This is a genomic window from Sorangium sp. So ce367 (genome assembly GCF_051520455.1).
GTDB classification, from domain to species: domain Bacteria; phylum Myxococcota_A; class Polyangia; order Polyangiales; family Polyangiaceae; genus Sorangium; species Sorangium cellulosum_B.
On the sequence record NZ_CP150334.1, the window covers coordinates 3,444,613 to 3,502,283 of the forward strand.

At 72.6% G+C, this 57,671-nt stretch carries 43 protein-coding genes (2 of these 43 only partly in view); 24 read left to right on the plus strand and 19 right to left on the minus strand.

Translation table 11 applies throughout. From position 1 onward, the window contains the following. Positions 1 to 2,062, minus strand: partial view of a PHP domain-containing protein gene (locus WME97_RS13340; protein WP_437552276.1) — the 5' portion only. 1,574 nt of this gene lie to the left of the window's left edge; the window shows 2,062 of its 3,636 coding nt (coding positions 1–2,062); it begins with the start codon at positions 2,060 to 2,062; its stop codon lies off the left edge, out of view. A gap of 11 nt (positions 2,063 to 2,073) precedes the next feature. Beyond that, positions 2,074 to 3,420, minus strand: coding sequence for a porin (locus WME97_RS13345; protein ID WP_437552278.1), 1,347 nt, complete (start codon positions 3,418 to 3,420; stop codon positions 2,074 to 2,076). Positions 3,421 to 3,630: 210 nt separating this feature from the next. On the opposite strand from WME97_RS13345, the gene WME97_RS13350 reads away from it, so the two are divergent. The 4 genes from WME97_RS13350 to WME97_RS13365 all read left to right on the plus strand — a co-directional run bounded on the left by WME97_RS13350 (position 3,631) and on the right by WME97_RS13365 (position 9,925). Further along, entirely contained in the window at positions 3,631 to 5,307 is a 1,677-nt protein-coding gene (locus WME97_RS13350; RefSeq protein ID WP_437552279.1) for a hypothetical protein, read from the plus strand. An 85-nt stretch (positions 5,308 to 5,392) separates the two neighbouring features. After that, on the plus strand, positions 5,393 to 7,453 hold the full coding sequence (locus WME97_RS13355; RefSeq protein WP_437552280.1) for a MopE-related protein: 2,061 nt from the start codon (positions 5,393 to 5,395) through the stop codon (positions 7,451 to 7,453). Positions 7,454 to 7,596: 143 nt separating this feature from the next. Continuing rightward, positions 7,597 to 8,232 (plus strand): hypothetical protein, encoded by a 636-nt coding sequence (locus WME97_RS13360; RefSeq protein WP_437552281.1) that lies wholly within the window; start codon positions 7,597 to 7,599, stop codon positions 8,230 to 8,232. Between the two features lie 244 nt (positions 8,233 to 8,476). Beyond that, on the plus strand, positions 8,477 to 9,925 hold the full coding sequence (locus tag WME97_RS13365; protein ID WP_437552282.1) for a WYL domain-containing protein: 1,449 nt from the start codon (positions 8,477 to 8,479) through the stop codon (positions 9,923 to 9,925). A 54-nt stretch (positions 9,926 to 9,979) separates the two neighbouring features. Here WME97_RS13365 and WME97_RS13370 read toward each other — a convergent pair whose 3' ends face one another. After that, positions 9,980 to 11,365 carry a KamA family radical SAM protein gene (locus WME97_RS13370; protein WP_437552283.1) on the minus strand — a complete coding sequence of 462 codons (1,386 nt, stop codon included), beginning with the start codon at positions 11,363 to 11,365 and terminating at the stop codon, positions 9,980 to 9,982. Between the two features lie 251 nt (positions 11,366 to 11,616). Then, positions 11,617 to 12,321, minus strand: a complete 705-nt coding sequence (locus WME97_RS13375) for a transglycosylase SLT domain-containing protein (RefSeq protein ID WP_437552284.1) — start codon at positions 12,319 to 12,321, stop codon at positions 11,617 to 11,619. Positions 12,322 to 12,534: 213 nt separating this feature from the next. Here WME97_RS13375 and WME97_RS13380 point away from each other — a divergent pair, with 213 nt between their 5' ends. Further along, on the plus strand, positions 12,535 to 13,020 hold the full coding sequence (locus WME97_RS13380) for a hypothetical protein (RefSeq protein WP_437552285.1): 486 nt from the start codon (positions 12,535 to 12,537) through the stop codon (positions 13,018 to 13,020). An 82-nt stretch (positions 13,021 to 13,102) separates the two neighbouring features. Here the strand turns inward: WME97_RS13380 and WME97_RS13385 are convergent, their stop codons facing one another. Next, a complete protein-coding gene (locus WME97_RS13385; RefSeq protein ID WP_437552286.1) occupies positions 13,103 to 14,116 on the minus strand; it encodes a CPBP family glutamic-type intramembrane protease in 1,014 nt (337 codons plus the stop codon). 207 nt (positions 14,117 to 14,323) lie between these two features. Here WME97_RS13385 and WME97_RS13390 point away from each other — a divergent pair, with 207 nt between their 5' ends. The 3 genes from WME97_RS13390 (at position 14,324) to WME97_RS13400 (ending at position 17,593) form a co-directional block, all read left to right on the plus strand. Continuing rightward, positions 14,324 to 14,692 carry a hypothetical protein gene (locus tag WME97_RS13390; protein ID WP_437552287.1) on the plus strand — a complete coding sequence of 123 codons (369 nt, stop codon included), beginning with the start codon at positions 14,324 to 14,326 and terminating at the stop codon, positions 14,690 to 14,692. A gap of 229 nt (positions 14,693 to 14,921) precedes the next feature. After that, positions 14,922 to 16,865, plus strand: a complete 1,944-nt coding sequence (gene speA, locus WME97_RS13395; RefSeq protein ID WP_437552288.1) for a biosynthetic arginine decarboxylase — start codon at positions 14,922 to 14,924, stop codon at positions 16,863 to 16,865. Continuing rightward, entirely contained in the window at positions 16,862 to 17,593 is a 732-nt protein-coding gene (locus tag WME97_RS13400; protein ID WP_437552289.1) for a heme exporter protein CcmB, read from the plus strand. The genes speA and WME97_RS13400 overlap by 4 nt, the downstream gene beginning before the upstream one ends. Before the next feature lie 40 nt (positions 17,594 to 17,633). Here WME97_RS13400 and WME97_RS13405 read toward each other — a convergent pair whose 3' ends face one another. Next, a complete protein-coding gene (locus tag WME97_RS13405; protein WP_437552290.1) occupies positions 17,634 to 18,908 on the minus strand; it encodes a (2Fe-2S)-binding protein in 1,275 nt (424 codons plus the stop codon). 278 nt (positions 18,909 to 19,186) lie between these two features. Here WME97_RS13405 and WME97_RS13410 point away from each other — a divergent pair, with 278 nt between their 5' ends. The 6 genes from WME97_RS13410 (at position 19,187) to WME97_RS13435 (ending at position 27,803) form a co-directional block, all read left to right on the plus strand. Continuing rightward, entirely contained in the window at positions 19,187 to 19,804 is a 618-nt protein-coding gene (locus tag WME97_RS13410) for a hypothetical protein (RefSeq protein ID WP_437552291.1), read from the plus strand. Continuing rightward, positions 19,788 to 20,450, plus strand: coding sequence for a nicotinate (nicotinamide) nucleotide adenylyltransferase (nadD, locus tag WME97_RS13415; RefSeq protein ID WP_437552292.1), 663 nt, complete (start codon positions 19,788 to 19,790; stop codon positions 20,448 to 20,450). Before WME97_RS13410 ends, nadD begins: the two co-directional genes overlap by 17 nt. Beyond that, the gene (locus WME97_RS13420; RefSeq protein ID WP_437552293.1) at positions 20,447 to 21,325 is read left to right on the plus strand and encodes a DUF2520 domain-containing protein; all 879 of its coding nucleotides are present in this window, start codon (positions 20,447 to 20,449) and stop codon (positions 21,323 to 21,325) included. The genes nadD and WME97_RS13420 overlap by 4 nt, the downstream gene beginning before the upstream one ends. A 96-nt stretch (positions 21,326 to 21,421) precedes the next feature. Then, positions 21,422 to 25,111, plus strand: coding sequence for a sigma 54-interacting transcriptional regulator (locus WME97_RS13425; protein WP_437552294.1), 3,690 nt, complete (start codon positions 21,422 to 21,424; stop codon positions 25,109 to 25,111). Positions 25,112 to 25,115: 4 nt separating this feature from the next. Next, on the plus strand, positions 25,116 to 25,490 hold the full coding sequence (locus WME97_RS13430; RefSeq protein WP_437552295.1) for a hypothetical protein: 375 nt from the start codon (positions 25,116 to 25,118) through the stop codon (positions 25,488 to 25,490). 96 nt (positions 25,491 to 25,586) lie between these two features. Then, complete coding sequence (locus WME97_RS13435) at positions 25,587 to 27,803, plus strand: ATP-binding protein (protein WP_437552296.1); 2,217 nt, start codon at positions 25,587 to 25,589, stop codon at positions 27,801 to 27,803. Positions 27,804 to 27,874: 71 nt separating this feature from the next. Here WME97_RS13435 and WME97_RS13440 read toward each other — a convergent pair whose 3' ends face one another. Then, positions 27,875 to 28,957 (minus strand): L-erythro-3,5-diaminohexanoate dehydrogenase, encoded by a 1,083-nt coding sequence (locus WME97_RS13440; protein WP_437552297.1) that lies wholly within the window; start codon positions 28,955 to 28,957, stop codon positions 27,875 to 27,877. 362 nt (positions 28,958 to 29,319) lie between these two features. On the opposite strand from WME97_RS13440, the gene WME97_RS13445 reads away from it, so the two are divergent. Continuing rightward, positions 29,320 to 30,249: a DUF4388 domain-containing protein gene (locus WME97_RS13445; RefSeq protein WP_272103306.1), complete on the plus strand. Its 930-nt coding sequence runs from the start codon at positions 29,320 to 29,322 to the stop codon at positions 30,247 to 30,249. Positions 30,250 to 30,403: 154 nt separating this feature from the next. Here the strand turns inward: WME97_RS13445 and hisD are convergent, their stop codons facing one another. Beyond that, positions 30,404 to 31,786 (minus strand): histidinol dehydrogenase, encoded by a 1,383-nt coding sequence (gene hisD, locus WME97_RS13450; RefSeq protein ID WP_437552298.1) that lies wholly within the window; start codon positions 31,784 to 31,786, stop codon positions 30,404 to 30,406. Between the two features lie 182 nt (positions 31,787 to 31,968). On the opposite strand from hisD, the gene WME97_RS13455 reads away from it, so the two are divergent. Continuing rightward, positions 31,969 to 32,961 (plus strand): hypothetical protein, encoded by a 993-nt coding sequence (locus tag WME97_RS13455; protein WP_437552299.1) that lies wholly within the window; start codon positions 31,969 to 31,971, stop codon positions 32,959 to 32,961. Positions 32,962 to 33,101: 140 nt separating this feature from the next. On the opposite strand, the gene WME97_RS13460 is transcribed toward WME97_RS13455, so the two are convergent. Together WME97_RS13460 and WME97_RS13465 are read right to left on the minus strand one after the other, a co-directional pair. Next, a complete protein-coding gene (locus WME97_RS13460; protein WP_437552300.1) occupies positions 33,102 to 35,039 on the minus strand; it encodes a protein kinase domain-containing protein in 1,938 nt (645 codons plus the stop codon). Between the two features lie 57 nt (positions 35,040 to 35,096). Beyond that, positions 35,097 to 35,681: an SMI1/KNR4 family protein gene (locus tag WME97_RS13465; RefSeq protein WP_437552301.1), complete on the minus strand. Its 585-nt coding sequence runs from the start codon at positions 35,679 to 35,681 to the stop codon at positions 35,097 to 35,099. Positions 35,682 to 35,828: 147 nt separating this feature from the next. Here WME97_RS13465 and WME97_RS13470 point away from each other — a divergent pair, with 147 nt between their 5' ends. Further along, positions 35,829 to 36,644 (plus strand): uracil phosphoribosyltransferase, encoded by an 816-nt coding sequence (locus WME97_RS13470; protein ID WP_437552302.1) that lies wholly within the window; start codon positions 35,829 to 35,831, stop codon positions 36,642 to 36,644. Between the two features lie 72 nt (positions 36,645 to 36,716). Here WME97_RS13470 and WME97_RS13475 read toward each other — a convergent pair whose 3' ends face one another. Together WME97_RS13475 and WME97_RS13480 are read right to left on the minus strand one after the other, a co-directional pair. Continuing rightward, a complete protein-coding gene (locus WME97_RS13475; protein WP_437299506.1) occupies positions 36,717 to 37,796 on the minus strand; it encodes a hypothetical protein in 1,080 nt (359 codons plus the stop codon). Positions 37,797 to 37,806: 10 nt separating this feature from the next. After that, entirely contained in the window at positions 37,807 to 40,644 is a 2,838-nt protein-coding gene (locus WME97_RS13480) for a protein kinase domain-containing protein (RefSeq protein ID WP_437552303.1), read from the minus strand. A gap of 141 nt (positions 40,645 to 40,785) precedes the next feature. On the opposite strand from WME97_RS13480, the gene WME97_RS13485 reads away from it, so the two are divergent. Further along, positions 40,786 to 42,357: a hypothetical protein gene (locus WME97_RS13485; protein WP_437552304.1), complete on the plus strand. Its 1,572-nt coding sequence runs from the start codon at positions 40,786 to 40,788 to the stop codon at positions 42,355 to 42,357. Between the two features lie 91 nt (positions 42,358 to 42,448). Here WME97_RS13485 and WME97_RS13490 read toward each other — a convergent pair whose 3' ends face one another. The 4 genes from WME97_RS13490 to WME97_RS13505 form a co-directional block, all read right to left on the minus strand. Continuing rightward, on the minus strand, positions 42,449 to 43,636 hold the full coding sequence (locus tag WME97_RS13490; protein ID WP_437552305.1) for a CaiB/BaiF CoA transferase family protein: 1,188 nt from the start codon (positions 43,634 to 43,636) through the stop codon (positions 42,449 to 42,451). Positions 43,637 to 43,831: 195 nt separating this feature from the next. Then, the gene (locus tag WME97_RS13495) at positions 43,832 to 44,176 is read right to left on the minus strand and encodes an SCP2 sterol-binding domain-containing protein (protein ID WP_012235105.1); all 345 of its coding nucleotides are present in this window, start codon (positions 44,174 to 44,176) and stop codon (positions 43,832 to 43,834) included. A gap of 199 nt (positions 44,177 to 44,375) precedes the next feature. Next, on the minus strand, positions 44,376 to 45,533 hold the full coding sequence (locus tag WME97_RS13500) for an IMP dehydrogenase (RefSeq protein ID WP_437552306.1): 1,158 nt from the start codon (positions 45,531 to 45,533) through the stop codon (positions 44,376 to 44,378). 193 nt (positions 45,534 to 45,726) lie between these two features. Continuing rightward, positions 45,727 to 45,993 carry a biotin carboxylase N-terminal domain-containing protein gene (locus tag WME97_RS13505; protein WP_437555382.1) on the minus strand — a complete coding sequence of 89 codons (267 nt, stop codon included), beginning with the start codon at positions 45,991 to 45,993 and terminating at the stop codon, positions 45,727 to 45,729. 217 nt (positions 45,994 to 46,210) lie between these two features. Here WME97_RS13505 and xseA point away from each other — a divergent pair, with 217 nt between their 5' ends. From xseA to WME97_RS13520, 3 genes are read left to right on the plus strand one after another with little or no spacing between them, the layout of a single operon-like run. Beyond that, positions 46,211 to 47,935 carry an exodeoxyribonuclease VII large subunit gene (gene xseA, locus WME97_RS13510; protein WP_437552307.1) on the plus strand — a complete coding sequence of 575 codons (1,725 nt, stop codon included), beginning with the start codon at positions 46,211 to 46,213 and terminating at the stop codon, positions 47,933 to 47,935. Next, the gene (locus tag WME97_RS13515) at positions 47,922 to 48,908 is read left to right on the plus strand and encodes a shikimate dehydrogenase family protein (protein WP_437552308.1); all 987 of its coding nucleotides are present in this window, start codon (positions 47,922 to 47,924) and stop codon (positions 48,906 to 48,908) included. Before xseA ends, WME97_RS13515 begins: the two co-directional genes overlap by 14 nt. Beyond that, entirely contained in the window at positions 48,905 to 51,094 is a 2,190-nt protein-coding gene (locus WME97_RS13520; protein WP_437552309.1) for an amylo-alpha-1,6-glucosidase, read from the plus strand. The genes WME97_RS13515 and WME97_RS13520 overlap by 4 nt, the downstream gene beginning before the upstream one ends. A 34-nt stretch (positions 51,095 to 51,128) precedes the next feature. Here WME97_RS13520 and WME97_RS13525 read toward each other — a convergent pair whose 3' ends face one another. Together WME97_RS13525 and WME97_RS13530 are read right to left on the minus strand one after the other, a co-directional pair. Beyond that, positions 51,129 to 52,052, minus strand: a complete 924-nt coding sequence (locus tag WME97_RS13525) for a DUF4123 domain-containing protein (RefSeq protein WP_437552310.1) — start codon at positions 52,050 to 52,052, stop codon at positions 51,129 to 51,131. A 242-nt stretch (positions 52,053 to 52,294) separates the two neighbouring features. After that, the gene (locus tag WME97_RS13530; RefSeq protein WP_437552311.1) at positions 52,295 to 53,893 is read right to left on the minus strand and encodes a lipopolysaccharide biosynthesis protein; all 1,599 of its coding nucleotides are present in this window, start codon (positions 53,891 to 53,893) and stop codon (positions 52,295 to 52,297) included. 57 nt (positions 53,894 to 53,950) lie between these two features. Here WME97_RS13530 and WME97_RS13535 point away from each other — a divergent pair, with 57 nt between their 5' ends. Further along, positions 53,951 to 54,697: a class I SAM-dependent methyltransferase gene (locus WME97_RS13535; RefSeq protein ID WP_437552312.1), complete on the plus strand. Its 747-nt coding sequence runs from the start codon at positions 53,951 to 53,953 to the stop codon at positions 54,695 to 54,697. A gap of 165 nt (positions 54,698 to 54,862) precedes the next feature. Beyond that, positions 54,863 to 56,107: a glycosyltransferase family 4 protein gene (locus WME97_RS13540; protein ID WP_437552313.1), complete on the plus strand. Its 1,245-nt coding sequence runs from the start codon at positions 54,863 to 54,865 to the stop codon at positions 56,105 to 56,107. A 19-nt stretch (positions 56,108 to 56,126) separates the two neighbouring features. On the opposite strand, the gene WME97_RS13545 is transcribed toward WME97_RS13540, so the two are convergent. Further along, complete coding sequence (locus WME97_RS13545) at positions 56,127 to 57,287, minus strand: glycosyltransferase family 4 protein (RefSeq protein WP_437552314.1); 1,161 nt, start codon at positions 57,285 to 57,287, stop codon at positions 56,127 to 56,129. 366 nt (positions 57,288 to 57,653) lie between these two features. On the opposite strand from WME97_RS13545, the gene WME97_RS13550 reads away from it, so the two are divergent. Further along, positions 57,654 to 57,671, plus strand: partial view of a cation-translocating P-type ATPase gene (locus tag WME97_RS13550; RefSeq protein WP_437552315.1) — the 5' end (the start) only. The gene runs 2,820 nt beyond the window's last position; 18 of the gene's 2,838 nt are visible here — the first part of the coding sequence; its start codon is at positions 57,654 to 57,656; its stop codon lies beyond the right edge, outside the window.

Here is a 57,671-nt window from a genome sequence, read left to right on the forward strand (position 1 = left end):
TCGCCGTGGCGAGGTGAGGCGCGAGCCCGAGCGCGCGCGCTGTCGGCTGGTAGTCCGTCTCGACGTCGTGGTCGGTCGACACCGCGAGCTCCACGCCCTCCGCCGCCACCGCGGCCACCCGCCGCGGCAGCGCCATGCCGCTGTCGAAGCTCGGCTCGGAGTGGAGGTGCATGTCGGCCGACATCCACCCGCTCGTGTCGACCTCGCGCACGAGCGTGGCGTCGAGCTGCAACGTGCGGCCCGGCGCGAGCGTGACGTCGCGCTCGACGTAGATGCCGTACTCGATGCCGCGCGACACGGTGATCTGGTATCGCCCCGGCTCGATCTCGACCTCTCCCTCGCCGGTGGCCGTGATCTCGACGGCGCGGTTGCCGTTCCCGAGCCGGCCGTCGCCGAGGTAGACCCTGCGCCGGCCGTCGCCCGGGAGCCTCCGCCCCGCCTCGTCGAGCGAGGCGAAGGCGAGCTTGGCCGGCACCCGCTGGCCCGCCTCGTCCGCGACCCGGTAACGCACCCTCGCCGGCGCGGGGAGGCGCGGCGACACCACGGCCTCCTGTCCGGCACGCAGGCTCACCCGGAGGGGCGCCGACGTCGCCGTCCCCGCCGCGTTCCTCGCCACGAGCAGGTAGCTGCCGGGCGGCAACGCGCCGCGGAAATCGCCGTCTTCGGACGGGTCGAGGCCGAGATCCGCGTCGATCTCGTCGACGAGGCCCACGTCGCCGCGCGCCTCCCGGTTGGCCGCCACGAGCTCGTCCAGCGAGGCGAAGGGCCGCGCGGGATCGGGATCGGCGAAGACGAACACCCGGGCGTTCGGCGCGGCCTCGAGGGTGTCCTCCCACAGCACGTGGCCGCTGACCGCGCCGGTCGCGGTCCCGCGGAGCCGGTGCATCACGCCCGTCACGCTCGAGACGTCGCCGTCGCCCACGGCCAGGTAGCGCTCGTAGCTGAACGCGCGGTGAGCGTCGCACGCCGCGTCGTCCTCCTCGCTGAACAGGCACGATCGGCTGGCGGACACGAACGCCGTCGCCGCGCTGGCGAAGAGGGGCACGTTGACCACCGATGGCGCCGTGCCCTCCGCTGCCTTCGTGAAGTAGCCGTAGCTGACGTCGCCGCCCGCCGCGGCCACGAAATCGAAGGTGAGCGGCGCCTGGAAGGAGTTCCGCCCCGCGTTCCACGCGTCCTGGACCGCCGTGTCCTCGTCGAAGCCCGCGCCGGGCGCGAAGACGTCGTTCTGGTTGCCGAAGAACACGAAGTCTCCGGCGACGATGCCGGCGCGGCGCGACGACGCCTCCTGCGCGGCCTCCGGCGGATCGCCGAGGACGCCGCCGAACACCGAGACCGGGGCCGTGGCGTTGTCCAGCGGCAGGACGTCGCTGCAGGCGCAGGTCAGGCAGCCGCCCGGGTCCTGCTGATACCCGTTCGGGCACGGCTCGCAGCTCCTCTGGGGCTCGCAGCCGGGCGGCGGCCTGTCGTCGAGCAGGAGGACCGTGCGCACCGTCACGAACCGATCGCCCGGGTGAAGGAGGTAGTCTGTCCGGAAGCGGATCCTGGAGCGGACGTCGGGGAAGAAGAGGCCGAGCAGATCCTCCTGCGCCCGGAGCAGGCCTATCGCCTCGAACAGGAACTCGCCGTCTCCCTCGACGCGGATCCCGGCCTCCGCGCCGTCGGAGCCGTCCGCGAGCACGGAGACGTCGGTCGCCGTCGGGTCGGGCACGATGAGGTTGGCGAGCGAGAACATCTCCGCGAACCGGTCCCGCCCCTGTCCGCCCTCCTCGCCGATCCGGCCGCGCCGCCGGTCGACGTCGACGATGGCCCCGCCGAAGATCCCCGGCCCGGGCGAGTCCCGCCCGCCCAGGATCGCCACGCGGATCTGGTCGTTCTCGAGGAGGAAGTCGCCGATGTCCGCCATCGCCACAGGGCCGCCGACGAGCTCGGCGCGCTGCTCTATCCGCTTGGCGCGGAGCAGCCGATCGCCCCCGCAGCTCGGCAGCGCGGGGGCGGCGAGCGCGGCGGCGGCGAGCGGGACGAGCGCTACCCGGGTGAGCCAGCGGTGGGTTCGCCGCACAGAGATCTCTCCTACAGCGAGAGCTGGAGTTGCAGGAGGAGCACGTCGTTCGAGAGCGACAGCCCGCCGAGCTCCTCCCGGTGCGTGACCTCGATCTGCGCCTTCACCAGATCGTCGTATGCGTGGTAGCTCGCGCCGCCGGTGAGCACGAGGTTGTCCCCTTCATCGTCGATATCCAGGTTGGGGTCGATCCACTCCATGCGACCCGAGACACCGAGCTTCCGGCCGATGAGCATGTAGCCTGCCTCGAACACGAGCGCGAGCGACGAGACCGAGGTGATCTGCGCGATCGGCTGGGTGGGCACCGCCTTGGGGCTCGCCCCGGTCCAGAGCACCTCGCCGAGCGCGTGAAGCCCCGCGGCGTGCACCAGGACATCGGCGCTCGCGCCATAGAGCGTGCGCGCGCCGCCGTCGCTGAAGAAGCCGTCGGCGCCGACCCCGAGGCGGAAGGGCGAGCGGGCGACGTCCTGGAGCGTACGGCCGAGCGGGCCCCGCGGCTCGGTGGCGACCCGGCCGGCGACGGCGATCCCCTCGAAGCGGTTGCCGAGGGGAGCGAGGCTCTCGGAGTGACCTGCGTAGAACTGATCCGAGCGCTGGAAGGCGTTGTAGACGCCCGCGTGACAGCTGAAGGCGCGGTCCTGGAAATGCCCTTCGGCCTGGATCCCGACCTGCGTGAACGGGGCGATCGCGCGGACGGCGAGCGGCCGCTCGGCGAGGGCGCCATCGCCGGCGCCGGTCATCGCCGAGCGAGAGAAGGGCACCGTGCGCGCGCCCGCGATCACCTCGAGCGCGCGCGCCGCCGTGACGCCGGCCCACGCCTCGTGGATGCGCGCCGTCCCCGCGTCGTCCCCGGCGAGCTCTGTCGAGATGGCGAACCGCACGAGCCCGGCGACGTCGCCGCGCAGCCCGGCGCGGACCCGGCGCAGGCGGAAGCCGGGCTGCTCGGCGCTGTCGCCGGCCTGGCCCAGCGCGTCGTCGCCCACGTAGGGCGCGGCTTGCAGCGCGAGCAGCGCGATCGGCGCGATCTCCAGCGGCCCGAGCGCGACCCGCACCTGCTCCCGGAAGCCCGGCGGCAAGAGGTCGCCGCGCTCGCCGCGGTCGCCGCTCGCGGGCGCCGGCGACACGGGCGCGGGCGCGTCGCGCGACTGCAGCTCCCGCGCCTGCGCGTTCGCACGATCGGCCTGCGCCGCTGCGCCTTCCGGCTCGCCGGCCGCCCCGACCCCTTCTGTCTGCGCGTCGCCGGGGCTCGCGACCGCGGCGGCGGGCTCCTCTGCCGCGGGCTCGGGCTCCTGCGCGCGCGGCGTGGCGGCGGCGAGCAGGACTGCGGCGCCGCCTGCGACGCGAGCGAGGTGCCTCATGGATTCGGGTCTCCTGGAGGGCTGCCTGGAGCGCCCCTGCCGCTCCGGCTGGCCAGTGGTCGTCACCTCGTGCCGTGTCCACCCGGCGAGGCGCCCGGGAAACTAGAGGAAGACACGCGGCGCTGCAATCCGCGCGGCGCCCTGTGCTAACGCTCGCGGCCTACTCGCTCCTCGCGCAGCAGCGGAGGGAAGGGGAGCGCCACACTTCTCATGGAAATGCCCGGTTCGAGCCCGTCCGACAGTGATCCCACGCCCCGGGCCGGCGCGTCCGCCGCCCCGCCGCCTCGACCTCCCGGCGCGGAGGCGCCTCCCGCGGTCGAGAGCGGGAATCGCTGGCCCTGCGACAGGGCGTTCGTGGCGACGTTCGTGCTCCTCGCCGTCGCAGCCATCGTGCCGATATGGCGGGTGCGGTTCCTGCCGCTGCTCGATCTGCCGAACCACCTCGCGGCCGTCCATATCTGGCACAGCTTCGACGAGCCGTGGACGCGCTTCAGGGACTTCTACGAGCTCAGCCTCCGTCCGGCCCCCTACGGCGCCTATCACATCCTGACGCACGTGATCGCCTATGGTGTCGGCCTCGAGAACGCGAATCGCGTCGTGCTCTCCGGTTATGTGCTCGCCATCCCCGCGGCGGCGCTCGGCTGGGCGCGCCGGACGCGGCGCAGCCCCTGGCTCTCGGTCCTCACCTTCCCGCTGGCCTTCACCCTCTCCTGGGCGTGCGGCTTCCTGCCGTTCCTCGTCGGCGTCGCGCTGCTGCTCGCCGGCGTGCTCGCGCTCGACGTCTACCTCGATCGGCCGAGCCCCTTGCGCGGGGCCGCCGTCGCGCTGCTCAGCGTCGGCTGCGGCCTCAGCCATCCGCTCATCCTCTTCGGCTATTACGTCTGCGTCGCCGTGCTGATGCTCTGCCACCTGCCCCGGTGGTCGCGGATCGCCGTCGCGCTGCCGCTCTTCGCGCCCGCCGTCGCGCTCGTCCTGTGGCAGCTCGTCGCCTTCAAGAGCCCCATGGTCGATCTGCGGAGCGGCCCGCGGTTCCAGGGCGTCTGGGTGCCATGGCACGAGATGCTCCGATCGTTCCCCGAGTACACGCTCGACTCGGTATCGGGCGATCTCGACACCCGGCTCTTCTGGGTGCTCCTCGCGGTGGCGTCGCTGCTGGGCCTCTCTGGCGTCGCGCGCGTCGCCCGGCGCTTCCTCCCTGGCAGTAGCCTTCCCGCGCGCGAGCCAGCTGCGCCTGTCGGCTCGCTCCTCGACCGGCTGCACCGCCATCGCTCTCTCGCCCTCTGCGCTGCGATGGCGATCTGCTATTTTCTCGTGCCGCTGCACCTGGCTCGCCCCTTCGACTGGTGGTTCGTGAGCGGGCGCTTCTCGCCGTTCATCTGCTTCTTCGGCTTCCTGGCCATCACCGCGCCGCTCCAGGGCCGCTCGCGCCTCCTGATGGCCCCCGCCGTGGTGGCCGCGCTCGTGCTGCCGCTCCACCTCTCGGAGAAATATGCGCGCTTCGACGAGCGGGTCGCGCCGTTCGCCCGGATGGTGGAGCGGATCCCGCCGGGCGCCGAGGTCCTCTTCTTGACGCTGCCTCCGCGGACCGATGAATCGCTGATCATCGAGGGCACGAACCACTTCTCCTCGTGGGTGCAGATCATGCACGGGGGCTTCAGCGCGGACGGCTGGCACAACGTGGGTTTCCCCTTCACGCTGAAGCGTCGTCTCCCTGCGCCGCCGTCGAACCGCGGTGAGTGGTTCAAGCCGGATGTCCATGGCGTCGCGTACGATTACGTGATCCTCCGGAACGAGCGGCCGGATAAGCCGGTGTTCACCGCGGCGCACCCCTCGTTTCGCCGGATCGAGCGCGATGGCGCCTTCACGCTCTACGAGCACACGCGTTGAGCGACGCCACCGACCGGGTAGTCTACGATCCTCGCGGTCGGCCACCCCTCGGGTGCGTCGCGCCGAGGAGGGGAGCCGCTTGCCGATGTCGATCAGAACCCGCGCAGTCCGTCGCCGCCCGCTGGCCTGGAGCGGAGGGCTCGCCGCCGTGGTCGGGCTCGCGCTGGCGTCCGGCGTGGCGCCGTCCTGCGCCGGCGCGGCAGCCCCCGACATCCCGCGGGGCGCCGGAGGCGAGGGCGCTTCCGGCTGTCCGGCCGACTGCGCCGCGGACCCGAGCGCCCCGCTGTGCGACCCGGAGACGGGCGACTGCGTGGCCTGTCTGCCTGGCCCTCTGGCGTGCCCGCCCGGTCAGTACTGCGATCCCGAGGCGAAGCGCTGCGTTCCGGGCTGTGAAGCCGAGTCCGACTGCGCAGCTCCGCTGACCTGCGATCCCGCGAAGCACGCCTGTGTTGCCTGCCTCGTCGACGGCGACTGTCCCCTGGGCGCGCTGTGCACCGGAGAGGGCGAGTGCGTTCAGGGCTGCTCGGCGGCGCACCCGTGTGAGAGCGGCGCGGCGTGCTGCGATGGTGTCTGTCGGGATCTCCAGACGGACGCGCTGAGCTGCGGCGCCTGCGGTCGCGCCTGTCCGGAGCTCTCGCACGCCGGGATCGCCTGCGTCTCGGGCGCGTGCGCGCTCACCGCCTGCGAGGACGGGTTCCTCGACTGCAACCACGACCCGGCGGACGGGTGCGAGCACGACGAAGCAGAGCGCGGGCCCTGCTCGTGCGCGCCGGGCGACACGCGGGTGTGTTACGAGGGATCGCCGGGCACCGAGGGGGTCGCTCCCTGCGCCCCCGGGGTCTCCACCTGCAGGTCGAGCGGCCTCTCGTGGGGGCCATGCCTCCACCAGGTGCTGCCGGCGCTCGACGTGTGCGCCGACGATGTCGACAATGACTGCGACGGCACCGTCGACAACCCACCCGATCAGGACGGCGACGGGTGGACGATCTGCGATGGCGATTGCTGCGACTCGCCTTCGGACGGGTGCGGCACCCCGGCCCTCGTGAACCGCGGCGCGTTCGAGGTGGAGGGAAACGGGATCGACGACGACTGCGACGGCGTGGCAGACAACACCGCGCCTTGCGACGCCGGGCTCACGAGCGACTCGCCGACCGCGCTCGACTATGCGAAGGCGATCGACCTCTGCGTCACCACGACGGCGAGCCCACCGTCGCGCTCGCAGCGCACGTGGGGGGTCCTCTCCGCGAGCTTCCACCGCGCCGACGGCGCAAGCGCGCCGGCCGCGGCCCAGCGATCGATCCGCCAGGGCTTCGGCTCCGGCATCACGCCGCTCCAGGGCGCGCGGCTCGCGGTGCTCTCGACCGGCGTCGCCGCGGCCGAGGCGGCGCCGAACGACACGAGGCCGAGCTTCGCCCCGTTCCAGGGCGGCCAGGACATGGGGACGTCGAGCAGGGTGCCCGCAGACTGGCTCGACGCGAACGGCGACAACCTCCCGAACGCGCCCGGGTGCCCTGACCCGCAGGGCGGCGCGACTGCCCACGATCCCGTGATGCTGAAGCTGCGCGTCCGCGTGCCGACGAACGCGAGCGCGTTCAGCGTCTCGACGTTCTTCCTCTCGTCCGAGTATCCGGAGTGGGTGTGCAGCCGGTTCAACGACTTCTTTCTGGCGCTCCTCGACTCGACGTTCGAGCCCTTTCCAGGCGAGGTGGCGAACCCTGCGGACGGGAACCTCGCCTTCTATGACCCGCCGCCCGCCGGGGCGCCGGTTTACCCGCTGGGCACGAATCTCGCGTTCGGCGGCACCGGGCTCTTCACCCAGTGCGTGAACGGGCCGACCGGGTGCGGCGGCGGCGCCACCCCCGGCACCACGACGACCTGCACGAGCATCACCCAGCTCCGCGGGACGGGGTTCGATGCCACGAGGCCACCCGCCCAGTTCGAAGGTGAGCCCGGCTGGTGCGGATCGAGCGAGCGCGCGGGCGGCGGGACCGGATGGCTGGTCATGAACGGCAATGTCACCCCGGGTGAGATCATGGAGCTGCGCTTCGTACTTTGGGACACCGGCGATCCCTGGAACGATTCCGTGGCCCTCCTCGACAACTTCCAGTGGTCGACGTTTGCCTCGACGCCCGGCACGCGCGAGTGAAGCGCCGCGCGGAACGATGGCGCGCGACCGCAGCGGACGGACGGCGACCCGATTACACTGCGCGGCGCAAAGAGGACCGCGGCACGCATCCCTCGGCCTCGCGCTCGTCAGGAGCGCTTCCGTTCATCACCCAAGGAGACTGCATGAGGAGAACGATCACGCCGCTCGCGCTGTTGCTCGCGAGCCTGTCTTTCGCCACGCTCGGCTGCGATAGCAAGGGGAGCGACGCGACGGCCCCCGGAGCGGTGGCCGAGGGCAAGCCGACCGAGAGCGCTGCTCCTGCGGCGACGACGGCCGCGCCGGTGGCGACGGCGGCCGTGCCGGCCGCGGCGACCGCCGAGCCGACGGCCGCTGCGTCGGCCGCGCCGGCGGAGACGGCCGCGGCGACCGCCGAGCCGGCGGAGACGGCCGCGCCGAAGGCGACGGCCGCTGCGTCTGCCGCCGCGGCCGCGGGGCCAGCGTCGACCGGCGCCGCGCAGGCGGGCGAGAAGAAGTTCGAGTGCGGGGCGAAGGGCCAGAAGATGTGCCCCATGCAGGCCTGGATGAAGAGCACGATGGCCTCCGCGACCTCGAGCGGCGACGCCGCGAAGATCGCGACGGCGCTGCAGTACGTGGCCAGCAAGCCGCCGCCCGGCATGGGCAGCTGGGTGGCGATCACGAAGGCCGGCATCGCCAAGGCGAAGGCCGGCGACGTCGACGGCGCGAAGGCGAGCTGCAAGCAGTGCCACGACCTCTACAAGGAGCAGTACAAGAAGACGATGCGCGATCGTCCCTGGTGAGCCGCCCGCCGGCGGCGCGGCGTATCCGCTCCGGCTCGCGCCGCTCGCCGCTGCGTCCCCGCGGCTCGCTGCGGCGAAATTCCCGTAACCCAACGACATTTTCGCGGGCACACGGCGCCGTGGCGAGCGCCGAGCGCCGCTTCCTGGAGCGCCGCGAGCGGCGAGCGCCGCCGCCGCGCGCCCGGTCGGCGATCGCTGCTCGGTCGGCAGGGCGCGGGACAAACATCTTGGACGGGAGGGGGTGATGCGATACAGCGCTGAGCTGATGGCGCGCGCTGTTCGCACAGGCCCTGGGGGTGCCCATGCGCCTGCCACCGCGTCCACTCGCGCGCGGGGGGCCGGCAAATCGAGCGGGGCAGCGGCTGCTCCGCGCCCGCGCGTCGGCCAGACCGCCGACCCGTTCTCGAGCGGCGCGACGCCGCCCCCGAAGCCGCGCGCGGGCGCGGCGCCGCGGCTCACCGGGGACGCGGCCCTCGACGTCAGGTCGAGCACGGCGGCCCCGAGCGTGCGCCCTCCAGCGGCCCCGTCCGCGCCGAGCGTGCGCCCTCCAGCGGGCCCTCCGCGGGCGGAGGCGGGTGCTCCTGCGGCCGCCTCGAAGAGGCCTCCTCCGCCGGACGACGACGACGACGACGATGACGACGTGCCGGGCGGCGCGCAGCGCGGCCGGCCGCGCGGCCCGTTCACCCAGCACCGGCGGCTCGACTCGCTGCGCAGCCTGCTGCAGAAGCACCCTGCTGGCCTGACGATCTACGATCTCGCGCGCGAGCTCAACGTCACGCCGCGCTCGCTCCGGCGCTACCTTGTCGAGGTCAAGCGCGAGCTCGATCTCGTGTCGGTCGCCACGCGCCCCGGGGGCCCTCGCCTCTGGCGGCTGTCTCCGAGCGAGGCGCCCCGGCGCGTCGAGGTGCGGCGGACGCAGGCGTACGCCCTGCTCGCCGCCCGCCGGCTGTTCGAGCCGATGCGCGGCTCGACCCTGTTCGAGGAGATCGACCTCGCCGCGCAGCGCCTCCTCGGCGTCGCGCGCAGGCCCGGGCGCGGGCCGAACGCCGGCGTCGCCGACGCGCGGCTGGAGGAGCGCTTCCTCTATCTCCCGTTCGCCCCGAAGGACTACGCCGCGCGCACCGAGGAGCTCGACGACCTGTTCCAGTCCGTCGCCGACCTGCGCCCCCTGCGGTGCCGCTATCGCCGCTCGCGGGACGGGCGCGAGGAGCGGGTGCTCATCCACCCGTACGCGCTCGTCCTCTACAAGGACGCGATCTACTGCGTGGGCCTCCACGTGGGGAGAGGCGAGGTGCGCACGTTCCTGCTCGATCGCATGCGCGACACGGAGTGCGCGGTCACCGAGCGGTTCGAGCTGCCCCCGGATTTCTCCATCGACGACTACTTCCAGGGCCAGTTCGGCATCTGGCGCGGGGGCGAGCCCCGGCGCGTCGTGATCGACTTCGACGAGCGCGTCACCGAGTTCGTGCGGACGCGCAAGGTGCATCCGTCTCAGGAGATCACGCCGCTGTCCGGCGGCGGCGTGCGGCTCACGATGCTCATCGGCGACATGACGGAGCTCGCGACGTGGGTCCTCGGCTTCGGCGAGACGGCGCGCGTCGTCGAGCCGCCCGACCTCGTGGACCGGGTGAAGCGCGAGCTCGCCGGCGCGCTCGCTCGCTACGCGGAGCCGCCGTCGCCGGCCGAGGCCTAGCTCCGCAGTCCAGCGTTCCCGGGTGGGATCCCTGACCCGCGGAGCTGGCCCGCGTCAGCGCGAGGCCTGGAGCGCCTCGTCGATCATCTTCTGGTGCTCCGCCGGGTCGGCCCAGCGGGCGCGCCCCTCGGGCGGGAGCTGATCGATCGGATCGAAGTACGTGTACCGCTGCCCCGGCTTGACGCTCGGCGCCTCGAACACCGAGATCCCGGTCGTGCGGTCGTAGTGCTCGAACGAGTGCGCGTCGCGCTTTCCTCCGCCGCCGGGCGCGTCGACGACGAACGTCGGCGTGTTGAACCCGGCGGTCGAGCCGCGCACGTACTTCTCGATCGTGAGCCCGGTCGCCAGCGTGGTCCGGAGGTCCTCCACGCCGCGGACGAGGTCGTGGATGTAGACGTAATAGGGGTGCACGTGCACGTGCCCCAGGCGCTTCACGAGCAGCTTCATCGTCTCGGGCGTGTCGTTCACCCCGCGCTGCAGCACCGACTGGTTCCTGACCGTGATCCCCCGCTCGAAGAGCTTGTTCATCGCGTCGCGGGTGACGCCCGTGATCTCGTTCGGGTGGTTGAAGTGCGTGTGGATCACGACCTCCTTGTGCAGCTTCCGGCCGAGCTCGACCGTGCGCGTGACCGCGTCGATCCACTCGTCGTCGGTCAGGATCTTCTGCGGCATCACGGCCGGGCCCTTCGTGGCGAGGCGGATGCGCTGGATGTTCGGCATCCTGAGGAGCGTCTCGCCGATCGCGCCGAGCTGCTCCGGCCGCAGGTTGTACGCGTCGCCGCCGGAGACGACGATGTCCTCCAGCTCGGGGCGCGACGCGATGTACGCGTACGCTCGCTTCCAGCGCTCCTCGTCGACCTTGAAGTGGGTCTTCTCGACCTCCTCCGTGTCGATGCCCACCGCGTAGCTGCGCGTACAGAAGCGGCAGTACACGGGGCACGTGTCGAGCGGCAGGAAGAGCGCCTTGTCGGCGTACCGGTGCGTCAGCCCGGGGACGGGCGCGTCCGCGCGCTCGTGCAGCGAGTCGAGCCCGAGCTTCGGGTGATCCGGCAGGAAGCGCGAGGCCAGCGGGATGAACTGAGTCCGGAGCGGATCGGTGTACGGATCGTTCCAGTCGATCAGAGAGAGCATGTACGGCGAGACCCGGACGCTCATCGGCGCGCGCGCGAAGCCCTCGGTCGCGTCCCGGATGAAGTCGTCCGACACCATCCCGCGCAGCGTGTCGAGCAGCTTGTCGGGGCGGGTGATCGACTTCTTCGCCTGCCACCGGTGGTCATTGAACTGCTCGTCGGTCACGTCGGCGTAGGCCGGGATCCTCCGGAAATCGGGCAGCTCGAGCAGGTTCGCGTGATGGAGGGACGCCGGGTCCACCGGCGGCTTGAGGGGCGCGATGTCGTGGCTTCGCTTGCTGAGTTCGATGAGGCTCGAGGTGGTCGTCATGTCGTGGACCCTTGCTCGCGCGGAGCAAAGAGAGCGTCGAGGGATGGCCGCGTGCCTGCGCCTGCGCGTCTCGGGGCCTGCCCGGGAGAGGCTGCGGCAGCGGTTCCTGGGAGCGTAGCATCGCGGTACCCCGTCGGGGGCGATGTGCGCCGCTTGTCGCCGAGCGGCGCCTCTGGCGGGCGGGCGGGGGGTTGGCGAGCGCGCTCGCTGTTGGCGGGCGCGCGGGCGCGATTGGCGGGCGCGCGAGCCGGTCAGGGTTCGATCGACGCGACCGTGGTGTCCCGGGTGGTGCGGTAGCGCGCGTAGTAGGTCCGGACGCGCGTCACGTAGGCCTGGGTCTCTTCGTACGGCGGGATGCCGCCGTGCCTCATGACCGCCCCTTCACCGGCGTTGTAGCCGGCGATGGTGAGATCGAGATCTCCGTTGAAGAGGTTGGCCAGGATGCGCAGGTACCGCGTTCCACCGAAGATGTTCTCTCGCGCGTCGAACGCGTCGCGCACCTGCATGCGGAGCGCGGTCTCTGGCATCAGCTGCATCAGCCCCTGCGCGCCGACGGGCGAGACGGCCCGTGGATCGTAGTCGCTCTCGCACTTGATCACCGCGCGGACGAGCTCCTCGGGGATCTGATAGAGCGCGGCGGCCTGGCGGATCCACGCGTCGTAGCGGCTGAAGCGCTCGAGCGATTTGTCGCTCGGCGCGACGGGCGTCACCCCCGCGCGCGTCGTCGAAGAGCGGCGCCCGTCTCCCTTGATGTACAGCTTGAACCGCGCGTCGCCGGTGGGGCGGTTCGCGAAGTGCACCGTTCCATCCGCGTCGGTGTACGTGAAGATGTCGGCGAGCGCGCTGCCCGGGTGCAGCGCGAGGACGGCGAGCCCGAGCGCGGCGGCGAGGGCGCGCAGGGGCACGCGAAGGGAAGGCCCGGAGGTCGGCGGGGCAGGCATCTCTCGGTTCAGCATAGGTTGCGATCGTCCGCTCGCGCAAACCGCACCGTATCGGCGGAAATCGTGCCGGTGGAATCGGAGGAAGCTGAAGCTGGATTGGAGAGCAACGCTTCGGGCACGCGCGGTCATCCCGAGGACGTCGTCGCGAGGCGATCCGGCGCGACGCCCCCCCGTCGTGGAAGCTCGGTCTGGTGAGCACGTCCCGGGCGCTGTAGTAAGGCGGGCGCCATGGACATCGGCTGGCGGCATGTGCTCGCGGGGGTTGCGGCCCTCTTCATCCTGTTCCTCGTCGTCAAGATGCGCCCTGCCCGGCGGCGCCGGGACGCGCTGAGCGCCGAGGTGCAGGCCGCGAGGGAGCGCGCGCGGCGCGCCGCGACCCCGCGCGAGCGGGCCGAGGCCCTGTGCGACGCTGGCGTACAGGCGATGCACGGCGGCCGCCGCGTCACGGCGGCCGTGGGGTTCTTCGTGCGCGCGATGCGCGCCGACCCGACCTCGGCCCGGGTCATCGAGCTCGCGAGCGGCGCGCTGGCCAGGCGCAAGCCCCGGCTCCTCGAGAAGATCCTCTGGCGGAGGCTCGCGGTGCTCCCCTGGGACGGCGAGCACCGCGACGCGGTGCGCGCGGCCGCGGGCGGGCTGGAGGCGCTCTACCGGCGCGGGATCCGTGACCGCAGCCGGGCGGAGATCATGCGCAAGCTGACCCGGACGCTCGGCTGAGCCAAGGCGCGAGGGCGCGCCATCGGGCGCGCCGCCGGCTGGCCGCGAAGGCGTGCGAAGATGTGCGAAACGTCAGACGACGTCACGTCCCCCAGAACGATCGCGGCAGCGCGCCGCGGTTCGACAGCGCGACGAGATCCATGAGCAGCGCGATCGTGACGTGGACCAGGAAGCCCGAGTAGATGCTCTTCGTGCGCATCGCGAGCGAGCCGAGCGCGATCCCGGCGACCACGGCGCCGGCCGCCTCCAGGTACGGCTTGCCGAAGTGGATCATGCAGTAGGGGACGATCATCGCGAAGATCGCGCCGGAGCCCAGCGTGTGCCGCAGGCCGGCGAGCCAGAAGCCGCGGAAGAAGATCTCCAGCGCGAAGAACTGGGCGAAATACATCGTCTCCCAGGCGATGAGGTCGAACCAGGAGCGGGAGGACTGCTTGTAGAACGGGTAATAGGTCCCGAAGTCGGGCGCGCTCGCGACGACGAACACCGCCGGGACGACGACGGCGAGGCAGAGCAGGTAGATCCACGCGTGCTTCGCGAGGCCCCGGACGCGCAGCCCCATATCGAGCAGGCTGTCCTTCGGGAAGCAGGCCTTCCACGCGACCATCGGGATGGCGACGTAGCCGAAGACGCGGGTGAACGACCACCAGACGTAGCCGTAGAGCTCGTCGTAGCGGCGGATCGAGATGGGCAGCAGCGTCCCGGCCGGCGAGAGCGTCTGGGCGAGCTCGAGCTCGCGCAGCCACGGCCGGATGTGCTCGTCGTAGACGGCGCGGCCGCCGTAGTACTGCTGCAGCATGAGCACGACGGCGGTGATGGTGAACAGGACCGCGGGGCGGCGGTCGTAGCCGCCGGCGGCGAGGGTGCGCCGCTGGTGCTCGTGGGCCTCGACGTCGAGCTCCCGCCAGGTGCGCCGGAAGAAGAGCCAGAGGACGGGCGCGAGCGCGATGAACGCGACGACCGGGAACAGGGCCTTGAGGACGGTGCTCCCCAGGGCCGACGAGGGTGCGGCGAGGTGCGAGCTGACGTCCGAGAGGAGCGGCTTCAACGGTCGGAGCCGGTCGACGTGCGCCACGAGCCAGCTCCCCAGGTTGAGCATCGGCGCGCCGTGTACCACGATCTGCGGCCCAGCACAGCGGCGACACTCGGGCGACGCGGGATCTCGAAGGCCGCCGGCGCCGCCCCTCCGCAGCGCGGCCTTGCGGCGCCCCGCCCTGCTCTGCTAGATCGCGCCCCTCTTCAAAGCCGCGCGAGTCATCTCGCGCATGTCCGGCGCAGGCCTCGCCTGCCCGTGGGAGTCTCAGCAATGGCCAGCAAAAATCCGCTTGCGATCGTGAAGGAGCGCTTCGGCGACAAGGCGAAGCTCGTCGAGGCCGTGAAAGGGTTCGCGACCGAGGACCTCTGGCTCGGGCGCGTCAGCTCCGATCGGGGCGGCACGAAGGGCCTGGATCACGTCTCGAACGCCAAGCTCCTCCGCCTCCACGCGACGTTCAGCGTTGTAAAGGAGAAGTTCGGGACGCGGGCGAAGCTCATCGACGAGACGTTGACCGTCCTGAACCGGTCGAAGGACCAGGGGTACAGGAAGCGCCTCGATGCGTACCCCGTCCCGCGCCTCTACGACCTTTACCAGTCGGCCTCGAAGCGGGCGAAGGCGGCCTCGAAGGCCCAGGCCTGAGCGCGCGCTGCTCGGAGCCCCCCTCCCGCCGGTTGTGACCGGGCTGCCTGCCCTTGAAGGTCAGGCGTTCCTATCGTAATGAGCCGCGTCGCCAGCGCGCGGCGTCCAGCCGTCCTGCGTCGGACCGACGATCTGACGTCCCCCTGATGAGCCAGAAGCCCCCTCGTGGGGGCACTCCCAGAGAAGGTGTGGGCGCCGCCGGCCGCGGCCCCCGCCAAGGAGAACGACCGTGAGCAGCGCGCACGAGACCGAGACCGACGTCTGGACGACCGAAGACGCCAAGTCGCTCTACATGATCGACCGCTGGGGTCGTGGCTACTTCGACGTGAGCCCGGACGGCAACCTCACGGTCGCGCCGCTCCAGGAGCGCGGCAGCAAGATCGCGATCCGCGACGTCGTCGACGCGGCGCTCGAGCAAGGGCTCCGCACGCCGCTGCTCATCCGCTTCCAGGATCTCCTCCATCACCGGGTGCGGGCGCTCAACGAGGCCTTCAACAGGGCGATCGCCGAGAGCAAGTTCCGCGGGACCTACCGCGGCGTGTTCCCGATCAAGGTCAACCAGCTCCGGGAGGTCGTGGAGGAGATCCTCGACGCGGGAAAGACCTACCACTACGGCGTCGAGGTCGGCTCCAAGCCCGAGGTGTTCGCCGGCCTGTCGGTCCATACCGACCCCGAGTCGCTGATCGTCTGCAACGGCTACAAGGACGACAACTTCATCCGCACGGCGCTGATCGGGCGCAAGCTCGGCAAGAAGGTGATCCTCATCGCGGAGAAGCTCTCCGAGGTGCGGATGATCACCCGCGTCGCCAAGGAGATGAACGTCGAGCCGATGATCGGGCTCCGGGTGCGGCTGCTCACCGAGGGCGCGGGCAAGTGGAAGACGTCGGGCGGAGAGAACGCGAAGTTCGGGCTCTCCACCGCCGAGATCCTCGCGGCGATCAGGATCATGGACGAGGCGGGCATGAGCTCCTCGTTCAAGCTCCTCCACTTCCATATCGGCTCGCAGGTGCCGGACATCCTGATCATCAAGCGCGCCGTGCGCGAGGCGACGCGCTACTACGCGAAGCTCCGCAAGATGGGGCAGCGCATCGAGTACATCGACGTCGGCGGCGGGCTCGCCATCGACTACGACGGCTCGCGCTCGACCTTCCACTCCTCGATGAACTACTCGGTCGAGGAGTACGCGCGCGACATCGTGCACAACATCGCCGACATCTGCGACGAGGAGCGGGTGCCTCACCCCAACATCGTCTCCGAGTCCGGGCGAGCGATCGTCGCGCACCACTCGGTGCTGGTCGTCCAGGCGTTCGGCTCGATCGAGAAGACGCCGATGTCGCCGATCGACATCCAGACCGAGGAGCACAAGCTCATCCAGAACCTCCTCTACATCAAGGACAACATCTCCGGGCCGAACCTCGGCGAGTCGTGGCACGACCTCCTCCAGATCAAGGAGGAGGCGCAGAAGATGTTCGAGCTCGGCCTCCTCAACCTCGACGTGAAGGCCCGGGTCGAGATCCTCTTCTGGGAGATCGCCGAGGGCATGCAGAAGATCGCGTCGTCGCTCGAGCCGGAGGAGGTGCCGGACGATCTCGGCGAGCTCCGCAAGCAGCTCGCCGACCAGTACATCTGCAACTTCTCGGTGTTCCAGTCGCTGCTCGATCATTGGGCGCTCGGCGCGCTCTTCCCGATCGTGCCGATCCACCGGCTGAACGAGCGCCCCGCGGCCGACAGCACGCTCGTCGACATCACCTGCGACTCCGACGGCAAGGTGAGCAAGTTCATCGATCTGAACGACGTGAAGGACACGCTCCCGCTGCACCCGATCTCGGGCGACCAGCCGTACTACGTCGGCATCTTCCTGACCGGCGCGTACCAGGACATCATGGGGGACATCCACAACCTCTTCGGCCGGGTCAACGAGGTGCACGTCTTCCTCGATGAGGACGAGGAGAGCGGGTACTACATCGAGGAGACGATCGCCGGGAACAAGATCCACGAGGTGCTGGCGCTGACCCAGTACGACAACCGCGATCTCGTGGGGAAGGTGAAGGCCCAGGTGGACGGCGCGATCAAGCAGGACCTCCTCAAGCCGACGGAGGGCATGCGGCTCCTCGCCGATTACGAGCGGGGGCTCAAGGACCAGACGTACCTGAGCCTCACCTCCACGCCGTGATCTCGGAGAGCACGGCGCCCACGGTCCGCGCGTCGCTCCCCCGGCGCCGGCCCGGCTGGGCGCGCCAGGCGGCGCTCGTCGCGCGGAAGGACCTCGCGATCGAGCTCGCCACGGGCGAGATCGTCACCACGAGCGGGTTCTTCGCGGTGCTCGTCGCCGTGATCGCGTCGCTCGCGTTCTACGCGGGCCAGGACGCGGCCGAGCGGGTCGCGCCCGGGGTCATCTGGGTGAGCGTGGCGTTCGCGTCGGTGCTCGCGCTGAGCCGCACGTGGCAGCGGGAGCGCGAGGACGGCGCGCTCTCGGGCCTGCTCGTGCTGCCCATCGCGAGGAGCGCGCTCTTCGCCGGCAAGGCGCTCGGGCTCTGCGCGTTCGTGATCGCGGTCGAGGTGATCATCATCCCGGTCGCGGCGCTCCTCTTCGCGGTGGATCTCGTGAAGACGGGCCCGGGGCTCGCGCTCTTCTGCCTCGCGGCGACGCCGGGCATCGCCGCGAGCGGCACCCTCTTCGGGGCCATGACCGTGCGCACCCGCGCCCGCGACCTCGTGCTCGCGAGCGTGCTCTTCCCGCTGCTCGCGCCCACCTTGCTCGCCGCGGTCGCGGGGACGCGGGAGCTCTTCGGCGGCGCGTCGATCGGCGAGCTCACCGACTACATCGCGCTCATGGGCGTGTTCGACGTCGTGTTCCTCGCGGGCGGGCTCGGCCTCTTCGATCTGATCATCGAGGGCTGAGCCGCCGCGCGGGTCGATCTCGACGCGCGCGCCCGCGGGCTCACGCCGGCGCGCCGCGCGCCGCGAGCACGTCGTCGGCGAGGATCGTCGCCGCCCGCTCGATGCCGGCGAGATCGAGCGAGGCGCCGGTGCACTCGCCGATCGCCCACAGGCCGTCGCCCGCCTTGCAGCGCGCGTCGACCTGCACCGCGTACCCCGCGCGCGGGTCGATCTCGACGCGCGCGCCCGCCTGCGCGGCGACCTCGAACGCGGGCGCTGCCGGCGCGTCCACCGCGACGGCCACGACCCGGACGTCGCTCGTCGGGCTGTCGGGGGCGAACGGCGCGTCGCGCACCGTCACGCTCTTCACCTGCGAGATCCCGTTCACCGCGGCGAGCGCGGCGAGCGGGATCCGGACCGCGATGCGGTCGCCGAGGGCGCTCGCGAGCTCGTCGGCCCAGAGGCCGTCGCCCGCGAGCGCGACGGGGCCGGTCGGCTCGACGCCGCACGCGAGGAGCCGGCAGAACGCGCGCGCCGAGAAGACCCCGGGCAGATCGTTGTTCGGGAACGCCGCGACGCCGTCGTGCGCCCCGGTGGCGAAGACCTTGGCGGGCGCCCTGATCACGGTCGCGCCCGCGTCGCCGGCGACCAGGAGCTCGCCGAGGTAGACGCCGGCGGCCACGTGGCGGCGGAGCACGCGGACGCCGTCGAGCGGGTATCGCGCGAGGAGCTCCGCCGCGCGGCGCGGCGCGCCGGCGAGCGATCCGCCGGGGGTGAGCCCGTCGTCGACCAGCGCCACGCGGAGGCCGCGCGCCGAGAGCGCCGACGCGGCCGCCACGCCCGCGGGCCCGGCGCCGATCACGGCTGCGTCCACGTCGAGCCGCGCGGCGCGCTCGGGGGGGAGCGCCGCGCTCGGCAGCTGCCCGAGCCCCGCCAGCTTGCGCGCGATCGACTGCATGACCCCGGACAGGCCGGGGATGCCGGCCATCAGGTGGTGGTGGTCGATCCCCTGCGGGAAGAACCAGTCGGTCACCTGGAGCAGGTCGGCCTGCCGCGAGCCCACGACGTTCTGCACCTCGATGCGCTCTCCACCGGCCGCCGGTCGCAGGCAGGTCATCACGTTGGGCACGCCATCGACCCGGGCGAGGCAGCCGTCACAGCCTCCGCGCAGGCAGGTCGGCGCCCTGGGACGGTGCAGCTTCGGGCTCCGCGCGAGCGTCACGCGCCCGGAGGCGATCAGCGCCACGGCCAGGGGCTCGCCCCGCTCCGCCGGGACGTCCGCCCCGTCGAGGGTGATGGTGACCGGATGCTGGAGCGCGCGAGCTCGCCGAAACATGGGCGGACGCTAGCAGACGCGCGCCGCGCCGGCAGAGGAGGGCGCGGGAGCAAGCAGGAGGAGAGAGACGGAGAGAGGCCGGAGCAGGGAAAGACAGACGATCGCCGGCGGCAGGAGCCCGACGCGCGGAGGCGCGCAATCACGGGAGGCGCGGGAGGCGCGGAAATCATGGGAGGCAATGGGACGCAATGGGAGGGAGCCGAGGCGCGGGAAGCGCGCGGAGCGGGCGGAGTGGAGAAGGTGTCCTCACCTTCGCGCGGTGATCTATGCTGTGTCCGATGCGCCTCGGCGTCCTCGGCCCTGCTCAGGGTGATCTGCCCGCGCTCGCTCGCGGCGCGCAGCACCTGCTCGACGAAGGCCACGCCGAGCGGGTCATCTACGTCGCCGAGGACGACGCGCTCGACCGGGTCGTCGTGGGCTGGGCGCAGCGCCTGGTCGGCGCGGACCCCACCGAGGGCGCGCTGTTCGATCGGGCCGCTCGGTGCGCGGCCGCGACCCCGGACCAGATCGACGCCTTCGTGGCGTCCGAGCGCGCTCGGCTGCGCCTCCGGGTGCTGATGAGCCTGCCGTCCGGCCGGCGCACCATCGAGATCCTGGACGGGCGCGTCGCGCTCTTCGTGTTCGACAAGGCCGCGCTCGACGAGGAGGACATCGTGGCGGCGTCGCTCCTCGTCTTCGGCAAGAGCCCGGAGCCGCTCATCAAGAAGGTCGGCTCGCGGACGTTCTTCTCTCCGGGGCCGATCGGCTCCGACGGCGGCACGGCGCTCCTCGACGACGGGCAGGGCGGCGTGCGGATCGAGGTGATGAACGCGAGCGGCGCGGTGACGGCGCGCGAGATCGTGGGCCCGTCCGCCGCTAGCCCCAGGCTGAGGGTTCAAGGTGGCTCGCACGGTTGATGCGCCCGCCCGCGCCCCGGCTGCGCGCGCGCCCGAGGCGCGCCGCGTCGCCATCTTCGGGGGCAGCTTCAACCCGCCCCACGTCGCGCATGTCCTCGCGGCCACCTACGCGATCTCCATCGCGCCGATCGACGAGGTGCTCGTCGTCCCTGTCTACCGCCACCCCTTCTCGAAGGAGCTCGTGCCGTTCGAGCATCGTCTGGCGATGTGCCACCTCGCGCTCGGGTGGCTCCCGGGCGTGTCGGTGTCGCCCGTCGAGCGCGATCTCGGCGGCGAGAGCCTCACGCTGCGCACGCTGGAGCACCTCGCCGCGGCGCACCCGGACTGGGCGATGCGCCTGCTCGTGGGCGCCGACGTGCTCTCCGATCTACCGAGGTGGCACCGCTTCGACCGCATCGAGCAGCTCGCCCCGCCGATCGTCCTCGGCCGCTCCGGCGTCGTCGCGCCCGCCGCGGAGCGCCTCGACGCGGGGCCGGCCGATGATCGTCCTCACCTGCGCCCCGCGGACGTGGAGCTCCCTCGGATCTCGAGCAGCGACATCCGCCGGGCGCTCGCGGCGGGCGATCACGAGGCCGTCCACCAGCGCGTGCCGCGAGCCGTGCTCGACTACGTGCTCGCGCACCGCCTTTACGGGAGCGGCCCATGAGCGAGATGGACAGCACGCGCCCGTCGCCGGTGCACCCGGAGGACAACGCCCTCCTGGAGGTGTTCATCTATGGCGGCGGCAAGGTGGGCCGCGGGCTCGCGCGCGCGATCCGCGACGCGGGGCTACGGGTGACCCTCCGGCCGGCGCGGGACGGCCTGCCGTCGGAGCGCATCGAGGCGAACTTCGTGATCCTCGCCGTGCGTGATCGGGATATCGCGCCGTGCGCCGAGGCGCTGCGCGACCGCGGGCTCGTCGGCCACAGGGACGTCGCGGTGGTGCACTGCGCCGGCGCGCTCGGCCCGGAGGCGCTCGCGGCGGCGCGAGGCGGCCGCGTCTCGGTCGCGCAGATGCACCCGATGATCTCGTTCGCCTCGCCCTCGTTCGCGCCCTTCCTCGAGCGTGGCCAGCTCCACATCGACGGCGATCCGACCGCCGTGCGCGCCGCTCGCTCGCTCGGGGTGTGCCTCGGCATGACGCCGCGCACGTTCTCCGGTCTCGACCGCGTCGCCTACCACGCGGCGGCGGGCCTGGTCGCCAACGGCGCTGCCGCGCTCGCCGCCGCCGGTGTCGATCTGCTCGAGCGCGCGGGCATCGATCGGAGGACGGCGGCCGAGATGCTCGGCCCGCTGCTCCGCACGGTCGCGGACAACGTCGAGGTCCTCGGCGTGCCCGACGCGCTGACGGGGCCGGTGCGCCGCGGCGACGCGGTCGGCGTCGCGCGGCACCTCGAGACGCTCTGTCGGCTCGCGCCGCACCTCGTACCGTTCTACGTCGCCGCCGCGGCGACGCAGCTCCCGCTGGCCCGCGCCCTGGGCGAAGCGCCTGCGGATGCGTTCGACGCCATCCAGCGGGTCCTGGACGGAACACGGCAATAATACTGTAATTTTCTTATGGTGAGGTAGGCGCCTCATTATATTCAACGGCGGGATCCATTGATGCGAGGTCCGGCGGAGAGGTACGCTTTTGTTGCCTTGGGATCCGTTGCCGCAGCCCGCGTTCCTTCTGTCATCACGAGCGACTCCGGGGGGTTCCGGGCGCTCGATGAGCGCGTCCGTGATGCCGCGTCACGTGGTGTGCTCCACGTCCATGGACAGCGGCCGGTCCTGGACGCCGTTTGTTCCCACCTCGCGCGCCGCGCTCGAGTTGCGGGACGCTCGCTGATCTCGGCCGCGCACGCCGCGGATCGGGATCCCTGGCGCGATCTCGCGCTTCGCTGCGCTGTTACCTCTGCCGATCCGGCCGCGGCCGCGCAGGGCATCAGCGCCGCCGCGCAAGGCGCGATCCTGCTGGTCGCCGAGGGAGAGGCGACCAGCTGGGGGAGCCTGGTGCTGGAGGAGGTCACGCGCCTCATCGCGGAGGGGTCGTGCTCCGCGCTGGTCATCGTGTGCAGCGACGGCGCGATGCGGCCCTGGACGAGCGCGCTCACGATCGACGGCATCGCGTCGCCGGACGATCTGCACCGCTTCTGGGAGGCATTCGCGGTGGACGCGGAGCGCCGGGTCGTCGCGAAGATCGAGCGGCTCGACGCGCTGGAGGGCTGGTGCTCCGCCGTGCTGGCCGCGCCGCCCGAGCAGCGCCCCGCGCGGCAGCCGCCGAGCCGCGAGGCCGCGCGCCTGCTCGACCGGCTCGCGCTGAGCCAGCGGCCCTGGCCGTGCGCGCAGCTCCGCCAGCTCGCGGCGCGACGCGCGGAGCCCGGGCCGGGGGACGCGGCGTGCCAGGGGGTCGCCCAGGAGCTCGCCGCCCTCGGCCTGATCGAGGTCGACGATCGAGGGTGGGTCGCCGCGCGGCGCGCGGTCGTCGACCCGGCCAACGTCGACCGCGAGGATGTGTTCGCGATCGCGGAGGCGCTCGAGGAGCAGTCGTCCGACCCGTGGAGCCTCTCGCGCGCGAGCGAGCTCCTCGCCTCGCTGGGCCAGGACGACCGCGCCGAGGCCGCGGCGATGCTCGCGATCTCCTCGGTCGGCGAGCCGTCGGCGCGCGCCGATTTCTGGCAGCGCTGGGCCCGGACGATGCGGGCGCTCTCCGGCGGGAGCGCCGCGTCGGGCGAGCGGCTGCTCCGCGCGGCGGAGCTCGCGCTCCGGCTCGGCGACATCGAGTTCGCCATCGACTTCTCCTCCGCGGCCCAGCGCGAGCGGGAGACGTTCGCCGCGCTGCTCGTGCGCGGCCGCGCGACGAGCGCGCGCGGCGACCTCACGACCGCCGCGATGGTGCTCTCGCGGGCGCTCTCGCTCGCCGCCACGCCCGAGGAGCGGGCGCGCGGCGCCGTGGAGATGGCGGAGCTCTGCTGCAAGACGGGCGACCTCGCGGCGGCCAAGGCGCGCGCCGAGGAAGGGCTCGCCGGCGCGGGGGAGATCGCGACGCGCCTCCAGGCGCGCAACATCCTCGGCAAGCTGCTGCTCGCGCAGCAGGCCTGGGCCGAGGCGGAGCTGCACTTCGCGGCCGACGCGTGGGAGGCGGCGTGCGCGGGCGAGCACGTGAGCGAGCTGCGCGCCCGGCTGAACCGCGCCATCGCGCTGCTCTCCAGCGGCCGCCTCGACGAGGCGCGCACGATGCTGGCCGGCGTGCTCGAGGAGGGCGAGCGGCGCGGCGAGCGCGCGGCGACCGGCTATGCGCTCACGAACCTCGCGGTCATCGCCCACCTGAAGCACGAGTACCCGGAGGCCTTGCGCCTCTTCGAGCGCGCGATCGAGATCTTCCGGAGGATCGGCGACAAGGTCGCGCTCGTGAACCTCATCACGAACCTCGCCGAGATCCGGCTGCAGCTCGGGCTGATCGAGGAGGCCGAGCAGGCGCTCGCGTTCGCGCGGAAGGCCTGCGGCCACGTCATCCCTGGCGTTCGGATCACGCACGTCGCCTACGTCGCGGCGCAGATCCACCTCGAGTGCCGCCGCACGGTGGACGCCTGGTCCGAGCTCACGGCCGCCTTCGCCTGTGGCGCCGGCTCGAAGCTCGGCGAGTGCTACGCGATCGCCGCGCGCATCGCGCTGCACGACGGCGACCTCCTGCAGGCCGGCCAGATGATCCAGCGGGCGCGCGCCGAAGCGACCTCCGACCGGCACCGCGCCGAGATCGCCCTCCTCGAGGCGATGTGCTCCCGCGCCGCCGGCGCGCCGTTCGGGAAGATCGCCGCGGAGGCGCTCGCGCTGTCGCGCCGGGCCCACAGCCACGAGTGCGCCCTGGAGGCGCACGTGCTCCTGCACCACGCGTCGTCCGCCGGGGACCGCGCGTCGCGCGCCTCCGAGGATGAGCCCTCGGCGGGGCGCTCGCACCTGGAGGCGGCGATCGACCTCCGCGATCGCATCGCCGAGTCGCTCCCGCCCGAGATCTCGCGCAAGTTCCTCGCGCGCCGGAGCTTCGCCGAGCTCGCCCGGCTGGAGGCGTGCGCGCGCAGCGCCGCCGAGGCGGAGCCGAGGGGCTGCGAGCTCTGCGGCTCCAGCGCGTGCGCCGGGTGCGCCAGGGGGGCGGCTCGCGCCCCGAGGCCGGCGAGCGCCGGCCCCGCGATCAAGCGGATGGTCGGGACGACGCCGGCGCTGCTCAGCCTCATCCACCAGATCGAGAAGGTCGGCGCGAGCGACGCGACCGTGTTGATCCACGGCGAGAGCGGCACCGGAAAGGAGCTCGTCGCCGAGGCGATCCACGAGGTGAGCGCGCGGCGCGCGGGCCCGCTGATCAAGGTCAACTGCGCCGCCCTGGTCGAGACGCTGCTGCTCTCGGAGCTGTTCGGCCACGAGAAGGGGTCGTTCACCGGCGCGGCGTCGCGCCGTCGCGGGCGCTTCGAGCTCGCCGAGGGGGGAACGCTCTTCCTCGACGAGATCGGGGACATCTCGCCGCGCACGCAGGTCGCGCTGCTCCGCGTCCTGCAGGACAAGACCTTCGAGCGGGTCGGGGGTGTCACGCCGCTGCGCGCGAACGTACGGATCCTCTGCGCGACCCACCGCGACCTGCGTGCGATGGTTGCCCGGGGCGAGTTCCGGGAAGATCTCTATTACCGGCTCCGGCAGGTCGTCCTGGAGGTCCCCGCGCTGCGCCATCGGCCGCGGGATCTGCCCGCGATCGCGGCCGCGATCCTGGAGAGGATCGGCGGCGAGCGTGGCGTGGCGCCGAAGCGCCTGTCCAGCCGGGCCATCGAGGCGCTGTCGCGGCACTCCTGGCCGGGGAACGTGCGCGAGCTCGAGAACGCCCTGCGCGCCGCTGCGATCTTCGCGGACGGCGAGGTGATCGATCTCGAGGATTTCACGACGAACGTCGAAGGGCTGCGGGAGCTCGACGCCGCGGAGCTGGTGAGCGCTCCGATGACGCCGAGGGCTGGCATGCACCCTGCCTTAGAATCGTTGAAGGAATCGTCGAGAGAGTCGTCCAGAGACGCGCCCAGAGAGCCGTCCAGCGGGCCACGCGCGTCGGCGCCCGATCAGGCGACGCTGATGGCACATCCCCCGTCGATGCCCGTGGATCGCACGCCGCTGGAGCTCGCGTACGCTCATGTCCGCGGAGGGGTCAGCCTCAGCGACATGAAGCGCGAGATCGAGCGCGAGTGCATTGCCAGGGCGCTCGACGAAAGTCGTGGGAACATCACACGCGCCGCCGTGCTCCTGGGCATGAAGCGCCCGCGGCTTTCCCAGCTTGTCAAACAGTATGGCTTTGGCGGGACTTCGGAGGATTGAAGTGATGCGAGGTTGCTGGAGGAGTTGGCTCTCGGGGGGCTTCGCGGCGCCTCTGCTGCTGGCGGGCTGCGCGATCGCGTCCCCTGAGCACGAGGAGCAGAGCGTCGAAGCGTGGAGCGATCTCGACCCGATGATCTCCGAAGAAGCGTCCGGATCGAGCGAGGGCGCCGACGGCGATGTCGTCGTACCCGTCTCCGACTTCGTCACGCCTGCGTCGCTCCCGCCGCGCGACGTCGCGCCGCCGTCCAGCGGTGACGGCGCGCCCACGACGATCGAGGTGCGATCCCAGGAGCGCTGCAACCCGGACCCGCTCCCGTGGAGCCCCAGCAGCGCGGACAGACGCGACGCCACTCCCTCCGAGAGCGACGGGACGCGCTGAGCCGCGCGCCCGGGCGGCCTGAGCGCATCCGCGCCCGGGCCCGCTCTCCGGCGCGTTTTGCGGTCGCCGCGCGGCTCGCCGCGGTAGCCTTCGCGCGTGGCGCCGCTCGGGATCGATCTCCGCACACGGACGACCCTGGTCTGCGGGGCCCTCGCCCTCGCCATCGCGGCGTCGACGCTGCTGCGAGGTCGCGTCCGCCGCGTCCACCTCTTCTTCGCCGCGTTCGCCGCCGACGTCGGGCTCTGGTACCTCTCGCAGTCGCTCTTCGGCTTCTTCCAGGCCTCGATCTGGGAGCGCTTCACGGCGATCCTCGCCGTGCTGCTCCCGCAGTTCGCGCTGCAGCTCTTCGAGGCGATGATCCCCCATGACCCGGATCGGCGCTCGCGGCTGCTCCGGTTCGCGGGGGTGCTCGTCATCCCGCTGTTCGTCCTCGTGCTGGTGAGCCGGGAGCCGGGCTCGTGGCTCGACTGGCTCACGCGCGGCTGCATTTTCCTCTACGTCTTCGCGCTGCTCACCGCGGGGCTGTACACGCTCGGCCAGCGCGGCAAGCAGAGCTCCTCGCGCGCGACGCAGCGCCGCGTGCGGTTCCTCGTGGTGATCGGCGCGCTCGCCGGGCTCGCCAGCGTCGCCGACTTCGCCTGGTTCCTCGGCGCGGAGCCGCCGCCCGTGGGCGCGGCGCTCTCGATCGTGTTCCTGTTCGTCCTCGCCCAGGCGCTCCGTCACGAGCGCCTGCTCGACGCCTACGAGATGCTCGCGCGCCTGCTCGTCGCCACGGCGGTCGCGTTCCTGATCGCGCTGATCTTCTATCTCCTGCTCACGTTCATCGGCGGCTTCAACACGATGTACCTGAACGCGGTGCTCGCCGCGATCGTCATCCTGGTGCTGTTCGACCCGCTGCGGGAGCGCGTCGAGGAGCAGCTCCAGCGCCTCTTCTTGCGGGAGCGGTTCGATCTCGACCGCTCGCTCGCGGAGGCCCGGCGGCGCCTCGTGCACACGCTCGAGGTGGACGAGATGGGCTCGATCGTGATGAGCGCGCTCGAGCAGTCGCGCCGGGTCACGGCGGCGGCGCTCTACCTGCGCGATCAGGACGGGACGGGCTTCGACCGGCTGGCCTCGCTCGGGCCGCGGGTCCCCGAGCGGATCGAGGTGGCGACCGCGAGGGCGCTGCTCGATCGCCTCGACCGGGGGCCGCTCGCGATGGAGGAGCTGGAGCGGGAGGCGCGCGAGCGGCGGGCGCGACGCAGCCAGAGCGACGCGGACGACGACGGCAACTTCGCGCGGCGGACGGAGGTTCGGCCCCAGGTCCCCGAGGACGCGGTGCTCGCGGCGGCCGAGGTGCTCGGCAGCCTCTGCTCGGGCGTGGTGCTGTGCGCGCGCGATGAGCAGGGCGAGCCGATCGGGCTCCTGGTGGTGGCGGACACGCGCGTGCGCGACGCGTTCTCGCCCGAGGAGCTGACCCTGCTCGAGACGCTCGCCGCGCAGATCGGCGTCGTCCTGGAGAACTCGCGGCTCTACGCGCAGATGAAGGAGCGCGACCGGCTCGCGCTCCTCGGCCAGATGGCGGCCGGGCTCGCGCACGAGATCAGGAACCCGCTCGGCGCGATCAAGGGGGCGGCGCAGCTGCTCGCCGATCCCGTGCCGGAAGCGCAGATCGACCCGGCGTCGCGCGAGTTCCTCGGGATCATCCTCGAGGAGGTCGATCGGCTCGATCGCGTCGTGGGCTCGGTGCTCGATCTCGCGCGGCCGGCGCAGGGCTCGGCCGTCCCGACCGACGTGAACGCGATCGTGCGCCGCACCCTGCAGGTGCTCTCGATCGAGCGCAGGAACGACCAGCTCGAGGTCGAGGTCACGCTCGATCCCGACCTCCCCCGCGTCGCCATCGATCCAGAACAGCTGCGGCAGGTGCTGATGAACCTGTTCCGAAACGCCGTTCAGGCCATGAAGGGCCGGGGCAAGGTGGTGATCTCGACGCGCGTCCGCTTCGGCCGCGGCACGCGGCCCGGCTCGGGCTCGGACGAGCCGTTCGTCGAGCTCAACGTCACCGACAACGGCCCCGGGATCTCCCAGAAGGTGCTCGCCAACATCTTCCTGCCGTTCTTCACGACGAAGGACAAGGGGACCGGGCTCGGCCTGTCCATCAGCCAGCGCATCGCGCAGAGCGCCGGCGGTCGCATCGAGGTCCGGTCGTACGAGGGGAAGGGGAGCACCTTCGCCGTGATCCTCCCCGCCGCCGTCGACAAGCTGAGCGCGCCGCAGCCGTCGCCCGCGGCGCTGGCGCCCGCCGAGCCGGCCCCTCAGGAGCGGCCCGGCTGAAGCGGGTGACCCCGAAAGCGCCGCGGCGTCTGGGCGCGTGCGCGCTGCGCGCGTCGCGTCGAGCAGGGCGCTCAGCCGTAGCGCGAGGTCATGAGCCGCTCGAGCGCGGGATGCTCGCGCACGAGCGCGAGCGTGTGCTCGGCGTGTCCGTGGGCGTAGCCGTTGCCGATGTAGAGGTCCACGTCCTTGCCGATCCCCTCGGCCCCCAGGGCGGCGGCGGTGAAGCTCGTGCTCATCGCGAAGAAGTACGTCTTGCCGCGATCGCGCGTGGCGACGATGGCGCTGAGCTCCACGCCCGGGACGTTCACGCACGAGAGCGTGAGATCGGCGCCCGCGTCGCCGGTGAACGGCAGCACGGCGTCGCGCACGGCGAGGGGGTCGCGCGCGTCGAGGATCGCGACGTGGTCGCAGATCGCGAGCGAGCGCAGATCGGCGGCGAGCCCCGGCGACGCCTCGATCCCGATGACGCGCCCGGCGCGGCCGACGCAGCGCCGCGCCTCGGCCGCGCACAGGAGGCCCGATTTCCCGCCCGCGCCGAGCACCACGACGGTGTCGCGCGGGCCGGCGAGGCGCGCCACCTGAGGCGCGGCGCCGGCGACGTCGAGCAGCGCGAGGGCGAGCCGCTCCGGCATGTCGGTCGGCATCCGGGCGAGCGGCGCCGACCCGAAGAGGATCGCGGCGCCCTCGACGTCGATCTGCGCGGACGCGGGCCGCACGGTGATGATCCGGCGGAGCGAGAGCGGCGTGAGCGAGAGCGACGCGAGCGTCGCGATGCGATCACCGACGGCGACGCCGCGGTGCTCGGCGAGCGAGCCGACCCGACGCACGACGCCGAGCAGCATGCCGCCCGAGCCGGTGACCGGGTTGTGCTGCTTGCCCCGGCGCGCCACCGTCTCGAGGACGAGCTGGGCCACGCCGTCCGGGCTGCCGCCGGAGGCCTCCTCCATCTGGCGGAAGCTCGCGGCGTCGATGTTCAGCGTCTGCACATCGACGACGATCTCGGTCTCGAAGTGGCGCGAGGCGTCGGCGTCCAGCCGCTCCGCCGGCTGCGGCATGGCCCCCGGTGGATCGAGCACGCGGTGCGTGCCCAGCGGATCGCCTGCGGAGAGGGTGGGTCGCGTCGCTTCGGAGCTCACGCCGAGGCCGTTCAACATGCCGGGCTCGAAAGCAAGGGCAATGAGCCGAACGACCGCAGGATTCCTCGCTGAGGCGGCCCGGCGCACCGCCCGGGGCCCGGTGGCCCCGGAAAATGGCGGTGCCGACCGTTTCGACGGAGCCAATCGCCCTCTTTCCCTCAAATTGGATACACTCGCGTGCGCCGGGTACGTTGGCTCCTACCCCCGCGGCGCGCTCCTGTGGCGGCCGAGGGAGGGGGGCCGGCGCGTTGCGTCAGGATCGGACGAGCCGACTCATTTGAAAGAACGGACCGGATCTCTTGACCACCTTTGCTCGGTGAAACTAAGCTTTGCCCCCTGCTGGCGCTCTCGTAAGCGCACGAAGGTTTTTACTCCCTGCGATGGATAACCACGCTCCCAAGGTGTCGGCAACGCGGCAACTAGCGTTGCGCTTCATCTCCGGGAAGTACCAAGGCGGCGAATTCCCCCTCGGGGAGCAGCAGGAGATCGTCGTGGGTCGCTCCAGCGACCTCGACATGGTCCTCGTCGAGGACATGGTCTCCCGGCGCCATGCCCGGATTGCCTGCACCGAACAGTCGATTGTGATCGAGGATCTCGGCTCGACGAACGGAACGTTCGTCAACGGCGAGAAGATCAAGAAGACGACCCTGAAGGAGGGCGATCGGGTGCTCATCGGCACCAGCATCCTCAAGGTCGTCTCCACCGACCCGGGCGCGCCGCCGGCGCGGAAACGGATGGACGAACCATCGCTGAGGAGCGGTCAGACCCGGTCGATGTCCGGGTCGATCGACGAGATCCCGCTCCCGGATCTGCTGCAGCTCTTCGGCACATCGAAGAAGAGCGGCGTCCTCGTGGTCCGCTCCGACGACGACGTCGGCAAGATCTACCTGCGCAAGGGCATCGTGACCTTTGCGACCATCAACGATCTGACCGACGTCCCGCCGCTGAAGAGTGTCTACCGGATCCTCACCTGGGCCGGCGGGACGTTCGACCTCGAGGCGGCCGAGGAGCGGGTCATGACCGGCGAGATCAGCGCGACGGTGCAGGAACTCCTCATGGAGGGGCTCCGGCAGATCGACGAGCTGAACAACATCCGCCACCAGCTCCCGGACCTGTCGGCGCGCCTGGTCATCCCCCAGCCGCTCAAGCCGCAGCTCCGCGATCTCTCGCCCGTCGATCTCGACGTCCTCCAGGTCGTCTACAACCACGGGCACCTCGCGATGGTCCTCAACAAGAGCCCCGCGACGGATCTGGAGACCGCGCAGTCCGTGTTGAAGATGATCAACGCGGGCTACCTCCGCGCCGAGTGAGCCTGCCGGGAGCGCACGGCGCCGCGAGGCCGCGCAAGGCGGCCGATCGCGGCGGCGCGCGCGGCGCTCGGTTGAACCGAGATCGATAGTCAGGGGAGCGCGTCGTCGCGCGCCGCGCTCCCGAGGGCACGGCGCGCAGGGCGGCAGCGCGGCGTCAGGACTGCGACGTGCCGCGCTTCGCGGGGTCGATCGCCTTGCTCGCGAGGCGGAGCGACACGGCGCGGGCGTGCGCCTGCAGGCCCTCGGCCAGGGCCAGCTTCTCGATGATCGGGCCTTGCGTCCGGAGCGCCGCGCCCGAGTACCGGATGAGGCTCGCGCGCGTCACGAAGTCGTAGACCCCGAGCGGCGCGCCGAAGCGGGCTGAGCCGCCGGTCGGGAGGACGTGGGACGGCCCCGCGAGGTAGTCGCCCGCGGCGACCGGGGTGAGGTCGCCGAGCAGCGCGGCGCCGAGCGTGCCGATCTCCGAGAACAACCCCTCGGCGTCGGCGACGTGGAAGGCCACGTGCTCGACCGCGAGCTGATCGGCGATCTCGGCGAGGCGGGCGCGCGAGCCGACGACCAGCGCCGCCGCGTGCGTCGAGAGCGACGCCTGCACGATCGTGCGACGCGTGAGCTCGGGGAGCGCCGCGTCGAGCTCGCGCGCGACCGCCTCCGCCAGCTTCGCGGAGGTCGTCGCGAGCAGGGCGTAGGACGCCTCGTCATGCTCGGCCTGCGAGAGGAGATCGGCGGCGACGAGCCGGGGATCCGCGGATTCGTCGGCGAGCGCGAGGATCTCGCTCGGCCCGGTGATGCCGTCGATCGACACATCCCCGAAGACCAGCTTCTTCGCGCAGGCGACGTAGGCGTTGCCGGGCCCCACGATCTTGTCGACCGGCGTGAGCTCCGGGAGCCCGTAGGCCATGGCCGCGATCGCCTGCGCGCCGCCCGCGTCGAGCAGGGTCGTCACGCCGGAGAGGTGCGCCGCGGCGAGCGTGGCGTCGTCGGCCGACGGGCTCGCGAGGACGATCTCCCGCACGCCGGCGATGCGCGCGGGGATGGCCGACATGAGCACGCTGGAGGGGTAGCGGGCCTTGCCGCCCGGCGCGTAGACGCCGACCCGGCGCAGCGGGCGCACGCGCATGCCCAGCAGGACGCCCTCCTCCTCGTAGCTGAAGCCGGCCTGCAGCGCGGGCCCGTTCGCCGTCACGTTCGCCGGGCCGAGATCGCCCGCGTCGCGCTGCCGCTCATGGTAACGCGCGATCCTCGCTGCCGCGGTCTCGAGCGCGGCGCGGACCTCCGGCGAGAGCCTCGCGAGCGCCTCGGCTCCGCCGAAGCCGCCCTCCGCCTCGGGGCCTGCGTGGCGGACGAGCGCCTTCGACGTCCTCCGCTCGAACTTCTCGATGTAGCCGAGCACGGCGGACGTCCCCCCACGCCGGACGTTGTCGATGATCTCGGTCACGGCCGGCGTGACGTTCGCGAGGTCGCCCGTGCCGCGGGTGCGCAGGGCTGACAGGGTGGACTCGAACTGAGGCGAACCTTCGATGTAGATGGGCAGCATGGCTTGATATGGACCGGCGCGGTGGAATCTCCGCGTCGACGGCGACACCCCGTACCACACCACCCCGGCCGCCGGTACGTCGGCCGCGCGGCGCGCGCCGCGGCCGCGTCAGCGCATCGCGGCGGCTGCCGCGCGTCGCTCCCCGAGTTCCCCGGCCTGAGCGGATCGAGTAGGGTCGCCCGATGCGGTCCGGCTCGTTTGGTCTCGCCTCCACCGCGCTCTCGGTCGTGCTCCTCGCGCTGGCGCCTGCCGTGCTCGTCGGTTGCCCGGAGAACTCCTGCTTCCTCAAGATCTGCCAGGGCAGCAGCTGCCGCTGCTCGATCTCGTCGTGCAGCGACGGCGCCGGCTTCGACACGAAGCAGAACCGCTGCCGATGCCTGAAGGGCTACCTCTCGGTCGCGGGCCAGTGCCTCACGCCCCAGGCGGCGAACGCCTATTGCGGCGTGGGTCGCCACTACGAGGCCGGCGGGTGCGCTCCCGATCGCTGCCGGCCCGGCGACGAGATCGACCAGAGCACGGGTTACTGCGTGTCGCGCGAGCAGGTGGCGACCAACATCGGCGTCGCGGTCGGCGCCGGGCAGAAGCTCGGATGCCCGCCCGGCCAGGAGCTCGTCGTCGACGGTCCGACCGCCGCGTGCGTGCCCCTCTCGCAGACCTGCGCGCGCGACGAGGTCTGGACCGGCCAGGCGTGCGTGAAGGTAGGGCGCTGCCCAACGGGCGCGATGTGGGATCCAGCGCTCGCCCAGTGCGTCCAGTACGCGCAGGGCTCGGGTGAGAGCGGGCTCACGGTCAACGTCGGGCAGTGGGCATCGGCGAACTACGGGCCCGACGGTGGCATGGGTACGAGCGGCTTCTGCGGCGCTTTCGCGAAGAAGCCGTACAGCTTCGGGATCGTCGAGGGCTCCTCGGCCTACGTCCGCGCCACGGTGATGATGTCCTTCCCGGAGGGCGAGATCGCCCGCGGCGTCGTGCAGGCGGTAACGGTGTTCGACGCGAGCGGGAACCCGGTGCCGCCGCGCGGCGCCGCGGAGGTCGATGCGGCGGCGCGCAACATCTTCGGCACGCTCGTCCTGGGTGGCGGGCGGGCGAGCGCGCCGACCTCGTCGACGACCGTCCGCTGCGCGGTGATCCATGCCGGAAAGCCGCAGCCGGTGCCCGCAGTCGGCGGCTTGTGAGCGGCGGCCACCCGCCTCGGATACGGGCCCATCTCGACGTTTTCGGTGCTCAGCGCACCTGAGTGCGCTTCCGCGCCGAAAACGCCGAGCTGAGCCCGTCTCCTGTGCGGGTGACCGCCGCTCTGGAGCGGTCTAGCCCGTCACATCCTCGACAGCGTGCTGACGACGCGCGTGGCGGGGAGGGCGCTGAGGCCGACGCAGCTGACGACCTTGCCGCGCTCCACCACGAAGTTGCTCGTCGAGGGCTCGATCTTCGCGAACTCGACGCTCAGGCGGGCCCCGTCGAAGCTCGCGCGCAGGGGGTGGCCCTCCACCGCGCTGCGGACGTCCTGGCAGGTGCCCCTGGAGCGGGCCGGATCGAACTTGCGCGACTCGGGGGCGATGAAGCGGAGCCGGTCCTCGACGGCGAACACCCCGGTCTCGCCGGGGATCTCGCGCAGCGAGAAGCGGGCCTCGCCCTCGGCATAGTCCTGCGGCGCGAACTGCTCCGGGCGGCGGACCCGGAACTCGAGCGACTCGCCGGCAAGGACGGCCTCGAGCTCGCGCCCGTTGCCGACCCACAGCCCGGTGAGGCCGGCGAGCGGCGACGGCTGCGGCTGCTCCGCGCTCGCCGCCGGGGTGGTGCTGCTCGCGCTGGCCGCCGGGCGCTGCTCCCTCGACGAGACGGCCCGCCGGCGACCATCGCGCGGCCTGTCGAGCACGCCCAGCCCGAGCAGCGCGGCGGCCCCGCCGAACATCACGAGGGCCCCGGCGCCGATCGCGAGCCACGAGCCGCGCGCGCGCTGTGGCCCCCGAGGCCCGCTCGCCAGCGGCGCGCCCGACGGCGACCGCAGCCCCTCGCGGACCTCGTCGACCGTCGTGGCCGCGGGCGGCGGCGGGCGGCTCGACGCGCCGAGCGGCGCGGCGGCCGCGGCCGGCGCCGGGTGGGCGATCGCGTCGAGCGCGGCGAGCAGCTCCTCGCAACTGGCAAAGCGATCCGCCCGCTCCTTGGCGCACGCCTTCTGGAGGAAGGCGTCGAGCGCCGGAGGGACGTCGTGACGCACGGCGCTGACCAGGGGGAGCGGCACCTCCGCGTGCTGCCGCATGATCTCGATGTCGCTCTCGGCGTCGAACGGCACCTGCCCCACCAGCATCTCGTAGAGCACGACGCCCAGCGCGTAGATGTCCACCCGCTTGTCGAGGTCGCGGCGCCCGAGGACCTGCTCCGGCGACATGTAATAGAGCGAGCCGATGATCCCCTTGGTCAGCCCGCGCCCCGCGAGCGCGTCCGCTTCGGCCTTGGCGATGCCGAAGTCGGTGACCTTCGCGACGCCGTCCTTGCCGCGGATGAGCACGTTCGCCGGCTTGAGATCGCGGTGGATCACCCCCTCGCGGTGCGCGGCCGCGATGCCGGAGGCGATCTGGCCGAAGATCGAGAGCGCCTCGGGCAGGGGCATCCGCCGGCGCTCCTCGGCGTACCTGGCGAGCGTCTGCTCCAGGCTCTCGCCGTCGATGTACTGCATGACGAGCCAGAGGTCGTCTCGCTCCGCCACCACCGCCTTCAGGTGGACGACGTTCGGATGATCGATCTGCGCGAGCGCGCGGCCCTCGGCGAGCGTCCTCGCGCGCACGTCCGGCCGGTGCCCGAGCTCCTGGCGCACCGCCTTCAGCACCACGTGCAGGCCGGTGTGGACGTCCCGAGCGAGATAGACGACGCCCATGCCGCCCTCGCCGAGCACCCGCTCGACCACGTACTTCTGATCGACGAGCGTCCCCGCCGGCAGGTGGCCGCCCGGCGCGCGCCGCGGCAGCGAGCCCGCCAGCGGCGCGGGGACGACGTGAGGCGCGTGGACGTTCGCCGCGGGCCCGTTCGCGCCGCCGGCCGCGAGGGCCGAGAGGCTGGCCCTGTGCGCCGGATCCTCGGGCACCAGCGCGCCCAGCAGCGGCTGCCCAGGGACGGTCGTCCGCGGGCCGGGCGCAGGAGGCGCCGAGGCCGCCGCGCCGACGCCCGCCTCGTTCGCGGTCAGCGACGCGCCGCACGCCACACAGAACCGGGCGGAGCCCGGGTTCTCGGCGTTGCATACGAGGCACCTGGCCATGGCGCGGTCAGCTCGATCCGCGGCGCGCCCGGTGAGCAGCGCGCCGTGGAGGCTACGTCAGGTCCAGTGGCCCGCGCGGAGCGCCGCGGAGTCGATGGTCTTGATCTTCGGCGCGAGCGCCTCGCGGAAGATGGCCTCATCGTCGTCGTCGAGGCCGCTCTCTCCGAAGCCGGACGCGACCTCCATCGAGGTAGCGAGGATGCGCAGGAACTGCTGGAAGCTCGACGCACAGAGCTCCGGCTTGAGCGACTCGGTCCCCGTCATACAGGTGAACACGGGGCAGTCCCCCTCGGCGTCGAGCTTCGAGATGTCGAGGAAATAGGGATCTCCCAGCAGGGCGCTGCGAGCGATGAGGATCCAGCTCTTGCGCCAGCCCGGGAGGGAGCTGTCGCCGCCGTTCGCTAGCTGCTCGGCCGCGAGCTTCTCGGAGGGGATGAGGCGTACACGCTCGACCGGGGTCACCGTCTCGACGTCGAGCGGGTCGGCCTCCTGCAGGAAAGCGCGGTACCTCGCGGGCACCCGCAGCGTCTTGCGCAGCTCTTCCACCGCCGCTGGAGCCGCCTTTCCGAACCTCGCAGGGATGCCTCTTCGGACAAAGGCATCCTTGAGCGCCGCAACCGACTCGGCAAGGTCGCTATCCACCGAACATCCCTTCCTTTGCAAGTCCACCGGGACAGCCCGCTGGGCGGGCGCCCTCATCGCTTCGAAACCACTCCGCTCCCGGGGAGAGCACCGGCGCGCACCCGGAGGAATACCCCGCGCCGGGCCAGGTAGTGTAACAGAAAAACGATGGTCGACGTTGCGTACGCTGAGAGTCGATTCCGGCCCCCCGAAATCGCCCACCGGTACGGTCCGGGCGTGCACCTGCTCGATGACCCGCTCGCATGGACTCTGCTGGCTCGAGCCTGCTCCCCGGAGACGGTCCAGCCCGACGTCGGGCGTCTCGTCGGCGTTCTCTACCAGAACCTGGCGCGCGCCGTCCTCGCCGCCGAGCTGGGGCGCGCGCGCGTCGATATCCCGACCCGGATGATCTCCTCCCACCCGGAGGCCGTGTATCGCGGCGCCGCGCTGTCGCGCGCGACCAAGGCCGTCACCGTGGGCATCGCGCGCGCCGGGACGATGCCCTCCCAGGTGGTCTACGAGCTCTTGAATGAGGTCCTCGACCCCGCGCTGGTCCGGCAGGATCACCTGTTCATGAGCCGGCAGACGAACGAGCAGGGCGAGGTCGTCGGCGCGACCTGGCACGACGCCAAGATCGGCCGCGACGTCGACGGGCGCCACGTGCTCTTCCCCGACCCGATGGGCGCCACCGGCTCGTCCATGGTCAGCGCCATGACGTACTACAAGACCGCGCTCGAGGGGCGGCCGGCCAAGTGCATCGCCATGCACCTCATCGTCACGCCCGAGTACATCCGCCGCGTCACCGAGGCCCACCCGGACGCGATCATCTACGCGCTCCGGCTCGATCGCGGGCTCTCGCCGGCGCGCGTCCTCAAGACCGAGCCGGGCACGCACTGGGACGAGGAGCGCGGCCTGAACAGCATCCAGTACATCGTCCCGGGCGCCGGCGGCGTCGGCGAGATCCTCAACAACGCCTGGCTGTGAGCGCGAGGGCCTCCCCGCGGCGGCGCCCCGCGCCGACGCCGGGGCCGGCGCGGCCACCGCGCACGCCCGGTGTCAGCGGCCGCGCTTCGAGCGGCGGTTGTGGCCGGCGGCGAGCGCGCGGTAGTCGATGTCCGCGTGCGGCCGGCTCACGGCGGGGCGCAGATCGCTGCAGAGCCGCGTGAGCTCCGCGACCATTGCGCCGAGATCGCTCGCGCCCGCGGCCCTGCGCTGCGCGAGCTCGCCGTAGGCGGCCGCGAGGGACGCGATGCCCTTGCCGGAGACGTGCCCGCGGCGCGACAGATCGACGTAGCTCCGCGCGAGCGCGACGCTGTCGAAGTTGTGGGCGACGACCAGCGACTGCGCGACGCGGAGCACCGCGTGCGCCGCGATCCGGCCGTCCTCGTGGAGGACGAACGCCGCCTGAAGGTAGTTGTAGAAGGGGACGACCCGGTCGCCGAAGATCCGGAAATCCGAGGGCGAGGACTGGCGGTCGAGGTGGATCAGGATGCGCTCGACGACGGGGCCCTTCTCGACATAGCTCGCGAACCGGATCGCATCGACGATGGTGTCGTCGTACGCGTGCCCGAGCCGCATCACCTCGCCGAGCTCCAGCGGGGTGACCCGGCCTTCGCAGACGTCCGCGTACAGCGAGTAGACGAACGCGTCGGCCTCCGCGTCGTCCCCGAGCAGCACCTCGCGGATCAGCGCGCCGCTCGGGTCGCGCTGATCCGCGAGCTCGCAGCGCCGCTGGAGCAGCGCGGGCAGCTTGTAGCCGAGCTGCCCGCGCAGCGCGCGGAAGCGCAGCCGGAGGATGTTCTGCAGGTTGGGCTTCAGCGTGAGCGACGCCCAGCGCGCGCCGTCGAGCCGCAGCTTCTGCTCGATGCGGGAGCGGAGCTGCTCCGGGCTGCCCGAGAGGATGTGGGTCTCGACGCCCGCGCGGCCGAGCTCGCGCAGGAGCGACCCCGCGCCCGGCACGGTGCGCTTCTGATCCGGCCGCTCGATCGCGGTCCGCACGAGGTCGCGCAGCGTGTCGAAGTCGGTCCGGAGGTAGGTCTTGTCGAGGTCCCACCGCGCGATGAACGGCGCGCGCGGCGGCGATGCCGCTGCGTTCGCCGGCGATCCGGGCCCTCGCGATCGTTCCTCGTCGTTCACCGTCTCTCGCTCAGCGCGCCATCCACTCGCGCCGCATCTTGTCGAGCGACTGCACCACGTCGCTGTCGGCGCCCTGCCGGGCGAGGTCCATCGCCTCGCGGAGGTACATCGACGCCTCGCCCGTGCGCTCGCGCTGGTGCGCCACGTGCGCGAGCGCGCCAAGGACGAGCGCGCGATCAGGCCCGCCTGGGCCGGCGAGGTCGAGCGCCTCGCGCAGCACGCCGTCGGCGTCGGTCAGATCACCGGCGCGCGCGAGCGCCTCGCCGAGCTTCCGGCTGAAGATCAGGACGGCGCGCACCGGATCGTCGAGCTCGCCACGGAAGATCTCCCGCCGCGCCAGATCGAGGCCGCGGCGCAGCGCGAGCACGCTGCCGGCGCTGTCCCCGCGCGCGGCGGAGCGGTCCGCCGCCTGCTCGAGGAGCATCAGCGCGACGAACGCGTTCTGCGCGTGGTAGGCGTGGATCGCCTGCACCTCGAGCGGCAGCGCGAGCGGGTCGCCCGCGCTGTCGAACGTCGCCTTGGCGTGCAGATCGCGCCGGACGCCGGCCGGGATCGTCGCGAGCGTCACGTCGCGGAGCAGCGGGTGCGCCGTGCGGATGCCGCTCGAGTGCTCCTCGATCATGCCCGCCGCCGCGAGCTTGCCGAGCAGGTCGTCGAAGGCGCGGATGTCCGGCAGCAGGCGCTGCAGCGTGGCCCGGTCCGCCGCGTCGCCGATGACGGCGAGCGCCTGCAGCGTGCGGCGCGCGTCCTGCGGCAGCCGCTCGATCCGCGCGGCGACGAGGTCGGCCATCCGCGCGGGCGGATCGCTGCCCCCCTCGAGCGTGTAGCGGACCAGCTGGTCGATGTAGAGCGGCGGCACCGTGGCGGCCTCGCCGCCGAGGACGGCCGGGCTCGCCGCGCTCGGCGGCAGGGCCAGCGGGGTTTGATCGGCCGCGCCGTCCGACGGGTCGCGCCGCGGCGACAGCCGCAGGCCGCCCATGCTCGGCGGCGTCTTGCGGGCGGCGCGGTGGTCCAGGCCCACGCTGCTGCGGAGGAGCGAGAGCGCGATGTCCTTCGGGAGGCCGCCGAGCGCGCGCACGGCGCCGCCCCACTCGGGCTCGAAGCCCGGCGTGTGGCTGGCGACGATGAGCAGCGCCGCGAGCGGCGGCTCCGCGATCACGTCGGCGAACGCGTTCCGGCTCGCGCCGTCGACGGCGTGCAGGTCGTCGATCGCGAGCAGGACCCGGTGCGGGAAGGCGGTCTGCTGCGCGCGAGAGAGCGCCCAGCGCAGGGCCTCCGCGGCGATGAAGCGGCGATCGTCGGGCGAGAGGCCCCCCGCCGTCGGCTTGTTCCAGGCGTGCCTGCGCACGTCGCTCCCGCGCTCGCCCTTGCCGAAGATCTCGAGCAGCCCGCGCCGCGCCTCCGGCGTCGCGCCGCTCCAGTTCGACGCGTTGCCGCCGTCGGGCGGGAGCTCGGCGAGCCCGGCGATCGCCCAGCGGAGCGCGTAGTAGCCGACCTCCGCGCCCCACGGGTCCGGGCCGGTCTGGATGACGATGTCGCCCCGGCTCGCGGCGACGTCGAGGAACTCGCGGAGGAGCCGGGTCTTGCCGACGCCTTGCTCGCCGACGATGCGCGCGGCGACGACCGAGCCCTCGACGTCGGCGAGGCAGGTGTCGAGCCACGCGAGGTCGTCCTCGCGCGCCGCGAACGGGAGCGGGAGCGTGGGGGCCGAGGGGGCGCGATCGCGCCGGGCGGCCTGGGGCGCCGCGCGCGGCGCAGGGGCGGGCGAGTGCGCCTGCGCGATCCTGGCGCCGCACTCGCCGCAGAACTTCTGGCCGCGCGGCACGATGGCCCGGCACGAGCCGCAGATGACCGTCGCGTCGGCGAACGAGAAGCGCCCCGAGGGGGTGTCGAACGTCCCGAGCGCCGCGCGCAGCGCCGCCGCGAACTCGTCCGCCGACTGGTAGCGCCGCGCGGCGTCCTTCTCGAGCGCCCGGAGCGTGACCTCGACGAGCGGCTCGGGGATCTCGCGCTCCGGCGCGAGCAGGGCGGGATCGGGCGGCGGCAAGGAGAGGTGCATCAGCACCACCTGCGTCGGCGATTCCGCCTCGAACGGGAGCCGGCCGGTCAGCAGCTGGAACAGGATGACGCCGCACGCGTAGAGGTCGCTCCGCGCGTCGATCGGATCGCCGCGCCCCTGCTCCGGGGCCATGTAGTCCGGGGTCCCGCAGACGATGCCCGGGCTCGTGATGTTCGTGGTCGCGACCTCCCCCTTCAGCTTCGCGAGGCCGAAGTCGACGACCTTCACGAAGTCGCCGCCCGAGCGCATCGGCTCGAGCACGATGTTCTCGGGCTTGAGATCGCGGTGGATGATGCCGAGGTGGTGCGCCTCGGCGAGCGCCGCGAGCACCTGGCAGAGGATGTCGACGATGCGGCGGAACGGGAGCGGGCCGTCCTCGTAGACGACGCGGGCGAGGTCGCGCCCGCGCAGGAACTCCATGACGAGGTAGAGCTGCCCGCCGTTCTTACCGAAGTCGATGACCCCGACCGAGTTCGGGTGGTTGAGGCGGCTCGCGGCGCGCGCCTCGGTGATGAACCGGACCGACGCGCTCTCGTCGCCGAGCAGGTGGGGATGGATGATCTTGACGGCCACGGTGCGCCCCAGGGCCTTCTGCTCGGCCCTGTACACGCGGCCCATGCCGCCCACCCCGACGAGCTCCAGGATCACGTAGTTGCCCGGGAGCGTCGTCCCGATCAGCGGATCGTCGGAGGTCCGGTTGAACTCCGAGATCGGGAAGCCGCACACCGGGCAGAATTTGTGCGCCTGCTCGCACGGATTCGCGCATTGCGGGCAGACCACTGTGGACACGCGCGGGACCTTACCACGTTCGGGATAACGATTGGAGTCGAGGTCTCCCTCGGCCCGCGGGGGCGCCGTCTGGAGGGGGCGGGGGGGCTCGTCCAGCCGTCTGTTAGGTCCTGGATCCTTCTTGGGGTAACCTCGGGCGCGATGGTTACGCCTCGCCTACGTCTCGGTCAGCTCCTGGTCGACGCGCGGATGATCACCCAGGACGCCCTCGAGAGGACCCTGGAGCAGCAGCGTACGGATGGCCGGCGGCTGGGGACGCTCCTTGTCGAGCAAGGGCTCATCAACGAAACCCAGCTGACGCAGATCCTGTCGCACCAGCTCGCTGTCCCCTGGGTGTCGCTCCTGCACATCGAGTTCTCGCGGCAGCTGCTCAACCTCGTCCCGCACGACGTGGCCGAGCGTTACTGCCTCGTCCCGATCTACGTTCGCCACGTCCGCAACCAGGGCGAGACGCTGTACGTCGCGATGGACGATCCCACGAACGAGGACGGCATGAAGGAGTGCATGGCGTTCTCCGGTCTGCCCGTGCGCGCGATGATCGCTCCGCCGAGCGACATCCGGAACGCGATCCGGGTCTATTACGGAGCGCGCGCCCGCTCGGCGCCGCCGCCCGCGCCCGCGGCGAAGCAGGCCCAGGTGAGCGAGCCGCAGTCGCGGGCGCGCCCCGCCGACCCGCCGCCTTCGTCCGAGCTCTCCGGAGCGCCCGAGACCGCGCGCCACGCGGAGGACACGCCGCTGACGCCATCGACGCCGGAGCCCTTGCTGCTCACCAGGCCCGCGATGCGATCCGGGGCGCGGCTGGTCGAGGACGCGGGGCCGGCGATCGAGACCTCCGATGTCGACCCCTCCGACGTGGGCGTCATGGATGACGAGCTGGCGTGGGAAGCGCATCGCCCGGCGGCCAAGGAAGTCCGCAGCTCCCCGGAGGAGCGGCAGATCCGCGGCCGACCGGACGAGCGCTCACGGCCGACGTTGAAGGTCGCGCCGACGCCGGAGCTGCTCGCGGCGGCGCAGGCAGCACGATCCGCGCAGCCCGCGCAACCTGCGCAGCCAGCGCAGGCGCAGTTCACGCAGGCGGCGCAGGCGCAGTCCACGCAGGCGGCGCAGGCGCAGGCAGCGCAGCCGGAGCGCCGGAAGACGATGCGCCCGAGCTCCGCGCCTGGACCCGTCTCGGCGTCCGCCGGCGACGCGGCGCCGAGCATGGACGGGGCGCCAACGTCGAGCACGCCAGCCGCGGCCCTCCTCGGCGCGGTGCTCGGACGCGCCAGCGTCGCGGCGCGCACCATCCCGGAGAGCGTGCCCGACTACGGCGACGAGCCCCCGAGCGAGCGCGAGGTGCGCAACATCCCCGCGCCGCAAGGCCGCGGTCGCCGGCGGATGGTCTCGCTCACCCTGCTCGACGGGACGACGATCACGCTCCCCGCGCGCGGGTCCAAATCGCAGCAGCAGCAACCGCAGCAGCGGAAAGAAGCCCCGTCCCCCCGCGCCACCGCGCAGTCGGAGCCGCCTCCGCCTCCCACGGCGGACGACTCGGGCCTCACCGCGCGCGATCTGGTTTCCGCGCTGCGCGCGGTGTCGCACGGCGCCGACGCGAGCGAGATCCTCGGCAACAACGTGCGCTGGGAGGCGATGTTCGCCGCGCTCCTGTCGCTGATGCTGAAGAAGCACCTCATCGCCGACTGGGAGTTCGTCGACGAGCTGAAGAAGATCTGACGGGAAGCAGGAGCTCGGTCGCCGCTGCCGGCGCGCCGCGCGCGTCTTCGACGCGGCACCTGGCAGGTGGCGCGCTCGCGAACGGCGGCCGTCAGCGCGCCTCCCGCGCCGCGCCAGCGCGGATCAGCGCGTCGATGTCCCCCTCCGAGAAGCCCGCGTCGCGGAGCACGGCGCGCGTGTGCTCGCCGGCGCGAGGCGCCGGCGCGAACGCGACGCCCGCCGGCGTGACCGGCGTCCTCAGCTGGGGGATCCGGCCGCGTGGCGAGGCGATCTCGAACAGGAGATCGCGCGAGGCGAGGTGGGGATCCGCCGCGGCGCTGCGCGGATCGAGGACCGGCTCGAAGCAGCAATCGCGCTCGGCGGCGAAGGTCTCCCACTCGGCGCGCGTCCGCTCCCGAACGACGGCGGCCAGCTTGCGCTTGAGCTCGGCCTGGTGCGGCCCGGGGACGAGCGCGCTCGGGTCGGGATCGAGCCCGGCGCCCTCGCAGAACGAGGCCCAGAACTTCGGCTCCAGCGCGGCGAGGGCCATCGCGTGCCCGTCCTTCGAGAGGTAGGTGTTGTACGGCGCGAGCCCGCCGGTGAGCGGCTCGCCGCCCGCCCCGCGCGCTGTCTCCCTGGCCGCTTCGCCGCCGCTCGCGAGCGCGGCGGCGAGCGTGGGAAGGGCGAAGCCGAGCACGCCGTCGGTCATGGCGATGTCGAGCACCGCGCCCTGCCCGGTCCGCTCCCGCTCACGCAGCGCGGCGAGGATGGCGATCACGCACCACATCCCGCCGCTCATGTCGGCGACCTGGAAGCCTGGTACCTGCGGCGGCCCCTCGGCGGGCCCCTGCGCGCCGAGGATCCCCGCGCGCGCGATGTAGTTCAGATCGTGCCCCGCGCGCGCCGCCAGGGTGCCCGTCTGACCGTAGCCGGTCAGCGCGCAGACGATGAGCCGCGGGTTGTCCGCGCGCAGCGCCGCGTGACCGAGCCCGAGCCGATCGAGCACCCCCGGGCGGAACTGGTCGAAGAGCACGTCGTAGCCGGCGACGAGCCGGCGGAAGGCGTCGCGGCCCTCAGGCGTCTTCAGGTCGAGCAGGGCGCTGCGCTTGCCGCGGTTCAAGAGCTGGAACGCCGCGGACTCTCCGGCGACCTGCGGGGGGAGCTGGCGCAGGAAGTCCCCGCCGGCGACGTCCTCGACCTTGTCCACCGTGGCGCCGAGATCCGCGAGCACGAGGGTCGCGAAGGGGCCTGGCAAGAGCCTCGAAAGATCGAGGACGCGCGTGTCGGTGAGGGGACGCACGGCGGCTTTGCTGTCGTTGCGCGAGATCTGTCGAGGGATCGAGCGATCGAGGAATGATTGAGCGGGCGGCGCGCCGTGCGCAGAAGGCACCCGAGGTTGGCTGGGGCGGACGCACGGGCCGCGATCCACCAGTGAGCCGTTCGCCCGCGCCGCGCGCGGCGGCGCAGGTGGGCTCGCCCCCCGCTGGAGCCCGGATCAGCCCGCGTTGAGCTGGAACAGCTTCGGGAGCTTCATCGCGAGCATCTGGTTGCCCGTGACCTTCAGCTTGCCCGCGAAGAAGAGCTGCATCGAGTTGGCCTGCGGGTTCTCGTGCAGCTTCTGGAAATCCTCGCTGCTGAGCGAGATCGTGACATCCGCGTTGCCAGGGTTGCCCGAGGAGAGCTTGGGCCCGCTGTCGGACAGGTCGATCAGCCACTCGCCGCCGCCCTCGCCCGTCACGTTGATCTGGTACTTCCCGCCGATCTGCTTGGCCGCGTCCGAATGCTTCACCAGCGCAGCGGGCAGCTCCTCGTTGAACAGTTTCTGGATATCGACGGCCATGGATCGCCTCCGGATGTCGTGTGGGACGTGGTGACTCGAAATCGCCTGGATACCGAGCGCGGTTTACCCGTGCCCGCGCGCGGGAGTCAAGCGAAGCACGACGCCCGCGCGCTGTCTCCTCGCTCCGTCAGGGCAGCCCTGGCGCGCCGTCTCGTCGACCCATCAGGACAACCCTGGCGCTGGGTTCACGGTGGATGCGTCATGCGCGCGCGCGCGGCGCCTGCGCTGCGGGCCGGGGCGCCTTGTCGAGCGCGGATCGGATCGGGACCATCAGCAGGCGATCGATGGCGACGCGCTGATCGGCGGGCGGCGGGCTCTCCGGTATGCCCTGCATCAGCCGGAGGTCGCGGAGCGCGCCGCGATCGAGCGGGCCGAGCGATGCCCCCAGCCCGTCGAGCGGAGGCGTCATGGCGGGGAGCAGACAGACGAGGGAGATCTCGTTGGTACCCTGGCGTACCCACGTTCCCTGGTACACCGCGATCGCCTGCCCGAGCGCCTCCTGGAACACGAACGCGCGCCACTCGAGCGGCGCCGTCAGATCGAAGACGCGGCCGCCGGCGCGGAGCTCCCGGCTGTCGAGGCCGAGGGCGGCGCCGCGCGCGTCGGTCAGGAGGAAGCGATCGAGGCACCCAGGAGAGCGCAGCGTGAGCTCCTCGAGGAGCGCGGCGAGCGCCGCGGGGTTGAGCGAGATCGGCTCGCCGTCCGGGCCGATCGCCTCGAGCCCGACCTCGTCGGAGCCCACGACGGACGCGTGGTCGAGCAGCGAGGCGAAGGTGCGCCGCGAGGGGCCGTCGAAGCCGGTCCCGATGGAGGACATCCCGGCGCTGGAGCTGAGCAGAGCGACGATACGATCCCGGCGCGGCGTCGCGAGGAGCGTGACGCCGAACCGCTCGCGGGTGGTGAGCAGCACGTGCGGAGCAGCGCTGCCCTGGCTTCGAAGGAGCAGCTGATCGCCCTCGAGGCTCAGCCCGCGCCGGCTCGCCTGCGGAGGGGGCACGAGCTGGCGCCGTCTCCGCGCGAGCAGCGCGACCGCCGCCGTCACGAGGGCGACCGGCAACAGCGCACGGAATATCAGGCCGCGCGCGGTCACGACCAGCACGAGCGCGGCCAGGAAGAGCGGGATCGCCCAGCGCCGCCGGGTGTCCGTGCCCCTCGCTGGCGTCACGTCGGGAGCGGTCGCGTCGAACCACCGAGCCCGTGGGAAAGGCGTCACGGCGGCGTCGCTCGCCGGCTCGCCCGCGCGCTGCGTCGCCGGCCTGCCTGTCGCAGAGGGAGGCTCGTGGGCTCGGACCTCGATCGACGGGAGCATCGCGACGGACCCAAGCGGGTCCTTCTGGCCCTTCGCCTCGCGTCCCATCGCACCTCCACCCCGGCCGAAAGTTGGCGGTAGAATAGCATTGACCGAGGCAGGAGCGAGGGGACTTTGGGACAACGCGCTGCGTAGGGTGCTGCGCGTTGTTGACGGCCCGCTCTGTTACAACTGGTTACGACCGGTTACGACCTGCCGATGACGTCCCCGGCGGGTCGCGGATGGCGCGCGCTGCGACGTGTCACGCCGCGTGGCGACCCCTCTCGGCGACGAGGAACCCGACGAAGTCCGCTCGCATGCTTCCTCGAACTCGCGGTTTTCCGTACCCGAGATGGATAGCGCCCGCCCCGGAACGCCTGGCAACGCGGCGGATCCGGTCGAAGCGGAGGTAGCTCTCGGCCCTAGGCGCGGGGCCGATGGCGTACGACGCGCTCGCGAGGCGGACATGGAGGTTGTCGCCGCCTGCGTCGCTGTAGACAGCGATGCCCTGGAGGCCGGCCTCATGCAGCGATCGGAGGACTCACACGGCGATCTTGCCGCGGTCGGGGAAGAGGACCTTGCGGATCACGAGCCGGCCCTCTCACGCGAAATCGCCTCCGCGAACGGCCCGTCGCTCCGCCGCTCCGCGCCGAGCCTCGCCGCGCGCCCGACGGCGGGCTCGCCTGACGCGGGATCAGGCCCGCGAGAGTCTTTCCACAGGCCGAGCAAAAGGGTACGTCTGCCCTGTGCAGCGCCGCGATATCCCGCCCGAGCTCTCGTTCGCGGCCCTTCCCGTCGCCGAGCCTCGCGAGCTCACGGGCCCGCCGCCCTCGCGCCGCCAGCGGGGCGCCGAGCCGGAGGTGGTCTCGGTCGCGGAGCTGGATCGCCGGCTGAAGCGGATCCTCGAGGGGTCGACCGCGGACGTACGCGTCGAGGGCGAGATCTCGGGCCTGCGCGTCGTGGGCAGCGGCCACGCCTACTTCACGCTCAAGGACGAGAGCGAAGAGGCGGCCATCGACTGCGTGATGTACAGGACCGCGGCGCCGCGCGCGCGGAAGCTGCTCGCCGACGGCGCGCGCGTCGTGCTCACGGGCCGCGCCACGGTCTACGTGCCTCGGGGCCGGCTCCAGTTCTCCGCGGACGACGCGCGCCTCGCCGGCCGCGGCGCGCTCCTCGAGGCGCTCTTCCGCCTCAAGGAGAAGCTCGCCGTCGAGGGGCTCTTCGCGCCGGAGCGCAAGCGCAAGCTGCCCGTCGATCCGCAGATCATCGGCGTCGTCACGAGCGGCGACGGCGCGGCGATCCACGACATCGTGACCGTCGCGTTCCGCCGCGGCGGCGCGCGGCTGATCCTGGCGCGCACGCCGGTGCAGGGCGCCGGCGCCGGGCAGCGGATCGTGCGCGCGATCGCGCTGCTCGAGGAGTTCCCGGGCATCGAGGTGATCATCGTGGGGCGCGGGGGCGGCTCGGCCGACGACCTCAGCGCGTTCAACGAGGAGATCGTCGTCCGGAAGGTCGCGGCCGCGCGCGTGCCGATCGTGAGCGCCGTGGGGCACGAGATCGACGTCGCGCTGACCGACCTCGCCGCCGACGCGCGCGCCGCCACGCCCTCGCAGGCTGCAGAGATGCTCGTCGCGGACGCGGCCGCGCGGCGCGCGGCGCTGGAGCACCTCGAGGCGCGCATGCGCCGCGCGATCGCCCACCGGCTCCGGGGCGCTCGGGCCGATCTCGATCGGCAGCGCGCCCGGCTCGGCTCGCCGGCGCAGATCCTGGCGGAGCCCCAGCAGCGCATCGACGACGCCATGGCGAGGCTCCGGCGCCGCATGGAACGCATCCTCGTCGAGGACCGCGCCGCGCTCCAGCGCTCCGAGCGGAGGCTCGCCGCGCGCCACCCGCGCGCGGTGCTCGCGGGCGCCCGCGGGGCGCTCAGGCCGCTGTCGGTGCGCCTCTCCGCCGCCGCGCACCGCCACGTCGCCCTCCTGCGGGAGGGCTTCGCGGGCGACGTGGCCCGACTCGAGGCGATGTCGCCCCTCCGCGTGCTCGCGCGCGGTTACGCCATCGCGACGGACGCGTCGGGGCGCGCGGTCCGCGATCACCGCGAGGTCGCGCCGGGCGATCCGATCGCGGTGCGCGTGCACCACGGCGCGCTGCTCGCGCGGGTCGTCGTCACGGCAGGTCCGGACGAGCCGCTCGTCGAGGGCCACGCGCACGCGCCGGCAGCGGCGGCCGCGTCGGCGGCGGCGGCGCCCGCGCCGCCTTCGCGCCAGGGCGGCGGCCCGCGCGCCGCGTCCGGCCGCGCGCCGAGGCGCAAGAGGACGCAGCCCGGCGCGCCCGCGTGCGAGCAGCTCGGGCTCGGCTTCGCGGCCCAGGAGCACGCCCCGACCCTCGGTCGCGCGGGCGCCGCCGGCCAGGTCTCGGTGGGGCAGGGCGGCGCGGAGGCCGGCCCTGAGGAGAGGCACCATGTCGAACGCTGAGCGGCGAATGTTCGGTCTCGTGGGGCACCCGGTGGGCCACTCGGTCTCGCCGGCGATGCACTCGGCCGCGTTTCGGGCGCACCACCTGCCGCACATCTACAGCGCGTTCGACGTGCCCACCGGCGCGGAGCTCGCGCGCTTCGTCAGCGACATCCGGAGCGGCCTTATCTCCGGCGCGAACGTCACGATCCCGCACAAGCGCGCGATCATGTCGATGGTCGACGATGTGGACGCGAGCGCGGCCGACGTCGGCGCCGCGAACGTCCTCTGCGCGACGGAGGCGCGGCGCGTGACGGCGTACAACACCGACGTGGTCGCGCTCCGCGACGAGCTCGCGCTGCTCCTGGGATCCGCCCCGCCCCGCGGGGACGATCCGGAGGGGCCGTACGGCGCGCGCTCGAGCCCGCGCCAGCGCGCGGTGATCATCGGCGCTGGCGGCGCGGCGTTCGCGGCGATCGCCGCGTGCAAGATGCTCGGCTATCACCTCATCAGCGTGACCACCCGCTCGTGGACCGGCACCGAGGCGATGCTCGAGTCGCCCGCGGGGCAGCGCGCGTCCGAGCTCGGCGCGCTCACCGCGCCCTGGCCGATCCCGACCGACAGGTCGATCAGCAGCAAGTCCTCCGTGGCGCTGCGGCTCAACTGGAGCGAGTTCACCGTCGCTGCCGACCTGATCATCCAGGCCACGAGCGCCGGCATGCTCGGGGGGCCGCCCGGGGAGGAGGTCACGGGCATCATCCCGTGGGACGCGCTCTCGCCGAGCGTGTGCCTCTACGACCTCGTCTACAACCCCCCGGTGACGCCCTTCCTCCGGACGGCGCGCGAGAGAGGGCTCCGCGCCGCAGGCGGGCTCGGGATGCTGGTCGGCCAGGCGGCGCAGTCCTTCACGCTCTGGACCGGCCTCCCGGCGCCGGTCGAGGTGATGCGCGCCGCCGCCGAGGATTCGCTCAGGAAGGCAACCGGCGGTCGATGAGCTCGGACGGATCCCGACGGAATTTTCCGACCCACGACGCGCTCTCGTCCACGCCCGCGGCGCCCCGCGGGCAGGGCGCCGCGCTCGAGCACGCCTCGCCGTGGCCGCACGTCGAGGTGCGGGGCCAGCTCTCGATCGCGCGCAAGGAGTGGCTGCACACGAACGGCGCGGGGGCCTACGCGAGCTCGACGATCGCCTGCATGCACACCCGCCGCTACCACGGCCTGCTCGTCGCGGCCCTCGACCCTCCGCGGCGCCGGCACGTCATGCTCTCGCACGTCGACGCCTGCGTCCGCCCGGTCCGGCAGCAGGGCGCGCCGTCCGAGCGCCGCGCCTCGTGGCCACGGTGGGACCTCGCCAAGCACCAGTTCCCGGGCATCGATCCGGAGAGCAGCTCGTTCTACCTCGAGCGCTTCGATCAGGATCCGCTCCCGCGCTGGGCGTACGCCGTCCCGGGCGGCGAGCTCGAGGTGACGCTCGGCCTCGTGCGCGGCGAGAACGCCGCCGTCCTCCGCTATGCCTGGAGCGGGGCGGATCCGGTGATGCTGACGCTGCGCCCGCTCCTCGCCGCCCGCCACATCCACCAGCTGCTCCGCGAGAACGGCGGGATCTCCCAGAAGGTCGAGCTGCGCGCAGGGGCGGCGCGCGGCGAGCCCGGCTCGGGGCGCGACCGCCCCGTGATGGGCGAGGTCCGGGTGCAGCCGAACCGCGCGCTGCCGAGGATCTGCTTCCGCTACCAGGGCACGTTCGTCGGCTCGCAGGACTGGTGGCGACGCTTCGAGTACCTCGGCGAGCAGGATCGGGGCCTCGACTTCCTCGAGGATCTCTGGACGCCGGGCCATTTCGAGACGGTGATCGGCGCCGAGCCCGTTCACCTGCTCGTGGCGGTGGGCGCGCTGCCCGACGACGAGCCGGAGAACCTCCTCGCGGCGGCGAGCGCGGCGATCCGCGCCGAGGACCCGGGGCCCCGGCGCCCGCTGCTGGAGCGGAAGCTCTCCATCGCGGCCGAGGCGTTCCGCGCCGACGCGGCCGCGCGGCCCAGCGTCATCGCGGGCTACCCCTGGTTCGAGGTGTGGGGCCGCGACGCGCTCATCTCCCTGCCCGGCCTCTACCTCGTGCCGCGCAAGACCGAGGCCGCGATCCGCGTCCTCCGCGCGATGATCGACGCGATGCAGGACGGCCTCGTGCCGAACCGGCTCCCCGACGCAGGCGAGCCGGCGGACTTCCAAGCGGCCGACGCGACCCTCTGGCTGTTCGAGGCGGCTCGCCTGCTCGCGGACGTGGTCGGCGACACGCACCCGTTCGTGGCGGGCGAGCTGCTCGGCGCGCTCCGCGACGCGTTCGAGGCCGCCGTGCGCGGGACCCGGAACGGGATCCACGTCACCGCCGACGGCCTCTTCGCCGCCGGACGCCCGGGCGAGGGCGCCGTCGACGGGCTCACGTGGATGGACGCGCGCGTCGCGGGCCGCGCGGTGACCCCGCGTGCCGGTTGCCCGGTCGAGCTCACGGCGCTGTGGGCGAAGGGCTCGGAGACGCTCGCGCGCCTCGCGCGGGCCGCCGGCGACGCCCGCCTCGCGGGGCGGGCGGAGGCGGCCGCGAGCGCGGCGCGCCGGGGCTTCGCCGCCCGCTTCTGGTGCGAGGACACCGGCTACCCGTACGACGTCATCTCGGAGCACGCGGCGGGGGAGGGCGCGTTCCGCGACGCGTCGATCCGCCCCAACGCGCTGATCGCCGTCGCCGTGGATCCCGCCTGCTTCACGCCGGAGCGGGCCGCGTCGCTGCTCGATCGGGTCCGCCTGGAGCTCGTGACCCCCGCCGGCGTGCGCACGCTCTCGCCGGCCGATCCGGCCTACGCGCCCCGGTACCAGGGAGGCCCCGAGGCGCGCGACAGCGCCTACCACCAGGGCACGGCCTGGCCGTTCCTGCTCGGGTTCTACGCGCGCGCCGCCCGGCGCTTCTCCACGCTCGGCGAGCACGTGATCCCGCTGCTGCACCGGCTCGCGGCCTCCGCGGCCGCGAACGAGATCGCGCTCGGCCAGGTGCCCGAGGTCGCCTCCGGCGAGCCGCCGCACCACCCTGGTGGCAGCTTCGCGCAGGCCTTCAGCGTGGCGGAGCTCCTGCGCATCATCGCCTGGGATCTCCCTGCGCCGGAGCCAGGCGGCCCAGCCGGCGCGCCGCCGCGCTGATCCACGCTGGCCCGCGCCGCGCCGGCGCGGGCCGTCAGCCTTCGCGTTCCAGCGCCGATTCCTCGCGCAGCGCCTTGCCGCCTCGGGCGGTGAAGCGCAGCAGCTTCCCCGGATCCTCGGCCTCCATGGCGAAGGCCTCGACCTGCTCGAACAGCGCCTCGAGCTTTCGCGGACCACACGTGGGCAGGAAGCCACGGAGCACGCGTGGATCGTAGAACCGGAAATACTGCTGCTTGCCTGTTCTGCTCTCGACCAGGAGAAATCTGTGGAGGTGCTTCCGCACGTCGCTGAACGGGCGGTCGCTCGTCAGGAAGACGCCCCAGCAGTCGCCCCAGCCGCCGTCGACCAGGGCGTCGAGCAGCCTGGACCCGTGCGGGAGGCGCACCAGCGTGGGGCCGACGTCGGCGAGGATCTCGCCCTGGAAGCCGGTATAGAGCGAGGCGCTCTGCTCGCCCGCCTCGCCGAGCAGCAGCCGGATGCGCGGGTCCCGGGCGGCGTCGACCACCGCGAAGAGGGGCGAGCCCTCCTGCCGGAGCCGCGCCCGCGCCGACGCAGCGAACGGCGCCCCCGTCGCGCGCGCCGCGGTCCTCCGCGTGCGGCGCGAGGGCGGGGCGGGCTCGGTCGGCGCGCAGCGGCGGTTCGCCTCGCGGTGCATCACCGCGAACAGGGTCGCCCCCGCGCGGATCTCGTCGCCGTCACGGAGCGACACCTCGCGCGCCCGCTCGCGGTTGACCTGCGTCCCGTTGCGGCTCCCCAGATCGCGGAGCAGGTAGCCGCCGTCGATCTGCTCCACCGAGAAATGCAGGGCAGAGAGCTCACCGTCGCTCGTGATCGAGAGATCCGATTCAGGCGCGCGGCCAACGAGCAATGGACGGTCGCCAGGGATGCGGGCGCTCTGACCGGCCAGGGGGCCGGAGATGACCCGGAGGACGAACCCTGCTTCCTGGTCTTCGCTCATGGTCGTCTCCATCGCACAAGGCGCCGATGAGGCCGGCAACCAAGCGTAGAACACCGATCGGCGGGAAATCCACACGAAGGCGGGAGCCACGCGATGGACGATCGGAAGACTATCAAGCATTTCCCGCGTTCCAGGCGAGGCCTTCCGGCCGAGCCGCGCTTTGAAGCGGCATGCGCGGATTCCGCGTCCGCAGCCCTCGTGTCGCCGCCCGAGACAGCGAGGGTGCGACGCGCGCGGACGCATCAGCCGTGGCGGCCGCGCAGCGGCTCGAGGCGGAGCCAGCGGGCGACGAACGCCCGGTCCTCGGGGGCGAGCAGGCCGGTGATCCGAGCGGCCACGAGGTAGAGCCCCGTATAGAGCGGGGCGCCGAGCGCGAGGCAGAGCGCGGGCCGCCTGTCGGCCGCGCCCGTGAGCAGGAACGCGGCGAGCGGCGCGGCGGCCACGATCGCGGTGGCCGCGACGCGCCCGTAGTGGCCCCACGGGAAGACGCCGCGGAGGCCGACGCCGGAGAAGCGCGCGATGCAGACCACGGTCGAGGTGATCACGACCACCTGGGTCAGGACGGCCGAGAGCGGCGCGCCGACCATCCCGATCGTGGGCAGGAGGGCCAGGTTCGCCGCGGCGTTGAACACCATCGACAGCACCTGGATACGCAAGATCATCGACGTCTTTCCGAACGCCATCAGCGGGATCGCGTACGCCGTCACGCGCAGCGGCAGGAGCGCGGAGTAGATGCGAAACGGGACGGCGGCGCCGGCGTAGGCGTCGCCGTAGATGGTGCGCATGAGCGGCTCGGCGAGGAGGAGGAGGAACGCCGCGATCGGGAGCATGATCAGCGTCGTCTTGCGGATGCCCGAGTGCCACAGGTCGATCGCCGCCCTCGCGCCCTCCGCGGGCGTCCGCCCGTTCTCGACGCGGGCGACGAGGTCGGGGAGCATCGTCGAGGCGACGGAGTAGGCGAGGACGCTGACGAGCGGGAGCTCCTGCGCGCCGACGGCGAACTCCGCGTAGAGCCCCGCGCTGAAGAAGAGGCCGATGACGAACTTGTCGAGCTTCTGGTTGAAGAGGCCGGCGAAGCGCGTCACCGAGAGCGGGAACGCGTAGGCGAGCTGCGCCTTGACGCCGCCCGGGAACGGAGCCGCGGCGACGTCCTGGAACAGCCGCGCATAGAGCCGGTACGAGAGCCAGAGCCGGAGGGCCTGGGCCGCGCACTGGGCGGCCAAGATCCAGGCGATCGAGCACCCGAACGCCGCAGGGACGATCGCGCCCGCGGCGTTCGAGAGCGTGACGACCAGCGCGACGCCCGCGGACTTGCGGTGGTTGTTCGTGGCGATGAAGAGCGGGCCGAAGACGCTCGCCGGGTAGGCGATCAGGCTCATGAGGCCGATGAGCAGGAGGAGCTGCGTGACGCCCTCGCGGCCGTCGAGGAAGACGCTGGGGACCAGGGCGAAGGCCGAGAACGCGAGCGCGGAGAGCGCTCCGAGGCCGAGCAAGAGCAGCATGCTCTGCCGCACCAGCCCACGGAGCTCGGCGCGGGTCACCTTCGGCGCAAAGTAGAGGAACGACTCCGGCAGGTAGAGCTGCGCGAGATCGCGCCCCGTCATGAACAGCATCGTCGAGAACGCGAGCGTGCCGTATTCGGCCTTGCCGAGCAGGCGCACGACGAGGACACCCTGCACGAGGATGATGAGGGTGCTCACGAACTGCCCTCCGACGATCATCCCGATCCGGTCGGCGAGCGACGTCCCCTGCGCCTCGGCGGGCGCCGGCGCCTCCCGGGCGGCCTGCGGCGCGCTCGACGGCGCGCCTGGATCCACCCGGGCCGGCTGCTGGTGCTGCATGGCGGCTCGGTAGCACATCCTTGCCTGCGCGGCGGCCGCCGTGGCATGCGTGCCGCGATGCCTGATCAACTTCTCCAGGACCGGGAGGGCGGCGGCTTCGAGCGGGATCTCGAGGCGATCAACCGATACTACGCCGAGCGCTTCTTGCCGGCGAACCCCTGGGCGAGCCTGCTCAATACGTACCCGTACCTCGTCGCGCGCCAGCGGCAGCGCCGTATGCGCGAGGCGCTCGTCGCGTGCGGCGTGCGCACGCCCGAGGCGCTGCGCGAGATGTCGGTGCTCGACGTGGGCTGCGGAGCGGGCTCCAACCTGGCGTGGCTGGTCGAGCTGGGCGCGGACCCCTCACGCCTCACCGGCATCGATCTCATCGCGCAGCGCACCGACGTCGCGCGATCGCGCTTCGCCGGCATCCGCTTCATGGCGGGCGATTTCCTGAAGGCCGATGTCGGCGGGCCGTTCGACATGGTGATGATGCTCGCCGTGCTGTCGTCGGTGACCAACGCGGAGCTCAAGCGGCGCCTCATGGACAAGGCGATCGCCCAGCTCAAGCCGGGCGGCATCTTCTTCTTCTACGACGTGATCTCGCGGCGCCACGTGCCCGGCACGCCCGAGTACCAGCGCCTCACGTTCGCGGAGCTCGAGGGGTACGTCGCCCCACGAAAGCTGCGCTACTTCCGCAAAGATCTCCTGAGCCGCGGCGTCGCGGAGCGGCTCCTGCCGCGCGTGGGCGTGACCGTGACCGAGCTCGTCCAGGCGACCCGGCTGTTCAACATCGACGGGACCTTTGCCTATATGCGCGGCTGATCCACCGGATCGAGGGGTGGGGCAGCGCTCCGCGGCGAAGGCCTGGCTTGGCCCCCGGCGCGCGGCGCGCCGGGGGCGCCACGGCAAAGTGGCGAGCCGGGACGTGGCACCTCGAGAGCGGCGCCATCGGGCGGGGCCGTGTGTTATCACGCGCGCGGTTCCGACATGCCGCAGCGCCGCTTCCTGTTGATCAGCTACTTCTACCCTCCGCACGGCGGCGCGGGCGTGCAGCGCGCGCTGCACCTCAGCCGGATTGCGCCCTCCCTCGGGTGGGAGCCGGTGGTGCTCGCGTCCGGCGAGCGCGGCAAGACCGCGATCGATCGCTCGCTCCTCTCCAAGGTCCCGCACGGGGTCCGCGTGGAGCGCACGCGCGCCGCGGTCGGCTTCGGAACGCTCTTCGGCGCCCTGCCGGTCGACGCCTACCTCGGCTGGTTTCCCTTCGCCCTGCAGCGGCTCTCGACGATCCTCCGTGAGGAGCGGTTCGATCTCGTGTTCAGCACGTCGGCGCCCTTCACGGCCCACCTCCTCGGGGATCGCGCGCGCCGCGCGCTCGGCGTCCCCTGGGTGGCCGATTTCCGGGACCCGTGGACCGACAACAACTTCCTGCCGCTCTACCGCGGCGAGGGCCTGATCGCCCGGATGCGCCAGCGCGTGGATCGGCGCGTCGAGGAGCGCATCTTCGCGGGCGCCGACGCGGTGCTGGTCACGGCGGACCCGTTCCGCTCGCTGCTCGTCGAGCGGCGCGGCCTCCCTGAGGACAAGGTGCGCCTCGTGCGGAACGGCTTCGACGCGGACGATTTTGCCGAGCCGTACGCGCCCCGGCCGGACCGGGGCGGCCGCTTCCGCCTCCTCTTCGCGGGCAACATGTACGGCGACTACAACCTCGCCTCGGTGTTCCGCGCGGCCGAGCGGCTCCTGTCGCGGCGCGCCTTGCCGGGCTTCGAGCTCTGCATCGTGAGCCGCGCGGTCGCGTGGGCGGAGCGGGAGGGCAGGAAGTACCCGCACCTCCGGCCGCACCTCCGGATCGAGGCGCCGGTGCCGCACGACCAGATCGTGGCCCGCTACCGGGACGCCGACGCGCTCGTGCTGTGCGCGCTGGATCCGCTCTCGACGCCCGGCAAGCTGTACGAGTACATCGCCGCAGGCCCGCCGGTGCTCGCCTTCGTGGTGCCCGGGACCGACGCTGCGCTCGTGCTGTCGCGGACGGGGGCAGGGGAGGCGGTCTTCACGGACGACGTCGAGCTGGGGGCGCTGGCGATCGAGCGCGCCTACGATCGCTTCCGCCGCGGGGAGCCGCCCGCCCGGCGCGAGGACGAGATCGCGAAGCTCACGCGGCAGACGCAGGTCGCCGAGATCGTCGCGCTGTTCGAGCGCCTCGCCGAGGGGCGGCGCGGGGCGCAGGCGCGCTGAGCGCAGCGCGCGCCGGCCGCTACGCGTGCCGGCCCGAGGTCGCCGCGGCGGTGGCGACGGTGGCGCGGTAGAGCGCCTCGAACTGGTCGACGCACCGCTGCCAGTCCGCGCGCTCCACCGCCCACGCGCGCCCGCGCTCCGCGAGGCGCGGTCCGAGCTCGGGCTCGTCGAGCAGCCGGTCGAGCGCCGCGACGAGCGCCGCGTGGTCCGCGGCGGGGACCAGGAGCGCGCGATCGTGAGCGAGCACGCCCTCGTAGGCCGGCAGATCGCTCGCGATGATCGGCACGCCGAGCGCCGCGAGCTCGCAGAACGTGGACGGCACGCCGTCGACCTCCAGCAGCGAGACCGCCGCGTCGGCCATCACGTAGAGGCCAGGGAGCTCGCTGTACAGGCACGGCTCGGCGAACCTCACGCCGTCGCTGACGCCGAGCTCGCGCATCATCGACGTGAGCGTCTGCACGTACGGGAGCTCCTCGGGTCGGCCGTGAACCTTGATCACGAGGACGCCCTCCTTCGCCCAGCGGCTCGCGGCGAAGGCGCGGAGGATGCGATCGACGTGGTAGTGCGGCTTCGTCTGCCGCGGGCTCAGGAGGACGCGTTTGTCGGGCTCGATCCCGAGCGCGCGCCGGAAGCGCGCCGCCCCGGCGAGCGACCTTTGCCGCTCGTACGTCGCGAGATCCACGCCCCAGAGCACGATCTCGCAGGGGACGGCGCCGGCGCGCTCACCCATGCGCGCCCGCGCCCTCGCCAGCAGGGGCACGCTGTCGGCGCTGACGGCCGAGGCGTGGGACAGCACGTGGTCGACCCTCCGGACCGTCCGCCGCGACTTGTGGAGCACCTCCGGGTTGATGTCGGATCCCCACGCCGTGGCGACGATCGGCGGGCCCCCCCGCATCCTCGACCAGAGGTCGTGCCAGGGGCGCAGGAAGTTCAGGTGCACCACATCGACGCCGAGCTCGCGCACGCGCCGACGCGCCCAGAGGCGCCGGATCGCCTGTGGGATCAGGGAAGAAACGAGCCTCAGCTCCTCGCAGCGCTCCCCGTACTCGCGCTGGATGGCGGCCGCGACCCCGGGCGCGTCGCAGACGATGACCCGGTGGCCCCGGGCGGCGAGCGCGGCGCCGAGGCGGGCCTGCTGCGGGGCCCTTGGATCGCCGTGGAGGAGCACGGTCAGACGCACGCGGCGCGTGTACAGGACGGCCCCGCCCGCGTAAAGCGTCGCGCCGATGCTCGGTTACCCACGACTACCCTCGACGCGCTGGTCGTCGTGGGGTGACGCCAGCGTGCTCGCCGGTCGAATGTGCTGCGCGCGGGCGAGCGCTGGCGAGACAAATTTCCCCACCCGGGTGAAAAGGTCCCGCGGAACGTCGGCGCCCGTGCCGCTCAGGGCGCTGAACAGCCCGGTTCCGCCCTGGCGTGGTCTGGCATGAGACGTGCCAAATGGCAGGGGAAACCAAGCGCCAGCCACGTGCAGACCACGTGATGAGCAGCCACAGCCGGTCGGAACAGCGCGCACAGCGCGGCTGCCACCGCAGGAGATGACTCCATGTCCCAACGCGTCCTC

Excerpts from the sequence above, each read along its gene's own strand:
- WME97_RS13460 (WP_437552300.1), bottom strand. The coding sequence starts at position 35,039 with ATGGCCAGGTGCCTCGTATGCAACGCCGAGAACCCGGGCTCCGCCCGG.
- WME97_RS13440 (WP_437552297.1), bottom strand. The coding sequence starts at position 28,957 with ATGTTGAACGGCCTCGGCGTGAGCTCCGAAGCGACGCGACCCACCCTC.
- WME97_RS13540 (WP_437552313.1), top strand. The coding sequence starts at position 54,863 with ATGCCGCAGCGCCGCTTCCTGTTGATCAGCTACTTCTACCCTCCGCAC.
- WME97_RS13405 (WP_437552290.1), bottom strand. The coding sequence starts at position 18,908 with ATGTTTCGGCGAGCTCGCGCGCTCCAGCATCCGGTCACCATCACCCTC.
- WME97_RS13360 (WP_437552281.1), top strand. The coding sequence starts at position 7,597 with ATGAGGAGAACGATCACGCCGCTCGCGCTGTTGCTCGCGAGCCTGTCT.
- hisD (WP_437552298.1), bottom strand. The coding sequence starts at position 31,786 with ATGCTGCCCATCTACATCGAAGGTTCGCCTCAGTTCGAGTCCACCCTG.
- WME97_RS13470 (WP_437552302.1), top strand. The coding sequence starts at position 35,829 with ATGGTCGACGTTGCGTACGCTGAGAGTCGATTCCGGCCCCCCGAAATC.
- WME97_RS13535 (WP_437552312.1), top strand. The coding sequence starts at position 53,951 with ATGCCTGATCAACTTCTCCAGGACCGGGAGGGCGGCGGCTTCGAGCGG.
- WME97_RS13445 (WP_272103306.1), top strand. The coding sequence starts at position 29,320 with ATGGATAACCACGCTCCCAAGGTGTCGGCAACGCGGCAACTAGCGTTG.
- WME97_RS13525 (WP_437552310.1), bottom strand. The coding sequence starts at position 52,052 with ATGAGCGAAGACCAGGAAGCAGGGTTCGTCCTCCGGGTCATCTCCGGC.
- WME97_RS13345 (WP_437552278.1), bottom strand. The coding sequence starts at position 3,420 with ATGAGGCACCTCGCTCGCGTCGCAGGCGGCGCCGCAGTCCTGCTCGCC.
- WME97_RS13520 (WP_437552309.1), top strand. The coding sequence starts at position 48,905 with ATGAGCTCGGACGGATCCCGACGGAATTTTCCGACCCACGACGCGCTC.
- WME97_RS13410 (WP_437552291.1), top strand. The coding sequence starts at position 19,187 with ATGCGCCTCGGCGTCCTCGGCCCTGCTCAGGGTGATCTGCCCGCGCTC.
- WME97_RS13365 (WP_437552282.1), top strand. The coding sequence starts at position 8,477 with ATGCGATACAGCGCTGAGCTGATGGCGCGCGCTGTTCGCACAGGCCCT.
- WME97_RS13380 (WP_437552285.1), top strand. The coding sequence starts at position 12,535 with ATGGACATCGGCTGGCGGCATGTGCTCGCGGGGGTTGCGGCCCTCTTC.
- WME97_RS13420 (WP_437552293.1), top strand. The coding sequence starts at position 20,447 with ATGAGCGAGATGGACAGCACGCGCCCGTCGCCGGTGCACCCGGAGGAC.
- WME97_RS13375 (WP_437552284.1), bottom strand. The coding sequence starts at position 12,321 with ATGCTGAACCGAGAGATGCCTGCCCCGCCGACCTCCGGGCCTTCCCTT.
- WME97_RS13370 (WP_437552283.1), bottom strand. The coding sequence starts at position 11,365 with ATGACGACCACCTCGAGCCTCATCGAACTCAGCAAGCGAAGCCACGAC.
- WME97_RS13495 (WP_012235105.1), bottom strand. The coding sequence starts at position 44,176 with ATGGCCGTCGATATCCAGAAACTGTTCAACGAGGAGCTGCCCGCTGCG.
- WME97_RS13355 (WP_437552280.1), top strand. The coding sequence starts at position 5,393 with ATGTCGATCAGAACCCGCGCAGTCCGTCGCCGCCCGCTGGCCTGGAGC.
- WME97_RS13385 (WP_437552286.1), bottom strand. The coding sequence starts at position 14,116 with ATGCTCAACCTGGGGAGCTGGCTCGTGGCGCACGTCGACCGGCTCCGA.
- WME97_RS13430 (WP_437552295.1), top strand. The coding sequence starts at position 25,116 with ATGCGAGGTTGCTGGAGGAGTTGGCTCTCGGGGGGCTTCGCGGCGCCT.
- WME97_RS13500 (WP_437552306.1), bottom strand. The coding sequence starts at position 45,533 with ATGGGACGCGAGGCGAAGGGCCAGAAGGACCCGCTTGGGTCCGTCGCG.
- WME97_RS13350 (WP_437552279.1), top strand. The coding sequence starts at position 3,631 with ATGGAAATGCCCGGTTCGAGCCCGTCCGACAGTGATCCCACGCCCCGG.
- WME97_RS13485 (WP_437552304.1), top strand. The coding sequence starts at position 40,786 with ATGGTTACGCCTCGCCTACGTCTCGGTCAGCTCCTGGTCGACGCGCGG.
- WME97_RS13515 (WP_437552308.1), top strand. The coding sequence starts at position 47,922 with ATGTCGAACGCTGAGCGGCGAATGTTCGGTCTCGTGGGGCACCCGGTG.
- WME97_RS13390 (WP_437552287.1), top strand. The coding sequence starts at position 14,324 with ATGGCCAGCAAAAATCCGCTTGCGATCGTGAAGGAGCGCTTCGGCGAC.
- WME97_RS13455 (WP_437552299.1), top strand. The coding sequence starts at position 31,969 with ATGCGGTCCGGCTCGTTTGGTCTCGCCTCCACCGCGCTCTCGGTCGTG.
- WME97_RS13530 (WP_437552311.1), bottom strand. The coding sequence starts at position 53,893 with ATGCAGCACCAGCAGCCGGCCCGGGTGGATCCAGGCGCGCCGTCGAGC.